Genomic DNA, 46,132 nt, shown 5'->3' on the forward strand with positions numbered 1-46,132 from the left:
TGAACCAGTAATCGGTCGACGGCATCGGGTGTCCGTTGTATGTTCCGTCCCATCCGTCCTGGCCTTCCTTGTTAGGGGCGATCTGCTTGATGAGTTTCCCATAGCGGTCAAAGATATAAATTTTTGTCTTTCCGTCGTTGTCAAGACCGATCGTATTCCAGGTATCGTGGATACCGTCGCCGTTCGGCGTGAAATAATGCGGATAGTTGATCAAAAGCACGTCGATCGGGCCCACCGAGCCGCACTCGCTGCGCACCTGGATGGTATGCGGTCCCGGGGCCACGTTGGTGAACAGTCCGCCGTTGGCAAGCCATGGCCCGCCGTCCAGCGAGTACTCGAAGTACTGCGGGTTCTGTCCCTGCACGCTCACCTGGATCGACTGGTGGTCCTGGAAGGCGCCGCTGACCGTGTAGGTCACCTGCTCCGGTGCGCTGGTCTCCACCACCGTATGCGGTGCCGAAGGTCCCGATACGCAGCCCGCCGCGCTTGTCACAATTACCGTATAGTCGCCGGCAAGGTCGGCCGTGATGGTCGGGGTCAGCACGCCCGTGGTCGTCCCGTCAAGGAACCATTCGTAGGTGTAGCCCGTCCCGCCCGGCTGTGCCGTCAACGTCGGTGCGCTCACCAGGTCGCCCGTAGTGAAGTCGATACAGATCGTCTGCCCGCCGTCGACCGTCACCGCGAGCCTAGGCTCGACCGTGACGCTTACCGCGACCGCATCCGAGCTGCACGTGGCAGGCGCCGCCGTATTGTTGGTCACCACCGCCCACAGCGTGGCCGTACCCGTGGCATAGGCCGCAGGGTTGGCGATCGGCGTGCCGGCCGCCACGTCCGCAGGGCTCGCATAGTAGCTTACCGTGAACTGCGGGTCGGCCGCCTGAACCGTGCCCAGGATGTCGGCGTTTGCCGAGGTCAGATCGAAGACGTAGATGCCGTCCGAAGGATCGGCGTCGTCGTCGCACACGACCGGGAACGCATAGGCCGTGGCCACCGCGCCCTGGTTCACCTGGAGGGTGAGTTCGGTCGTGGTCCAGCAGCCCGTGGCGTCGTTGACCACCCTGACGTAGACGATCTCAGGATTCGTCGTATTGGCATACGAGGCGAAGTTGGCGATCGCGCCCGTCGAGGCCTGGGCCGAGACAAGGTCGTGGTAATAGGTGAACGTATAGTCCGATGCGCTTCCCGATGTGAGAAGGAACTGGTCGGCAGTGGTCAGATCGAAGACCGCCGTGTTGGTGTTGTTGGTCTCGCACGCCTGGAGCGTATAGGTGGTCACCTGCGGTTGCGGGTTGGCCACCAGGTTCAGGGTCACGATCACGTGGCAGAAGTCCCCGCCGGTCTCGGCAAGGGTCGCCTCCTCCACACGGATGTAGACCGGGCCGCCGAGCGACTCGTAATTGGAAAGGCTCGCCGCGGGGATGGCCGCCGCGTCGTTGCCCGCCTCGGCGTCCGCAAGGCTCGTGAAGTACTGGAAGGTCATCAGCGTGTCGCCGTTGGCCATCTGCGCCTCATACTGCGAGAGGTCGAAGAAGGCCGTGCCGTTGCCGTCCTGGTCGCAACCGGTCAGCGTCTGCTGGGCCGCCGTGAGCGGTGCCGGGGCAGGCAGCGGAAGCACCTGTATGGTCTTGTGCGTACGCGAGGAGCAGCCCGTGGCGATGCTCGTGATCACGATGCCGATGCTCTGCGGGTTGGACGTGTTCACGTAGGCCTGCGCCTGGGCAAGGCTGAGGGCGTTGGTGCCGTTCGCCGCGTCGTTCACGCTCGGGTAATAGGTCACCGTGTAGAGCGAGGCGTCGTAGCCCGGCACGCTCGTGGCGTCCACGATCGTGGTCAGGTCCCACGTCTCGGTGGCGAGCCCCGATCCCGGAGCCTGCCCGTCGCATACGCTCCAGATGCCCGGTATGGCACCCGGTACCGCAAGCGGCACGTCCACCTGCAGCATGAAGCTGCTGATGCTGTAGCAGTCGGCCGCGTTCTCCGCGCGGACCCAGATCTGCTGGGTGTACGGCGTCGTGTTGGTGTAGCTGGTCACGCTGCCCAGTGAGCCCGTGCCAAGTTGTGCCTGGCCCAAATCGTCGTAGTAGCTGAAGGTCAGCGTACCCGAGCCCGGCTGCTGCAGCAGCGTGATGGCCGCCTCGTACTGGGTCAGGTCGAACTGCGCGTAGCCGTCCTGGTTTGTGTCGCAGACGGTAAGGTCGGCAAGGTCGGTCGCCGGGATCGGCGTGGCCAGCACGTTGAGCGTGAAAGGCAATATGTTCGGGCAGCCGTTGCCGGTCACCGCGTCGTTGGTGGCCAGCACGTAGATCGTCTGGGTCACCGGATAGCCGTTGTTGGTATAGATGCCCGACTGCTCGTTGATGCCCGCAAGGGCGTCGGCCTGGGTCAGGTAGAAGGCAAGGGTCATCGTGCCCGCCGGGACGCTCTGCAGCATGTAGGCCGCGATGGCGTCAAGGTCGAACTGCGCGTAGCCGTCCTGGTTGCCGTCGCACACGTTGGTGAGCGGGCTGTTCGGAAGCGGCATGTCAGGCATCGGCAATGGCTCCACGCGGATGTCCATGCCCGTGACGTAGTAGCAACCGTTGGCGTTCTCCACGCGCACCCAGATGAACTCCACCGCAGGCGGCACGTTCACGTAAGGGATGCTGCCGTCGATCGGCGAGAGTCCGCCGATGGCGTCGGTCTCGCTGTGGTGGAAGCTCACCGTGAGTCCCGTCTGGCCCTGCACGATCTGCGGCAGGTGGTCGTTCAGGATGAAGGCCTCGTGCTGGTCGATCGGTGCGGTGTCGCACTTCACGAAGGCCGGGATCGGTGCGATCGTCGGACGCGTGAAGACCGAAAGGCTCACCTGGACCGTATCGGTACAGCTGTTGGCCGCCGTGCTCACCACCGCCCATATCGTGGCCGTGGCGCTCTCGTAGCCCGCCGTCGAGACGATCGGGTTGCCCGCCGCGATGTCGGCGAACTGCGCATAGTATTGTACCGTATAGCCCGCACCCGTGGTGTTGGCAAGTATGTCGTCGTCAAGCGATGTCAGCACGAAGGTCGCCGTACCGTTGCCGTCGTTGTCGCAGAGCTCGTATTCCACGCCCTCCACGGCCTCGGGCCTGAGGATCACCGACAGGTCGAGCTGCACGTAGCTCGGGCAGATGTTGCCCGCGGCTGTCACGCGCACCGTGATGGTCTGGTTGCAGTCCTGCACGTTCGGGTAGGCCGTCGGGTCGGTTATGGCGTTGAGGCTTTGCTCGGCGTCATCGGTGGTCAGGTGGTAGCTGAAGGTCGTTCCCGCAGGTACCGTCCCGCCCATGATGGCCGCCTCGACCGAGGTAAGGTCGAAGAGCGCGTGGCAGTCGTTGTTGTCGTCACATTCCGAGATGGCCTGGGGCGATACCACCGCCGGGCCCGTGCCCATGATAAGGTCCAGGGTCGTATAGCTGGTGCAGTGCTCGTTGTCCAGGCGGACCGTTACGGTGCCGCCCGTGCTTACGTACAAGCCCGGGAGCGGGTTGGTCGGCACCGAGGCGTCGGCCATGTTCAGGTAGTAGCTCACCGTAACGCCCGGGATGCCCTGGGATACGGTATTGGCGTAGGCGGCAAGGTCGAAGCTCGCCTGCCCCGATCCTTCCATGCAGCTGGTCAGCGGCGCCAAAGGCACCACGCTCGGCAGCGGCCAGAGCACGAGCTCGAACGAGGCCACGTCCACGCAGCCCGCGGCGTTCTCAAGGCGCACCCAGATGGTCTCCGCGCCCGCACTGTTGTACGGTCCGGCAGGGATGGCATTGGCCGGTGTCTGGGCGTCGCCCTGGCTGTGGTGGAAAGTGAAGGTGATGCCCGCCGGGTTGGCGATGATCTCACCTATGTGGTCGGTAAGGATGAAGTCCTCGGTGCCCGCGGGGGCATCAAGGTCGCACTGGGCGAAGTCCGCGATGTCCTCGTTGGCCGTCGGACGCGCGTCCACGTGGATCATGAAGGTCGAGTACGAGGCGCACTCGGGCGCGTCAAGGTCCCACACCCTGATGATGATCGGCTGGTCCCAGAGCTGCACGTTGCAGTAGAGCGCAGGGTCCGGGATAGCGTTGATGTTCTGCTGGGCATCGGGAAGCGTCAGGTGGAAACTGTAGCCCAGATCCGGGTTGCCGCCCGTGGCCTCGAGACCCGCAGGGTTCAGGTCGAAGCAGCGTACCCCGTCGTTGTTGTCGTCGCACAGGCGGATGTCGGTCACCGTGGCAGGGACCGCCGGTGGCGCGATGACCTCCAGGCTAACCGAGAGCCCGACCGCCTGCTGGCAGCCGTTGGCGTCGGAAACATCCGTCAGGGTCACCGTGAAGGTGCCCGTATTGTTCGTAGGAAGCGTGACCGTGGCCGTATCCTGGCCCGCAGCGCTTACCGTCGTCTGGCTGCCCGGCGTACCCGATACCGTATAGGTGAACGTGTACGGGGACGTGCCCGAGGCGCCCGTGAAGGTCACCACCGGAAGCGGCGTACCGTCCTGGCAGATCGCCGTGTCATTTATGGAAACCGTGGCCGCAGGAAGCGGGTCGACCGTCACGCTCACCGAGCCCGACTGGGCCTGGAAGCACGTAGTGGCGCCCGATTCGGCAACGCCCGTAAGGACGATCGCGATCGTGCCCGGGGCCGTGGTCGGTATTTGTACGGTGGCCACGCCCGCGGCGTTGCTTATGACCTGCAGCGGCGTACCGCCCAGGGTGTAGTCGAAGGTATACGGTGCGATGCCGCCCGCTCCGGTGAAGGTCACCGTGGGCTGCGTGCCGCCCTGGCAAACCGTGGCGTTGTCGAGCGTGATCGTGGCCGTAGGCAGCGGGTTGACCGTGATGCTTACCGTGGCCGTCTGCGCCTGGCTGCAGTTGGCATCCGAGACGCCCGTGAGCTCATAGGTGAAGATGCCGTCGGTGGTCGTCGGAGCTGTTACAGTTACGGTATCCGAGCCCGCCGTGGTCTGTGCCGTGAAAGGCGCGCCGTCAAGCGTATAGCTGAACGTGTACGGTGCCGTGCCTCCCGCTCCCGTGAAGGTGATCACGGGGGAAGTGCCGCCCACGCATACCGCCGTGACGTCGGCAGCCATCGTGGCCGTGGGAAGCGCGTTGACCGTGATGGTCACCGTGTCGCTCTGGGCACTGTTGCAGTTCGCGTCGGAAACGTCGGTCAGGTTGAAAATATAGGAGCCCGCGGTCGCCGTCGACGGGACCGTGAAGGTCGCCACGCCCGAGGCGTCGCTGACCAGCGTGACCGTCGCGCCACCATTATAGTCATAAGAGAATGTGTACGGGGCCGTGCCGCCCGTGCCCGTGATCGTGATCACAGGGGCCGCGTCGCCTATGCAGACCGTGGTCGGCGTTGCGGAGATCGTGGCCTCGGGGATTGGATTGATGGTAACAGTAAAGCTTGCTTCAGAGAAACAACCCGCCAAAGTTCCAGCATCGAATACCCAAACATCCTGAGTCGCGTTGATGACATAACCTACAGGCAATGTCGTTCCGGTTCCTCCGGCTTGTGTGTTGTAAGAACCTGCTGTCAATGCAGGCAACGTATAACTTCCGCAAACCGCAACATCGGATACGACTGGAGTTGGAGGCAAATCGTGGATCGTAACAATGAAACTAGCCGATGAACGACACGGAATCGTACCGTTTTCAGCCACTACCCAAATCGTTTGCGTAGTCGCGATATCATCGCCCGCCAAAAGTGTCGTGCCTGAACCGTCGGCTAAAGTATTGTAATAACTTCCTGTTGGAAGTGGTAGTAATTCATAGGTTTCACAAGCATCGATATCGGCCACGGTCGGAACCGCAGGCGTATCGAAAATGTTGATTACGAAACTTGCTTCAGAAGAACAATTCAATGAAGCCGGTGCCGTGCCGTTTACGATCACAAACATTGTCATCGTTGTCGAAATAAAATCGCCCGCCGCATACGCCGTTCCCGTTCCGCCGGTTGCCGAATTGTAAACACTTCCCGCAGGTAGCGCCGGCAATTCGTATTCGTCGCACATGAAAACATCGGCTACGACCGGAGTCGCAGGCAAATCGTGGACCGTCACTACGAAACTCGCTGATGAACGACACGGAACAGTGCCTACTTCAGACACTACCCAAATCGTTTGCGTAGTCGTGATGTCGTCGCCCGCCAAAAGTGTCGTTCCCGAACCATCGCCCAATGTATTGTAATAACTTCCTGCCGGAAGCGCCGGTAGATCATAGGTTTCGCACGCGTCCACATCGGCTACGGTCGGAACTGCAGGCGTGGTGAAAATATTGATCACGAAACTCGCTTCAGAGGCGCAATTCGGAACCAAAGGCGGCGTTGCTCCCGTTTCGGCGATTACGTACATAACCATAGTCGTCGAAATGATGTCGCCAGCCGAATAAGCCGTTCCCGTTCCGCCTGTCGCCGAGTTGTATGAACTTCCCGTAGGAAGCGTCGGCAATTCATATTCGTCGCACACGAAAACATCGGCCACGACCGGAATCGCAGGCATTGGAATTACGTGAAGCGTGAAGAATGTCGTGTCGAAATCAGTCGTGTCGTTATTGTTCTCCATGCGGATGAACACTTGCTGACCGTCAGTTCCAGGGAAAGGAATCGCCGTATTGATCGGGCTTGTGTCGTTATCAGCATCGAGCTGCGTCGGGTGAACTGAAACCGTGTAAAGCGTGGCATCATTCGATCCGAGCGCAATCGTCGGGATGTTCGAGATGTCAAATGTCGCCGCTCCGTCGTTAGGCAAAGCGTCGCACAAATAAATATCGTCAGGAGTTATCGGATCGCCGCATGGACCTTCAGAAACGTCAAAACTGGCTTCAGAAATACAATCGGTCAATTGGTTGGTATTGATTACCCAAACCGTTCCTACCCCAACCGATGTTCCGGCGGTAATTGGAGTTCCGCCCGAAGCGTAGTCGGTCGTGTTGTAATATTGTCCCACAGGTAAAGCCGGAAGTACGTATCCGCCTCCGCAGATAAACGTCTGATTGGCAACAACCGGAACAGCCGGACGCGGAATTTCATTAAGCGTAAACGAACGCACACCGATACACGCCGACCCCAATAGGTTTTCAACGCTCGCATAAATTACGTCGCCCTGAAAGTTGAAGTCGTTGTTTTCACCCGTATAAGCCGTGTAATTCGTGATCGGATCGGCGACAAAAAGCGCGTCCTGCTCCGTTTGGTGGTATTGGATAAAGTAATTTGTCGGATCCAAACCGTTTAGGATTTCAGCTTCGATCTGCGTCAAATCAGCCGGAAGATTTTCACACACGTCAAGGAAATCAGGGAACCCAAGCGGCATGTCGTCAAGATATTCGACGATGATCGAATCGGTTTGCTGACAGGCCGAACCCGAAACTGAAACGACCACCGTGTAAACGCCCGGCTCATCGATCAATAACGTGTACTGCGTTTCGCCATTCAACAAAAGGTCGTTGTGATACCATTGGTATGTAGCGCCCGCAATCGCTGAAGTTCCCGCCTGCAATGTTCTCGTATCGTTCGGACAAACCGCAGCTGGCCCAACAAGATCAGGAAATTCTTCAGGATCGAAAAGTTGTGCGCTAAGGTTCGTACCGCCAACGTTGAAACTTCCTGCTTCGAGGAAAACAGCTGTGCTTAGAGCGTTGTCAGTCAAGTCGGCAACCGCCAGTTTAATGGTATAGACGTGACCGGGAATCACATCGGCCGAGGCGGTCATCTTAACAAGCGATCCTTTAACATTTGCAGGAGTTTGTATTGCCGGCACTGACGGCGCGTACAAATCGAACAGTTCCGGATATAATGATGGACAGGCGCCGTTCCATGTTGCATCGTGGATAGAGGTAACACCGATCGGAATATTTGTATTTGGGATTACCGCAAGATTCTCCAATGGCGTACCGGCCGTATTATCGGTAAGCATGAATGCAAACACATCCCCAAATTGACATTGCCACGTACCATATTCGTCCGAAGCGAAAAGGAAATTGAAACTAAATGTATTCGTTAATGGTGTAAAATTGAATCGGATTTCAGAGTAATCCTTTAAATTGTTGTTGTTATTAAGAGGAATTGTGTTACTGATTGCCTGCAAATCGCCAATAATCGCATTGTTTCCCGGATTATTTACACCAGTTCCCGCATTGTTGTTACCGCCGCTGTAATGACCTTCATAACCTTTCGCTCCCGCCGACGAAATAATAACGCCTTCTTTAATTGGGAACGACGAGTTGTTGTAATGGAAATACGAAATCGTACTCGCATCGCTTTGTTGCCAACCGACAGCCGAGATGTTCTCGACGATCGCGCAATCGGTGTGGATCAAAACGTCTTCGACGAGTTCGGTGAGCGTATACGTTTGGTTGTCGACCGTGATGTAGGTGAAATCAGCCGGATTCGTGTCGGTACAAGTCGGGCAGGCAGGAACCGGATCGGGCGTGTCAGCATCGAGAACGACGGTGTTCACCAAGTTCGCGTGTGTCAAATGATAATCGTCCGGAATGTGGATCGTTACGGCATAGGTCGCGATTCCGCCAACAGGCAAAGAGGCGATGATGTCCGAAAGCGGGCCAGTTCCCGAAGTTCCATTGCTCCCGACCCAAGTCATTTGCAGGATTCCCGCAGGCAACGCATCTGAAACTAAAATATTTACGGCATCGCTCGGCCCTTGGTTCAGGATCGTGATGTTGTAGGTAACGTCGGTATCGTCGACGAAGTTTGGAAGGCTATCCGATTTCATGGCCGAAATGTTGGCCGATGGTGCAGGCGTGTCCGTATCGGTACAGAACAGACAATCCGGATTCGGATCGTATGTCGTACTTGTCACCGCAACCGTATTGACAAGATTAGTGTTTTGGTCAAAGTCTGATGGGACGATCACCGTTACGGCATACGTCAACATCTGGTTTACGTTCACAGTCGCGAAAGTTTCGTTGATGTTGCCGCTTCCAGAAGTTGCAGGACCGACCCAACTCACGTTGGCTGCAGGAATTCCAGCAGGAACCAAATCGCTGACGCTTACGTTCTGCGCTACTTCAGGCCCGGTATTCAACACGTTGATCGTGTAAACTACAGTCGTTCCCGGAGTAAACGTCGAAGCGTTGTCGGTTTTCGTGGTGACGATGTCGGCACCCGCGCGAACGTTGGTATCGGTGCATCGCGGACAACCCGGATTCGGATCAATAGTCGTACTCGAAACGGCCACGGTATTCACCAAGTCGGTCAACGGACCGAAACCACCGGGAATATTTACGTTGACCGTATACGTGATCGTTTGTCCGACGTTCACCGTTGGAAATGTCTCATTGATGTTGCCGGTTCCAGAGCCGTTCGGACCTGTCCAGCTCACGTTGGCCGCAGGAATTCCAGCTGGAACGTTATCGACTACGTTCACGTCGGTCGCGGCTTGCGGGCCATTGTTGTAAACGGTAATCGTGTACGTTGTCGCTGTTCCGGGAATGTAAGTATTCGTGTTGTCGGTTTTGACGACGACAAGATCCGCTCCGGCCACGACTTGCGTATCAGTGTCGGAACACGTCGTACACGCAGGCGTCGGATCGTAAGAAATTGTCGTAACCGTTGTCGCGCTCGTAAGCGGCCCGGTGAAAGCAGCCGGCACGCCCAACGTAATTGTATACGTCACGGATTGCCCGACCGCCAAAGTCGCAATCGTGTTGTCGAGGTTTACGTTGGTGCCGCTCGATCCGTTCGTACCCGTCCATGAAAATGCGGTAATTCCCGCAGGAATCGCATTAACGACGTGTACGCCGAAAGCCGTTTCAGGACCGTTGTTGGTCACGGTGACGACATACGTATTGTTTGTTCCTGGGACGTAAACCGTGTTGTTGTCGGTATTGGTGACTTCGATGTCAGCTTCGGTTCCGTTCGTATCGGTATCGCTACATTGGGCGCAAGACAAGTCAGGATCGGTGGAAGTCGTCGTGACGGCAGCCGTGCTCGTAATCGGAGCGGTTTGGGCTGCCGGAACGTTCACGGTAATCGTATACACGACCGATTCGCCACTGGCCATAATCGGAATGGTATCGTCAAGCGCAACGCCCGTTCCCGATGAACTGTTGTCGCCGACCCATGAGAAAGATCCCGCGGGAATGCCGCCCGGAATCGCGTTCGTTACGTGAACGTCAGTTGCTACGCCCGGACCGTTATTGGTCACCGTGACAGTATAAACGCTCGTTCCGCCTGGCGTGTATGTTGTTTGTGAATCGGTATTTACGAGGACGACATCGGCACCCGTATTCGGTTGGTCGGTATCGGTACATTGCGTACAACCCGGAACCGGATCGGACGAAGGCGTTGTCCACGTCGTGGTACTCGTAAGCGGCCCGGTGAATCCAACCGGAATCTGCATCGTGATCGTATACACGACTGACGCGCCCGCAGCGAGTGCAGGAATATTGTTGATCAACGGCGTATTCGGAACGACGATGGCGTTGTTCCCTGACCAGTTGAAACTCGTTATTCCAGCAGGAATCAAGTTCGTCACATCGATGTTCGCCCCGATCAGCGGACCATTGTTGGTCACGGTCACGGTGTACGTCACTGTCGTGCCCGGAATGTAATGGGTTTGGTTGTTCGTGTTCGTGACTGAGATGTCGGCGCCAACGGCTTTTACATCGGTATCGGTAACCGTTTGCGTAGCGGCATTCGAACTGGTTACGGTAACCGTGCTTACCAAAGTTCCGATCATTCCCGCAGGAACCTCGATTTCAACGGTATAGGAAAGCGTTGCCCCTACAGCAAGCGTTCCGGCGTTGTTTGCGATCGGGTCGTTTACTCCAACCGAACCGTTGCTTCCCCACCACGAAAAATATTCGATACCACCCGGAATAGGCTGCGAGACCTGCACGTTGGTGGCCGCGACGGTCCCAATGTTCGTAATCGAGATCGAATACGTCTTGTTCGTGCCGGGAATGTAGTACGGTGAATAATCGGTGTTAGAGACTACGAGTTGCGCCTGGGAAAACGCGGCAGTCGAAACTAGGAAAAAAATCAGCAGAAGTAGTTTTTTTTTCATAGAAGTACAAAGATTCATCAAGACCACAGAATTTTCTTCTGAAATCTTTAAGTTGTGTTAATTTTTTTTTAATCTCCAAATATAGAAAATCGCTCAAGAATGTTTGTTAAATTTGCATCCTATTTTAGTAAACGACCATTCTGAATGAGAATTTCAATCAAAGAGACGCAAAACCCACTTATATTAAAGTTTGGATTCCCCGATTTCATCACGAAACACGGAAATTACGAGTTCAAAAACATAGATGACACCAAGAATTCACCACTTGCAAAACAGCTGTTTTACCTGCCATTTGTCAAGACGGTCTATGTCTCGGGCAACTTCATCGCGATCGAGCGATACAGCATCGTAGAGTGGGACGATGTCAAGGACGCCGTCGCCGAACAGATCGATAACTACGCCCAAAGCGGGCAGCCGATCGTCATTGAAGACGACGAAAAACCTAAGAAACAACCGGTTAACGTATACGGAGAAATCACACCGAATCCTGCCACGCTGAAATTCGTCGCAAGCAAGATGTTGACGAAAACCGCAGCCGAGTTCCGAAACATAGACGAAACGACGCCGTCTCCGCTTGCGAAAGCGCTTTTTGAATTCCCGTATGTAAAGGAAATTTTCATCGACGAGAACTACGTTTCGGTCACCAAGTACGAAAGCTACAATTGGGACGAAATCACGATCGAAGTGCGCGGCTTCATCAAGCAATTCATCGAAAATGGCGGAACCGCGATCGACGAAGATCTCATTGTCGCGACGCCGAAACAGGAAAAACAGAAGATCGCCAATTTCGACAACCTCGACACGACGTCTCAGCAAATCATCAACATCCTCGAAGAATATGTGAAACCCGCGGTACAAGCCGATGGCGGAAATATTCTTTTCGATTCCTACGACGCCGATGAAAAACGCGTGAAAGTCGTACTTCAAGGCGCGTGCAACGGTTGTCCATCGTCGACATTCACGTTGAAAAGCGGCATCGAGAACATGTTGAAAGACATGCTCAACGACGAGGCGATAAAAGTCGAAGCGATAAACGGCTAAACAATAAATCGTAACTTTAAGCGTCCAATCGGGCGCTTTTTTTCTGTTCAAAATTCAGCATTCGTTGATCATCTGTTCGAAATTCAAAAGAACGATTCGAGCATCTGAACACTGAACAGACGATCAACGACTAACGAATTTCGAAGTTTTACAAAATGAACGAACTCTCACATGAAACCTCCCCGTACCTACTCCAACACGCGAACAATCCCGTGAACTGGAAAGCGTGGAACGATACGACGTTGGCTTCGGCCGCGACCCAAAATAAATTATTGCTGATCTCGGTCGGATATTCGGCCTGCCATTGGTGCCACGTGATGGAACACGAAACCTTCGAGGACGCCGAAGCCGCTGCCGTAATGAACCAAAATTTCGTCAACGTGAAAGTCGACCGCGAAGAACGTCCCGACGTCGATGCGGTCTACATGAAGGCCGTCCAACTCATGACGCAACGCGGCGGTTGGCCTATGAACGTGGTCGCTTTGCCCGACGGGCGTCCGGTTTGGGGCGGCACATATTTCCGCAAAGGCGATTGGATGCAGACGCTTGAACATCTCGCGCAATTGTGGCAGAACGATCCGCAAAAGATGATCGATTACGCCCAAAAATTGCACGGCGGCCTTGAAGCGTTAAACATTCTGCCGAACGAGAATCCCGATTCGGAACTCGATCAAAATTTACTCAAACCATTATTCGAAAAATGGTCGAAAAGTTTCGACTGGGAATTCGGCGGCTACATGAAAGCGCCGAAATTCATGCTGCCCAACAATTTCAAATTCCTGTTGCGCTATGGTTGGCAGACACAAAATCCGGACTTGCTCGACTTCGTGAATTTGACGCTTACGAAGATGGCGTTCGGAGGGATTTTCGATACCGTCGGCGGTGGATTCTCGCGCTATTCGGTCGATTTCAAATGGCACGTGCCTCATTTCGAAAAGATGTTGTACGACAATGGCCAACTGGTTTCGCTTTTCGCCGACGCATACAAATTGACGGGAAATCCATTGTATTCGGAGGTCATCGACAAGACACTTTCGTTCGTTTCCCGCGAATTGACGGCGCCCGACGGAAATTTCTATTCCGCCCTCGACGCCGATTCCAAGGACGCGCACGGACATTCGGAAGAAGGCGCGTTCTACGTCTGGACGAAACCGGAATTGGAGAAATTGATCGGCGATGATTTCGAAATATTTTCGGACGTTTTCAGCATCAACGACTTCGGACATTGGGAAAACGGCAATTACGTACTGATCCAAAAAGAGCCTTTGGAATCGATCGCTGAAATCCGACGAATGCCGTTATCGGAACTCGAAACCAAGAAACAAAACTGGGAAAAAATCCTTTTTGCCGAACGCGAAAAACGCCACCGTCCGGGACTCGACGACAAATCACTCACGTCGTGGAACGCAATCATGCTCAAGGGTTATGTCGATGCTTATAAAGCTTTGGGCAAACCCGAATATATTGAAATCGCGTTGAAAAACGCCAATTTCATCCGACGTCAATGTTGGTCGTCCGATGGAAATCTTTGGCACAACCACAAAAACGGCAAGAGCACGATCAACGGCTATCTCGAGGATTATGCGTTCGTGATCGATGCCTTCATTTCGCTTTACGAAGCCACGCTCGATGAGAAATTCTTAACCGACGCCAAGCAGCTCGCGGATTATGCGTTCGATCATTTCTTCGACGCCGAGAAAGGCTTTTTCTGCTTCACGTCGAACCTCGACAAAGCGCTTGTCGCCGAACATTTTGAAATGGAAGACAACGTGATTCCCGCGTCGAATTCGATCATGTGCGAGAATTTGTACCGACTCGGCATCTATTTCGAGAACCAACATTATGAAACGAAAGCCGAGAATATGTTGCGCCATTTGCTTCCCGTGATCGATTATCCGTCGGCGTTTTCAAATTGGCTGTACGTGTTTTTGAATTTCTTTGAAAGCCAACGTGAGCTCGCCATTTGTGGAACCGACGCGTTGCGGTTCGCGACCGACATCAACTCGAGATATTTTCCGAATGTGACGTTGGCCGCGTCGACGACCGAATCCAAACTTCCGTTCCTGCAAAACCGGATGCCTGAAAACGGCAACTTGTTCTACATCTGCCAAAACAAAGCCTGCGGGCTTCCCGAATCGGACTTTGAGACTGCGCTAAAAAATTTGGAATCAGCGAGTTAAATTCACTAACTTTCGTCGATAACCAAAAAAACTAAAACATGGGATTAGGAGATTTTTTTAGAAAACTGTTCGGCGGCACGCCTGAAAACGTGAACGAACCGCCACCGATCGAACAATCACCGGATCCGATAAAGGACGCGAGCGACCACGTACTGCCGACGCCTGAAATCGTCCCCGAAACGACCGAACCCGTCGTCGAAAAAACCGCTTTCGCCCAGGACGCGAACGAGGATTTCGAAGAACCGCGCCAATCGCCCGACGAGAATCGCTTCGAGGAACCCGCCGATTAACAAAACTCTATCACTTTTAAAAACCTTCGTTTCGCGGAGGTTTTTTATTTTTGCACCCATGGAAAATCTCGAAACTGCCGAAAAACACGAAATCACGAGCGAACTGCATTCGATTGGCGATTATGTCGATTCCCTCGTGAACGTGATCATCGAATATACGCCAAGGCTGATTTCAGCTTTACTGATCTTATTTATCGGGCTTTACGCGATCCGATTGATCAATCGTCTGGTAAAACGACTCATGGTAAGACGCGAGCTCGATGCGACGCTTTCGAATTTCCTGTCGGACATTTTGCTTTGGGCGATGCGGATTTTGCTTTTCGTTTCGGTGATATCGAAACTCGGGATCGAGACCTCGTCGTTCGTGGCAATTTTGGGTGCGATGGGATTAGCCGTTGGTTTGTCACTTCAGGGTTCGCTTTCGAATTTTGCGGGCGGCATGCTGATCATCATGTTCAAGCCGTTCCGCGTCGGAGATACGATCGAAGCACAAGGCGTCAATGGAACGGTAAGTGAAATCCAAATTTTCGTAACGAAATTATTGACCGGGAATAACCAGACGATTTTCGTACCGAACGGCGCGCTTTCAAACGGAACGATCATCAATTATTCGATGCAGGGCGTGCGACGTGCCGACCTCACGTTCTCGGTTTCCTACGACACCGACATCAAAAAAGTGCGCGAGATTTTACTCGAACTCATGAAAAACAACAAGAAAGTGTTGAAAACGCCTGCGCCAGTCGTCGTCGTGCGCGATCTGACCGACCATTCGATCAACATTGCGGTCCGTCCGTGGTCGAAAAACGACATATTCAGCGAGATGACTTACGAAATTTTGGAAGGCGGGAAAGAAGCGTTCGAAGCCGCCGGAATCAACATCCAGCCGATCGTGAAGGAACGCTCGGTGCAGTGATTATTTCTTTGGAGGCGCGGCCAGAAAATCCTTTAGGTAAAACGGCTCGAAATACGCGACATCCTCAAATTCGTTATTGTTGAATTTCGCGAAACTCAGCGAAGACATGGCAAGAGCCGATGGAAAAACGATGTCATTCAAAAATGCGAAATTATTTCGTTTTAAAACCGGTTCGCATTTCTCATTCGCATCGCCTACGAAGTACGCTTTTTGGGAGATTTCGGCGAACGATTCCTCGGTAACGACTTCGGCTTTCGTTTCACGCAATTGTGCGCCCGAGGCTGAAAAAATTGCGCTGTAGACTTCCATTCGCCTCGCGTCCAACATCGGAATCACGACGCCGTCCGAAACGTTCGCCTGAGACGCCAAAACCTGCAGCGTATCGACAGCTATCATCGGAATCCCGAGCGCAAAACACAACCCTTTCGCAGCCGAAACGCCGATCCGCAAACCCGTGTAAGAACCAGGGCCGCGGCTCACGGCAATCGCATCCAGATCGGCGTACGAAACACTAGAATCCTTTAAAACGGTTTCAATGAAAACGTGGAGTTTCTCGGCATGCGAATATCCCTGTCCCGAAATTTCCTGGCTGGAAACGGTTTGTCCGTCGCGAGCCAAAGCCACCGAGCAGTTTTTGGTGGCGGTCTCAATATTTAAGATAAGCGACATCAGTCTTTGGGTTTGTCGCCTGCTTTTTCCTCGGTTACCTTGTCGCCTGAAGTCAGGTCTTTCGTAACGGTATTGTACGGTCCGGTAATGACGATGTCGCCTTTTTTCAGCCCCGACAGCACTTCGATGTTCGTATCGTCCTGGATTCCGGTTTTGATCACGCGAAGTTTCGCCTGACCGCCCGATTTGACGAAGACACATTCGAATTTTTTCTCGGTTTTCGCTTTCTTGAGGCTTTCGTCCGAGTTCTTGTCCTCGACCTTAAACGTCTTCTTGGCCGTCGTGTCGGTCTTTACGACAACCGAGCTGATCGGAACCGAAAGCACGTTCTCACGACGTTTCGTGATGATATCGACAGTCGCGGTCATCCCGGGACGGAACGGAGAATAATTCGCGGGTTTTCCCTCGATCAAATCCTGGTACGATTCCTTGACGATACGTACTTTCACCTTGAAGTTCGTCACTTGGTCGGCAGTCGTGGCCGTGCTCGCCGAGTTTGAAATACTCGTGACCAAACCCTTGAATTTCTTTTTGAGATACGCATCGACCTCGACGTTCGCCGAATCGCCGACACTGATTTTGACGATGTCGTTCTCGTTAACGTCGACCTCGACCTCCATGTTGTTCAGGTTGGCCACGCGAAGCAGTTCGGTTCCGGCCATCTGCTGTGTTCCGAGCACGCGCTCGCCGAGTTCGACGCCGAGAACTGAAATCGTTCCGTCGGCAGGAGAATAGATATTGGTTCGGCCCAAATTATCTTTGGCTTCGTTGACCGTCGCCGCGGCACTTTGGACGTTGTAATAAGCGGATTGTTTGTTGGCTTTTGCGACCTCGAACGACGAAATGGCTTTGTCCCAATCGGCTTTGGAGATAATTCCTTTTTCGAAAAGCGTCTTGTTTCGGTCGTAGTTCGCGCGAGCTTCGGCAAATTGCGCGTCGGCCTGGCTCAAACCTGCCTTCGTTCCTGAAAGATTCGAAACGGTTCTGTTCAGACCCGACGTGTATAAATCGGGGTTGATCTTTACAAGAAGTTGCCCTTTTTTAACGATCTGGCCTTCTTTTATCGGAAGTTCGATGATCTCGCCCGACACTTCGGACGAAATCTTAACCTCGATCTCAGGCTGCACTTTTCCGGTAGCCGAAACCGTTTCAACGATGGTTATTTCCTCAACTTTTGCCGTCTCGACCGCAGTGCCTTCGTTCTTTTTGCCGATGACGCCCGTTTTTGAAAGTACAACCAAAAGAATGACAAGGACGGCGGTTCCGCCCAGGAGAAAATACATCGTTTTTTTAGACATGGCTATTGTGTTTTGTTGATCGGGATCCCGAAGTAGAATTCTACGACTTTCACCTTGAAAATATAATCGAATTTCGCGCGCACCGCATCAGATTGGGAGTTCACGTATAAGGTCTGCGCCTGGTTAAGGTCGAACGAGTTCATCATGCCGACGTTGTAGCGTTCGGTCGCGTAATCGAATGCGATTTTTCGGGCTTCGACTGCAACCAAAGCCGCTTCGTAGCCGCTCAAAGAATTATTCGCGTCGACGAATGCCTGGTAAACGTTGCGTTCCAAATCCAGTTCGGCCTGCGAGAATGCAATTTTGTTTCTTTCCAAAGCGACTTTCGAACGCTCGACACTGTTGCGAGCCGAAAATCCATTCAGGATCGGAATGTTGAGCTGTAAACCGAAGTTATGCCCTTTGTTCGCGCTGAACTGGTCGAAAATCGGTTCGTACCTGCCCAAAACCGGAATGAAGTTCTGCGTGACGACGTTTTGCCCCGTGCCATCGACCGTACCGATCACCGAAGTTGGATTATCGGGATCTTGAATACCACCGATCACACGATCCGCATACGATGCACGCGTGCTGAAACTGTAATATCCTTGAAGGTTCGGTTGCAGGGCGCCGCGTGCGATTCTCACATCTTTCTCGGCAAGTTCCAGATTCGTGCGCGCGATCTTTATTTCATTTCGCGCTTCTTTCGCCTTCTCGAAAATGGCCTGAGGCGTTTGGAGCATAACAGGGCTTTCGATCACTTCATAATCGTTGTCGGCCACGTCGAACTCCTTGAAATCGTCGATTTGCAAAAGTTGGGCGAGACTTAATCTTGATATGAGCAATGCATTTTGGGCATCGATGACCGCTTTCTGGCTCGTGGCGACGGTCGCGCGCATGTCGGCCAAATCACCGCGAGGCACCGATCCTGCGTTCACGAGTTCGGTCGTACGCGTTTGCAGACGTTTGTTGTTTTCGAGTTGCGCCTGTTGCACTTTAAGATTTTCCTTGTTGAAAAGGATTTGCAGAAATGCACTCGCGACGTTGAGCGACACATCGTCCTTCATCTTGTCGAGGCGATATTGGGCCGCGATGATCGAGAGTTGGGAACGCCTTAACGTGTTTTGGTTTTGCAATCCCTTGTAAATATCGACGCCAGCGTTGATTCCGGCTTGCGTAAACTGTGTCGTTTGATTCTCGAGCAAACCCGTTGTGATGTTCTGGTTTAGGCCGATGTTCCAGCTGTGGTTCGCCGTACCATTCAATGATGGCAGGAAATTTCCGACCGCATCCTTTTTTTCGATGGCCGCGATTTGGAGGTCGAGTTCGCTCTGCTTGATCTGGATGTTGTTCTTGAGCGCGTACTCCACGCATTCGGCCAATGTCCACTTTTTACCTTGCTGTGCGAAGGAAACTCCCGTAACTAAAAGGAAAAACGCAATGGCGTAACTAAATTTCTTCATAGGTTAAAGATGAAAAGCACAGCTTTTGGCTGCACAAATTTATGATTTTTTGATTAATGATTGTCGTAAAATGCGAGTTATGGTTTGCCCGGCTCTTTTTGAAGGCCTTGGTTCCAGACTTTGATTTTGTCCGACGCCTTCACGCCGCTTTTCACCTGCACATAAATCCCGTCGCTCACACCGAGTTCAATGTTGCGTCTCTCGAATTTCTGGGGCGCGGTCTCGACTTCGACGAATGGCTTTTGCGTTTTCTCGTCGAATTGGATCAACGACTCTTTCAAAGCCAATGTATTCTCGGCCTTGTCGAGGATGATCGATGCGTTCGCGCTTAGTCCGGCGCGGATAAACGTCGTGTCGCGGTTCTTGAGCGCGCCTTTGATTTCGAACTGGATCGCGCCATTCTCGGTTTTTCCTTTCGGGGCGATGTAATTCAGTATCGCATCGAATTTCTTGTTTTCGATGGCTCCGACGGTAATTTCAATCGAAAGGTTTTCCCGTACTTTCCCGACTTCGGATTCATCGAGTTTCCCGACGAAAATCATGCGTCCGACATCGGCCATCGTCGCGATCGTCGTTCCTTCGTTGAAGTTGTTGCTTTCGATTACCTGATTCCCGACTTTCACCGGAACGTCCAAGACCATTCCCGTAACGGTAGAACGGATCATGGTGTTGGCGTAACTTCCGAGTCCGGCCGACGTTCCCGTTTTCACGATGTCAAGACCCTGACGTGCCGCGGCGTAGGTTTGCTTGGCTTGTTTATAGGCAGTTTCGGCGTTTTGGAAATCATTGGCCGAAATCACGCCTTTGTCGAAAAGCGTTTTCTGGCGATTGAAGATTTTCTCCTGGTTGTCGAGTTCGATCTTTGCCGTCACGACGCTGTTCTGCGAATTGCTCAAGCTTGAAACGTTGGCAACGACGCGGATCTGCGCTATCGGATCGCCGGCTTTGATGTTGTCTCCGGCTTTGATGAACACTTTTTCGATGATTCCTGAGATGTTCGGTTTGATTAAAACCTCTTCGTCAGGTACGATATTTCCCGTTGCGATCGTCGTTTTCACGATGGTTTTCGTTTCGGGTTTCTCGGTTTCGAACACCACGGGCGATTCCTGGTTTTTCGCATACAAATAGTACAGCGCCCCGAAAAATACGATGGCGATGAAGATTAAAATGGCGATGGTTACTCCTTTTCTCATTGTTTACTTATTGATTGATGTGATGAATTTTCTTATTTATTATTTCCGACTTTCGACCGCCTATTTCGCAATTTCGAACTCGACTACATTTTCGACTTTCGACTTTCTACTTTCGACTCGATTTACTCGGTCCGCAACGCGTCGACCGGTTTAACGCTGATCGCGATCTGGGCCGGAATGAAACCCGCTAGCAACCCCGATCCGACGAGAATCATGAGTGCGAAAAACACGACGACCAGATCCACGCTCGGGTTGGCGAACATCATGTCTTCACTCGGCATCGAATCCAACAATGCGTTCAAACCGGCGAGCAATCCAGTGGCGACGGCGATTCCGGCCATTCCTGCAATGATCGTTAGGAAAATAGATTCGGTTAGGATCTGTGAACGGATCATTCTCGGCGTCGCGCCCAATGCCCTGCGAATCCCGATTTCCTTCGTGCGTTCCTTGACGACGATGAGCATGATGTTCGAAATTCCGATGACGCCCGACAGCAGCACCAATGTTCCCACAAAATACGCGATGAAACGCAAAATCGTGAACAGTCCCATGACTTTGCTGAATTCCTGGTATAAATCGAAGTTCCCGATCGCGCGTTCGTCTTCAGGATGTATTTTGTGCCGTTCCTTCAAGAAGTCGAAAATGCCTTGCTTGAGTTCGGTGATCGACGCGCCGTCTTTGGCCGTGATCGCCATCCAACCCACGACATCGCCGTAGTTGAACGCTTGCTGGAACGTCGTGAAGGGAATGAAAATGTTCTTTTGCGCCTGTTCGCCTCCGCCATCGTTATTATTCGATTTGTAGACGCCGACGACCATGAAGTTCACGCCGTTTATTTTTATGTACGATCCGATGACTTCCTCGGCGGGTTTGTACATCAAATTTATCACGCCTTCACCGATTACCGCGACTTTGCGTCGGCCCGAAATGTCGCCGTGGTTTACGAAACGGCCTTTAGTGATGACCATCGATTCCTGTAAAATCAATTCGGGATAGTCGCCATAGATGCCGAACGCTCCTGTTTTATCACCTCGTATCACATTGGTTGCGCCTTGGAAATCGCCCAATTGGTTTCTTGGTGAAACGTACAGCAGATCGGGAAATTTCGATTTCAGTGCAGGAACGTCCTCGTTCTTGAAATTGAATCGTCGCCCGATAGGCAATCCTTTATAAGGTTTCGCCGTGACCTGCGTCCACATGAACATCGTGTTGGTCGCGATGCCCGAAAACCCTTTCTTGACGCCGTTCTCCAAGCCTTTACCCGCGGCTAGCAAGATCACGAGAATGAAAATTCCCCAAAATACGCCGAACGCCGTGAGCGCCGTACGAACCGGATTTGCCGAAAGTGCCTGGAGGATTTCTCCCCATTTGTCTCTGTCAAACATATTATTCGTCTCTTAAAGCGATTATGGGTTTAATTTTGGCAGCGCGATAGGCCGGGAAAAATCCAGCTCCCGCGCCCGCGATGATGAGCAAGATCAAAGTCGTGATGGCGACGTTGAAATCGACTTGCGGGTTGAAGAAGAATTCGCTCGTGATCATCGGCCCGACGAATTCCAAAAGTGCCAAACTCGCAAGCAATCCCACGAATCCCGCAACCGTCGTAATGAAAATCGACTCGTGCAAGATCATTGTCACGATTGAAAAAGGAGAAGCTCCGAGCGCTTTTCTGATGCCGATTTCCTTGGTTCTTTCTTTTACGATGATCAACATGATGTTGCTTACTCCGACGACTCCCGCGACGATCGTACAAATCCCGACCCACCAGAAAAACAATCGGATGTAAAGGTTCAGGTCGTAAAATTTCTTGGCGTCCTCGACCGAATTGTGGACTTGTATCGCGCCGTCATCATCAGGTGCGACGACATTCTTTGCCTTAAGCATGGTCTCGAGATCGCTTTTGAACTTCTCGGATTCGGCAAGCGCCTTATCGTAATTGTCCGAGCGTTTCAACGTATAGAACATGTTGTTGATGTTCTGTCCGAGGCCGAAAACCGTCTGGGTCGTCGTAAACGGCAAGAACGCCCGAGATTCTTCACGTTCGCCACCCGGATCGGTAAACACGCCGATGACCTTGAACGGAATTCCGTTTATGGTGAAGATTTTCGCGATCGGATCCTCGTCCTTGAACATCGTCAATCGCAATTTTTGTCCGATCACGGCGACTTTCTCGTTGTTGGCCAAATCGTTTTGGTTGATGAAGCGTCCCGTCAAAACAGTCATGTTTTCGATGCCTTGCATGTCGGCGTTCGCACCTCGAACTTGGTAACTTCCGGTTTCTTTCTTGTACGCGAACTGCGTCTGCCAAACTCCCGCACCCGCTGATTTGAGAACCATTTGATCGCCGAGTTTCTGCACGACGAGATCGTAATCGGAGTTGTGCATCTGGACGAAACGGCCCGGATTCAAGCCTTTGTATTCTTTGGTTGTCACGCCGCTCCAGATCTCGATGATGCCTTCGGCGTCGCGCGCGAATTGCTTCTCGATGCCGTTCTGCAAGCCTTTTCCAGCCCCGAGCAGGATCACGAGGATAAAGATTCCCGAGGCGACTGAAATACTCGTCAGGAATGTCCGCAATTTATTTTTTGAAATGGCCTGGAAGATTTCCTGCCAGCGTTCAATGTTAAACATAAGCCGATGCCCTTTGCTGCGTTACCATTACGTCATCGATGATAAGCCCGTCTTTGAGGACTACGTTGCGTTTGCACATGGCGGCAATATCGGGTTCGTGCGTGACGATGAGAATGGTTTTCCCTTCGTCGTTGATGCCTTGGATGAGTTCCATGACTTCGTAGGAAGTTTTGGTGTCGAGCGCCCCGGTCGGTTCGTCGGCAAGCAGGACTTTCGGGTGTGATGCAAGTGCGCGCGCGATGGCGACGCGTTGTTTTTGTCCGCCCGACATTTCATTGGGCAAGTGATGCGCGTGCGATGCGAGACCTACTTTTTCAAGGTAACTCATCGCGATCTCGTTGCGTTCTTTTCGCTTCACTCCTTGGTAATACAGCGGCATCGCGACATTGTCGAGCGCCGATTTGTAGTTGATAAGGTTGAACGATTGGAATACGAAACCCAAAAATTGGTTGCGATAGCGGGACGCGATGGTTTCGTTGAGCTTTTTGATCGGGACGCCGTCGAGCGTGTAACTCCCGGTGTCGGCCTCGTCGAGGATTCCGAGGATGTTGAGCAACGTCGATTTCCCTGATCCTGAAGAACCCATGATCGCGACAAGCTCGCCCTCGGCAATATTAAAGTTGATTCCCTTGAGCACGTGCAATGTCGAATTGCCCGTTTTGTAGGATTTGTGGAGATCCTTGATTTCAATCATGACAGCCTGGTTTGGTGATGCAATTCTATTGATTCGATTTTTGATGATGATTGTTTGTACCGAAATTTCAGGAATTTCGATACGGGTAATAAGACTTTGAAAACTTGTATTTGTTACATTGTATAACGCATAATTTCGGTTTTGTTACTTTTGCCAAAAAACAATCGGAATGCGACTCTATTCAATCATCACGTTTTTATCGGCAATCACTTTACTGGCAGGCTGTTCGTCGGCCAAAAAAATCGAGACGCTTCGGCCCGAACCTGACAATGCCACGCCGCTTTTGTATGAAACCGCGACGTCGTTTATCGATATTCCCGTGAAGATCAAGTTGCGCGACATCGAAAACCAGACGAACAAATACCTGACGGGTTTGATCTACGAGGATAAAAACATCGAGGACGACGATTTGCAGATGCAGATCTACAAACAGGGCCCAATCGTGTTGACCAATGAAAACGGCCGCATCAAGACCGTGCTTCCGCTAAAAGTGAACGTGAAATACCGCATCGGGACGAAATCTTTGGGCGTCGATTTGACGTCGATCCGGGAATTCAACCTCAATGGAAAAATCACGCTGTTGAGCAACGTCGGACTCACGAACTGGAAGCTTTTGACCAAAACCGAATTGAAGGACATCGATTGGGTCGAAAGCCCGACGACAACCGTTCTTGGAAAACAGGTTCCGATTACGTATGTCGTGAATCCCGCGATCAAATTGTACAGTTCGAAAATCGAAAAATCAATCGATGACGCGATCGAAAAGTCGATGGATTTCAAACCGAACGTTCTTGACGCGCTTGAAAAATTGTGCGTGCCGTTACAGATGAGCGAGGTTTACGACAGCTGGTTGCGCACGGTTCCGGTCGAACTCTACACGACCGATGCCGTGATCCAAAAAGACGCGATCGCGCTTGAAATGGGTTTGAAATGTACGATGGAAACCTTCGTCGGGAAAAAGCCTGAAAGCAAATTCGACCGAAATAAAATCGTGCTGAAACCAGTTGCAAAAATGCCCGACCATTTCACGGCAAACATAGCCGCGGTTTCGACTTACGACGACGCGTCGCGCATCATGACGCAGAATTTTGCAGGCCAGGAATATGGCGAAGGCAGCAAGAAAGTAAAGGTGAATAAAGTGAATATCTGGCACAAGTCGGGTAAGATGATCATCGCGCTGGACATGGAAGGCAGCATTACGGGAACGGTTTACCTTGCCGGATTTCCGCAGTACAATGAACAGACGCAGGAGATTTTCTTCGACAAGCTTGATTATGCGCTCGACACGAAAAGTTCACTCATGAGAACCGCAAACTGGCTTGCGAGCGGTTATATATTGAAGAAAATCGAGGCGAGCTGCCGTTATTCGATCAAGCCGAATCTTGAGGAAGGCCGCAAGAATATGAAGACGTATTTGAATAATTTTTCACCGATGCCGGGCGTTTTCGTGAACGGAACGGTTGGAGATATTAAATTGGGAAAAATTCAGTTGACGAACAATGCGGTTATCGCGTTTATCGCCGTTGATGGGAAGATTGATGTGAGTGTGGACGGGTTGAAATAGTTGGTTTGGTGGTTAAAGGATCGAGGTCGATGGATGATTCTTTGGTTGCAAATTGGTGGCCAAGTTAAGACAAGTTTGAGATAGATATTCAATTGCGGATAAAACTTATTTGACTGGAACGGTTGCGAAAAATTAAGATTTTATGTAGTTTTTCTGTATGAAGCAAATCCAAGATAACGCTAACTTTCGGGTGGGTGGTGGCGGTAATTTTGCCGGAAAAAATTTTTATCGCAAAAACTAAAAAGACTTAATCCGAAAGAAATTGCGAAGCGTTACCCAAACCCTCACCAACGGCAATTCACCAATCACAGTTCTTGCAAGAACAAGATCCCACACGACCAACGAAACTCCTCCACTAACCGATTAAACGCCTAAACAATTAAACTTCCTCAGCGGTCTTCTTCTTACTATACATCCGATAAATCAAAAACCCGATAACGCCAACAATTAAATACGGAAACACCATCAAATAAACGATTCCGTCATTCACGGCTTCAGCCTTCTGCGTATTATCGGAGCCTTCCAAAGACGCACGGCACATCGCACATTGCGCGCTCGAGACCATCGGCAGCAAAAATGTCATCACGACCGCAATCACCTGCACTTTGCACATTGCACTTTGCACTTTGAACTCAGTTCGCATAATACGGTGAAATCATCAAATAAACCACAACACCCGTAACGGCAACATACAACCAGATCGGATACGTGATCTTACCGAGTTTCCTGTGTCGGTCGAAACGTTCCGCAAGCGCGCGAACATATGTGAAAAGTACCATCGGGATGATCGCGATCGAAAGCAAGATGTGCGTGATCAGGATAAAAAAGTAAACGCCACGCATCGCGCCAGCTTCTATATTCTCTTCAACCGATAATTCTCCGTCGTGGTTCAAATCTCCGAAACGCGTGCTGTCGGCAGTCATGTGATACGCGACATACATCACCAAAAACGTCACCGACAGCCCGATCGCGAACGTCATGAGGTTCTCGTGCAATTTGCGTTTCCCGCGTCGGATCGCCATCACGGCCCAAACCAAAACCACGGCCGTCAAGCCATTTATCGATGCGTAGATCGGCGGAAGAAACGAAAGCGGCTCGACCTCGATCCCAAAATCCTTGAGTTTCACGGCAAATAATATCGCCACGACTACGGGGATGATTATCGAAACCGCGATGATGAGTTTATTGAACTTTTGTTCAAGCGAAGGCGTGTTCTGTTCCATTATTCCTTAAGTAAGATTTGGATATCCTGCATGATGTCGCGAATACCTTCCTTTTCGATGCCGTCGTAATAAGCGATCGGATTCCCAAAGTCATCCTTTCGACAGCGGATGTTCCCATTTTTGTCGATAAGTGCGAAGCTTCCCGAATGTTCGAATCCCGCCTCGCCTTCGCCCGTTTTGCCGACGAATACGTTGAAACCCTGGTTCGCTAATTTGTAGATGTATTCGCGATCGCCCGTGAGCATGTGCCAATTCGACGACGTGACGCCCAGTTGATCGGCGTGAAGTTTCAAAACCTGTGGCGTGTCGGTCTCCGGATTGATCGTGATCGACGCGATGCCGAAATTCGCGTCCCCATAAAATTTCTTTTGCAACTCCAGCATGTTTTGGTTCATGCGCGGACAAATCGTCGGGCAGGTAGTGAAGAAGAATTCAAGCACATAGACTTTGCCTGCGTAATCGGCGTTCGTGATCTTTTTGCCGTTTTGATCGATGAGTGCGAACTTGGGCGCTTTTCCCATCGTATATAATTCTCCTTGGCCTTCGCCGTGCTTTTCGACGTTATCGAGCTTGCGTCCGCGCACCGTGTCGCCTTCCTTGAATCGGTTGATGATCTTCGGCACGAAAATAATCCCGAAAACCAAGACCACAAGCGAAACCCATATATACGATTTGTTCTTCATTATATTTCTCTTTTCGTGGCGTTGTGGTTGCGTTTGAGCGCCGCCTTGTATTCGTATAGCAACACCTTGAAATCATCGAGCAGTTCGTTGCTGATCGCCGACGGGTGAAACGTATCATAACCTTCGATGTACTCGCCTTTTTCGTTACGTCCGCGCAGCTTCAACTTCTTGTCGATCAAAAAAACATTGGGCGTTCCCAGATCGGGATTCAACTGGCCTTTTAATCCAAGGCCCGAATAGAACGCTTTGATCTCATCAGGCGATGCGAATACGAATTGCCACTGTTTCATGTTCGTAATCTCGGCGCACTTGTCGTAGATGACTTTGACTTCTTTCTCAGTTCCGATCGGACAAATGTATACGAACTGCAAATCGGTAAATTCGTGGTAACGCTCGTAGACTTTTTGGTTCAGGTTGAAAATATTCCCACGGTTCTTGACGATGTCGTAACCTCCGAAGCCTAAGACCGTGATCCTGCCATTGAGTTTTACAGGATCTGATTTAAGTGATTTCCAATCGCCCATTTCAGCAACTTTGGGCGTAATCACGGGCAAAGTCGTAAAACTGTTCACGCCCGATGCAAAGAAAAGATACGCGACGATAGGCAAGACGAAAAGTATAAAAAGCACTATTGTTTTTTTCATCGCGGCGAGAAAGATATTTCGGATACAAAAATAAAAAAAGGCGGTCTATAAACCGCCTTTTTTAGTGAATTAATATGCTGTTAGAAATTCCACTTGATAGTCGAATTAGCAAAAACCCCATAAATATAATCTCCTTCAACAAGGAGGATGAAAATCAGGTACAAGATCAAGAAAATCACAGTACCGACGACCGCCCAACGCAAGCTGGCGGTTTCGCCTTCCATGTGCATGAACGCCCATACGATATAATATGCTTTGTAGATTGTCAAAAGGATAAAGATCCAGTTGAGCATGTTCATTCCAAGAATAGTGTGCGTGTGCAGATATTCCGGTTTTAGGATACCCAACGCAACCTCAACTGTAGTCACTACCGACAAAAGTGCGAATACTGACCAGATTCTTTTTGTATTTGAAACGTGTTCGTGTGCCATGATGCGTAAATCTTAAAATTAAACGAGGTAGAAGAAGGTAAATACGAATACCCAAACCAAATCCACGAAGTGCCAGTACAAACCGACTTTCTCGACCATTTCGTACGAACGTCTTTTCTCATAAGTTCCGAGCAGTACGTTGAAGAAAATGATGATGTTGATGATGACTCCTGAAAATACGTGGAAACCGTGGAAACCTGTGATGAAGAAGAAGAAGTCAGCGAACAATTTGCTTCCGTATTCGTTTCTCCAAAGGTTCGCACCTTCAACCACGACAAACGCATTGTCCATCATCTTTTGCGAAGCCTCGCGATTCAATACTTCTTTGTGTTTTTTCGTGTTGACGTTCCCGACTTTCTCAAGGCGTGTGTCTTCACGGTCTTCTTTCGTGTCCTGGTAAATTCTCTCGGTGCGGACGCGAAGCTCAGGATGCGCTTTGAACGCCGCTTGTACTTCAGTTACCGAATATGTCGTCGGTGCATTTGCGTCGGTCATGAACCAAGTCGCTTTGCCGCGTGTCAATTCAACTCTTTCCTCAGGAAGATGCGTGACGAATTCTTCAAGCTTCACGCGCTTTCCTGTGTTGTCAACGAATTGCAGCAAACTTCCGCCTTTGGTTTCGACAGCGCCGTATTCGCCTTTGATGAAGTTTTTCCACTCCCAAGCCTGTGATCCGACGAAGATCAAACCTCCGACAATCGTAAGCAACATGTAAAAAGCGACTTTCTTTTGTTTCATGTGATGTCCCGCATCAACCGCCAACACCATCGTAACCGACGAGAAGATGAGGATGAAGGTCATCAACGCCACGTAATACATCGGAGCTTCCACACCGTGCATAAATGGAAAGTGCGTAAACACTTCATCAGGCAATGGCCAGGTTTCGATGAATTTGAATCGTGAAAAACCGTAAGCAGCAAGAAAACCCGAGAATGTCAAGGCATCCGATACGATAAAAAACCACATCATCAGCTTGCCATAACTGGCTCCCATCGGCTCGTTTCCGCCGCCCCAGACTTTTGTTTCAGTAGCAGTTGTAACTGTCGCTCCCATAAAAGATATCCGTTAAAAAGTTCCCAAATTTAGGCTTTTTTTTTATTTAAAGAAAGACAAAAATAAAAACAAATAAAGCCACAGGAAATCGAGAAAATGCCAGTATGTCGCACCAAGCTCAATTCCAAGCGTTTGAGAAGAATTGTATTTTTGTTTAAAATGTTTATAAATAATGATGAGCAGCGCAATCATGCCGCCCGCGAGGTGAAGCAAGTGCACGACCGCCACCACGTAAAGGAAAGTCGTCGTGATGTTGCTCTCAGGCCCCGTAAAATAGTGTCCTTGTTCGACGATTTGCGCGAAGCCTCGAAACTGCAACATCACAAACGCGATCGCAAGTCCTAACGTCGCGAGCAAAAACCCGGTCGTCGCCGAACGTTTGTCTTGTTTTATCGAACGTTTCGCCATCACCATCGTCAGGCTGCAAAGCAAGATTACTACGGTCGACGCGTAAAACGCCCACGGCATCTCGAAGTTCTGCAACCAGTCCTTGCGGCTTTTACTGACTACGAACGCGCTCGTCAAACCTGCGAACATCATCGTCATCGAGATCATCGCGAACCAAAGTATCAACTTATACGAACGGTCGCTGCGTGATTTGTGCTCTTGGGCCGTCATGCCATCTATTGCCATTATCGTAAGAATTTATCAAGAATATAAACCACCTGCAAAAGCGAAATATACGAAACGCTTGCAAGCATGAGCGCTTTCGCCGCTTTGGCCGTGCGCAATTTGTATAGTTTCACGGCATACACGAGCATCCAAAGCCCGAGTATGAATACGATTCCGGCTGATATCGGCGTGATGTAAAACTGTCCCGTATAACCCAGAGCCGGCAATAACGACGCGACCATTAACCAAACCGTGTATAGAATCGTCTGTAACGCGGTCGATTTGTCTTTCTTGCCCGTCGGAAGCATGAAAAATCCGGCCTTCTCGTAATCTTCGTACAAGAACCAGCCGATCGCCCAAAAGTGAGGAAATTGCCAAAAGAACTGGATCAAAAACAAGGTTCCGGCCTCAATGCCGAATTCGCCCGTAGCCGCGACCCAGCCCAACATGAACGGAATCGCACCCGGAAACGCGCCCACGAAAACCGAAAGCGGCGTAACCGTCTTCAAAGGCGTGTAAACACTCGTATATAAAAAAATCGAGATCGCACCGAACATGGCCGTCTTCGCGTTGATCATGTAAAGCAACACCAAACCGATCGCCGTCAATGCGAACGCGATCAAAAGCGCCGTATTCGGAGACATCCTGCCCGATGGAACCGGACGGTTTTTCGTGCGATCCATCAAAGCATCCAAATCTTTTTCAATGACCTGGTTGAACGCATTCGACGCGCCGACCATGCAATAACCGCCAACCATGAGCATCGCGAGCACGCTCCAACTAAACGGATGCGAGTCGCCGAAACCCAATAAATAGCCTGCGATTGACGAGAACAGCACGCTGATCGCCAAACCGGCTTTGGTGATGGCCTTGAAATCGGCGAAAGCGGTCTTGATCGAAAAAGTTTGAGGATGAGCGTCCAATGCGGTTTTCATTTGCTGTAAAGTCGCGCAAAGGTACGTTAGGAAAAGAAATTAGGCAATGAAAGGGTTGAAATTGTTCGTGTAAAAGTTTAGGGTTTAGGGTTTCGAGTTTTCGGTTTAGCGTTTCGAGTTTAGGGTTGGCATCGGTTCAGCAATGAACGTACGATTTCCCGATTCGCATCAAAAACAAAAACAACGCTAAACGCTAAACAAATAATTTGAAGCAATTTCCCGCTAACCGCTTCTAGCTTTCGCAAAAAACAAAAATTTTGCACGCTTGTCGCGAGCTTCCGTCGGTCGCTGCGCCAATTCGGCAAAATCAATTTGTTTTTTCGAGAAAGGCTATCCGTTATTATCGGGGCTAGGGTTTTGGGTTTGGTTCACGATCCGTCGCCAAAAAACGATCGAGTAGCGAAAAATTCACGTATTCGTTCGGAAGTGAATCTAAAATCTCGATCCGTTTATTACGTAAATGCGTCGTCATTCGGACAAACTTTCCTGTTCTCTTGAAATCCGCATCGTATTCCAAAGAAATTGTTTCGAGCGTATCGACGGTTTCTCCGTTCCAAGCCAGTTTACGCATCGGCACGTTTCCTGAGAATCCGATATCCATGACCAGCACGGTTTTCTCTTGAGCTGAGAACGTCGGATTTTCGAATTTTAGTTTCGGAGAAAACGAGCGTCCGTCGTTTCGCATTATATAAGTGGTCTGCCTTTCTCCTGGACGATATCTCGATTCGGAATGATATAAATTGAAATCTTCATTACCGTCGGCGTTCACATCTTTGAAGTCATAAATATCGATCGCGTACAGATATTCCTCATGGGCCAAAACCGGCTGGAGTTTTTCACTTTCACTGAGATAGATATTAAAATATTCAATCCCGCATTTCCGATCTACGACCAAATATCGGCCGGATTTTGAAAATATCCGCTCAAAAATATGGATGTTGGTCGCAAAAGAACTGTCGGGAGCTGCAACCACATATTTCTTGGAGAACAACGTTTTTTTATCCTTACGACTCGCGTAAATCCGAAGCGCATCCTGCAAAAGGTAATCGTTCCAAATACTGTCCTTAGTAGAAAACCAACAGCTCGTAAAAGCCGCCGCCGCGCGATCGCGTTCCGACTGCCGCGACTTACAAGAGTAAACCAAAGCCGAAATAATCACCAAAAATATCGCGACGCATTTCTTCATCCGACGAAAAATATTCTCCTAAACAAAAACGCAATCTCAACCAAAACCACTCTGCACTTTGCACCTTGCACCTTGCACCTTGCACCTTGCACTTCAATCAGTAGTCAAAATACCAATTAAACACATCGCTCCTCAACCCGATCGAAAACCAACTCGTCGTGTCCTTGGAATATGCGACGGTATTCGCCATCGGATCGAAATTCCTGTAAATATAACTCGCGAACAATCTCAAGTTTGTCGCCGGATTGACCAAATATCCCGCCTGAAGATCGGCGATAAAGACATTCGTTTTGTTGCCCTGCCCGACTTTCACGCCCGTATCAAGCGGGCGATTTTCGTCGTAACTCAGGTAAATGTTGCTTCCGTAGTTCGCCGTGCTTTGAGCTGGATCGAAATCCAAACCGCGCCTGCCGATCGTAAACTTCGCATCGGCATACAAACGGCCTTTGCTGTATCGGCCGATGACAAGGAATTCTTGGAAATTTCCGCCCCATTGGTGGCCGAGGCTTTGGTTGTTGTGCCCGTAATTCGTAATTGCGTCGCTGTGCGCATATACATACGGACGGACATGATTGTATTCCATTTGCAACACAAGTTTATCCACGTTGAACGCGTTGAAATATTTCAGGCCGAGTTGATACCCAAATTTATTCTTCCAGCTTTGATTCCCTGACTTCATATCGTCGAGCGAGAATTCGTCAAGCAGATACTGCGCGTAAAAATTAAACTGGTTCGTGATCTTGTATTTCGTCGTCGCGGCCAACATCGCGTTTCCGCTTCTCGACGAAGATGCGAACTCGACCGATCGATAGAAAATAATCGGGTTCACGAAGCTCATGTCAAACCCGCGGTTGTCGCTCTTTGCCCAAACCACCGATTCGAAAAATCCGAGGTTCCAACGCTTGGTCAAATTGATGCTCAAATAATGGCTCGCGGCGAATTTCTGCGCGTACGTGCCGTCGATCGTAACGTCGGGGCGCACATCTTTTAGCCACGTGTACACATTCGTGTATCGGATTTTCCAAAATGTCGTGTTGATCTTCACGAACGGATACGGCGTCACGCCATCGCCCATCAAAAGCGAGCGATAACCGTCGCCGATAAAATTTCGGCCATAACCCAAATTCAGGTTGAGGAATCGGCTCGGCGTGTACGAAAGATTTGCCTCGGCCAACGGGAAATCGTAGGAATCGGTCTTGAAACTCTTCGCGATGCCGATGCCGGGAATGATCGCGGGATTTCCTCCGCTGGGCGCGAGCGATTCCGCATATTGGTTGAAGTAATCGGCGAATCGGCCCTGGCTTTCGTAAATGGTCGTCGTGAAGTTGATCTGGTTGCCCAAACCGCCTTCGAGTCGCAAACCGCGCGTGTTTATGTATGTATAATCGGTTTGGTCGTTGCTGCTTTTCCCGAGTTGCAAATCGAAAATCGGATTCAATGTAAACCAGTAATCTTCACCCTGGATCTGCACCGTGCTTTCGTTCCACAATTTTCGTCCGTACCAACCCGATTTGTTCTTCTTGATCTTATCGTAAGCGGTTTGAAGGTTGTAATATCGGTTCACGTCAGCGTACGAATACGGCTTCGAACCGGTATGATTATTCGATCCAACCTGGTTCATCGCGTCGTCGAACTGGGCGTAATAACTATGTGAAAACGGAATGTTCAAATGACTCCTGAACTGCGGATTGTCGAACGTTTTCGTATACATTTTGGCCACGCTGTCGAATTCGCCCAATTGCTTGTCGCGATCGACTTTGGGTTTGACGGCAGCTTTTTGGGCCGCGGTCTGAACGGGAACTTCGCCGGGCTTGAGCAACGGGATCGCGATTTTTATCGTGTATTTCGCATACGTCGCGTTGCCGTTGTACGTCGGAGCGCTTGCCTTGGGCATTTCAGCGAACACGCGTCGGGCTTCGTCGGCGAGTTTGGTCTGGTCCGAATCTATGTAGATCGACTTGAAGACGCCCTGAGGATCGACCTCGAACAACACGAAAACGACGCCCGTATAACCTTGCGGCAAATCTGACGGCACCTTGAAATTATCGTACACATGCGTTTGCACCGCGTTGTAAAAACACGCTTCCAGTTCGGCGCCCTGCTTGCCTTCGCATCCCGTAAAAACCGGGAATTGCTCGTTTTGGGAGAATGCCGCCTGTGCGAAAAACAGCAGCAAAAGAACTCCTAGATATTGTTTCATTCTTGTCATTTTAATAATCTGTGCCCGAAATTTGTTTGCCCGCAATCGCTTTGGCCGACGATGTCCCGATGCGTTTCACGCCCAACCCGATCATTTCCTCGGCTTCTTCAAATGTACGCACTCCGCCCGCAGCTTTTACGGGCAGCGGACAGGCGTTTTCGAGCATGATGATGATTGCGGGAATGGTCGCTCCGTTCGGAAGGCCGTTTTCGGTGGCGAAAAATCCCGTGGACGACTTCACGAACACGTTCGGATATTGGTCTTCCTTGAAATTCGAAACGACGACGTTCTTGATCAGCGCGCACAATTGCGCAACCTGCAGATCGTTCAACGCCGCGACTTCGATGATCCATTTTATGGTTTTGTGGTTCGCAAGCGCGAGCGTCGTTCCTTGGAAAACTTCGTCTTTCACCAAGACGGTTTCGCCTTTTTTGAACGCTTCGTAGTTTACGACAAAATCGAGTTCGTCGGCTCCGTCATCTATTGCTTTCTGGGCTTCAATCAGTTTTTGCTCGACCGACGAAACGCCGAACGGGAAATCGATCACGGTTCCGATCAACACGAGCGACTTCGCCTTGGCGACCAACTTCTTTGCCTCGGCAACCTGGTCCGGTCGGATCATTGCGAGCTTGAAATGCCCGTCGATCGCCTCCTGTACCAAAGCTTGGGCAACGCGCGAATTTTCTTCGGCCGAAAGCCCAGCCTGCTCGGCGGTTTTGAGATAAGTCGAATCGAGAAATTGCCTTACATCCATGCGATAAAAATATAAAAAACAAACGCGCGCGCGTAATTAATTTCGGGCGCCGGCTTTCGTGTATGTATTGTAAGAGAAAAGGAGAATCGCAGCTATGATCGCGCCTGCCGTGTTGGCCGCGACATCTTTTGGATCGGCCTGTCGCGTCGCGGTAAACAAACCTTGGGCGATCTCGATGAGGATTCCGTACGCCAACGACAAAATCACCGCATGTAAAACGGTCTTGTTTTGACGGCCCTCGACGCGAAGGTAATTGAACCAGAGCACGACGAACACAAAATGAAAAGTGGCGTGAACATACTTGTCTACGCCACTCACGTTAACGCTGGGAAGGTCGCTGAAACTGACAAGGCAAAGCACGGTAACGAAAACCGTCCAGCCCAACGCAGCCGCGAACCATATTTTTTTAGGCACCCACGAGGTTTTTATAGTCATCGGCCGATAGCAATGTATCGAAGTCGGCGACGTCGGCAACTTTCACTTTCACCATCCAGCCTTTTCCGTATGGATCGGCATTCACGACTTCAGGGTTCGATTCGAGGTCTTCGTTGAATTCGACGATTTCCCCAGCCAACGGCAGGAATAGATCTGAAACGGTTTTTACGGCTTCGACGGTTCCGAAAACTTCGTCCTTCTCAAGCGTCTGGTCAAGCGTTTCGACTTCAACATAGACGATGTCGCCCAATTCCTTTTGTGCGAAATCGGTAATTCCGATCGTTGCGATATCACCGTCAAGACGCGCCCATTCGTGGTCTTTCGTGTATTTAAGTTCCTGTGGAATGTTCATGGTGTTGTGTATTTTTAGGTTTGCACGACAAATGTAAAATTTACGTACGGTATTTTTAAAGAACTCGGTGAAAATTTTTCCCGATTATCAATTTCCGAAGTTATAACGCAACGTGAATCCACCGCGGATGTTCGTCATCGGGTACGACGTCGATATCACGGCCTTGCTGAACTGATGATCGTAATAGAAAATCAACGTCAGGTTCTTGCTGAACGAATAATCGGCAGTCAATTTCGCCGACCAGATGTTTTGCCCGCCGCCCAATTGGTTGTTGTCGTAATCGAGGTTGCGCACGATCGTTTTGTTGTTTCTATACGAGGCGTCGAGTTTTACGTTGATGTCGCTTTTGATGATTCCGCTCGGATCCTCGGCAAGTTGAGACGAGAAAATCACGTCCTTGATGCGGTAACCCAAACCTACGACGTATTCCTTTCCTTGGACTTCGGTGAGTAAATTGTTGTCGAAACTCATGGAAAGCGCGCGGTCTTTCTTAATCTCGGCCAATACCTTGAACGAATTCTTCATCTCGAAATCGACGCGGATGAGCGGGTTGAACTGCTCGACCAGGTTCACGTTTGAAATGATTGTCTTCGTGTAGAAATTCCCGGCCGTATCGGTTCCGTTGAGTTCTTTGTCAGGATTGTAATCGAAGTTCGAGCGGAACGAGTTGATCGTGTACGACGCGCGATAATTCGACTGCAACGAGAAACGCTTGAAGCGATCCTTGAAATACTTGTAACGCATCAATCCGCTGTATTTGATCGTCCAGTTCGGGATCGGCATGTCGCGGAAAGCGCTTAACGATAAGTCTTTCGCCGATTCTCCGTATCCTGAACCCGTAATTCCGAAACCTGTGTACGCCGCGAGGAATGCCGGAAGCAAAACCGCCTGGCTGTTCTTTCCGAAACCTAACGGAAATCCGTCTTCAGGATTCGTCGGGAAGTTGTTCGTGCCGTAATAACTACGCGCCAAGCGATTCGCGATGATGATCCTGTTTTCGCGGAAATCCTGGAACGCCGACGAGACATTCTCATCACTTTGCTTGAACGACGTTTTGAGCATCACCGTCGAGATAGAGAAATTCCCGTAGCTGTAAGGCGAAAGCGAGTTGTAACCCAAGTCGACTTCAGGAGTCGTCAAATCATCGCTCACATCGTATTGCTCCGAATAATTGTCGGCATAGGTGCGGTTCGCGTTCAGATCGATCTTGAAATCGGGGAACAAATCTACGTTTGCCGTGATATCCAAAACCTTGTTGGTGACTTGGGTGAAGTTTTGGTTGTATTCCGGATACTGCGTCAGCCAACCGCGTTTCGCAGCCTCGTAACGCACATCGTCCTGGGAACCGAAAACGAAACCAAGTGTCGGCTTAGTCGACCCGAAGAAGCCCAATCCAGGCAAATATCCCGGAAGCACCGTTCCGCGGTTGTCGGTATAATTGATCTGAATGTTCTTGATACTCGTCGCGACACCAATCAATCCGTCGAGGAATACGCCGCGTCCGCCGGTTGCTGGAACTGCCGTACTCGTGATTTTCTCTCCGGGTTTCGGAGCCGCTGCAGGTTTCGCAGGTGCTTTCTTGGGCTTTTTGACAAGACCGATGTATTTGTAGAACGCGTCCATGTTCAACGCCGTGTTGAGTTTGTGAGACGCTGCATTCTGGATCGTATTTCCTAAGTTGTATTCGACGCCTTCATATTCGATGCTCGACAATGCCAACGAAGCGCGCTGCCAGCTGTAATCACCCGTATATGAATACGTCGATTTGACGAAGCTGAAAATCGGCAGTTTGTTGATCGGCAATTCGTAATTCACGACGACCTGCTGCGAATGTTGGTTCGGCAGTCCGATGTCGAAGAAATCATCCCAAACCGTGATCTCGTCATTCGGCACACCTTCAGGACTGATATAATTACGTACGATGTTACTGTTGGTCGCGTTGTAATTCACTTTGAGCGCTTTCGTAATCGGGAAGTTGAAACCGTATTGATAGTTGAACAAGTAATTGCGTTGGTACAACGGATCGATCGCGATCCCCGCAACATCGACCTGGCGGAACTGCTGCTTGTTGTACTGGCGCATGATATTCGAGTTGAACGTGATGTTCGACGGCAGGTAATTGAAATTGAAATCACTGAGGAATTTCCAGTAATCGGATTTCTTCAAAAACTTCATCTTCTTGAACGGCTCAACGGGTTTCGGTTGGAAACTGTACGCGTAATCGGCGGTCGCACTGACTTGTTGGTCGATCAGATTCTCGATTTCGTAATTGTGGCGGTTCACCTCGTTGTAGGAATACGAAAGCGTGAGGTTTTCAGGATCGTAAATCCGTTGTTTTTGTTCGGGAGCGCGCTCTTTTCGAACACCGATGAAGTTGATGCTCGTGCGTTTCGTGTAATCGATCGCACGGTTCTCGATGTTCTTCTTCTCGGCCTCGCCCTCAGTATTGTCAAGCAGTTGGTCGAGTTTGATATCCTGATAGAACGGATCGTATTGAGGCGTGATGATTTCCTCGCCCACGGCATAATTGAACGGAAGGTTCACGCCCCATTTCTTCGGAAGCAATTTACCCACGTTCACGTTCGTCACGATGTTGTATTGTTTCTGGTCTTCGCGGCTGCGTTCGTTCGGGCCTTGTTCAAGCGATCCGAACCCGATCGTACTCATGCGCCCGACAGCTGAAACCGTCGCGAAATCGGCGATGTTCGAATCGAGGTTCACGACACCTGCCCAACCGCCTTGGTTGTCCATCTCGGCCATACGCAACTCGTTGAACCAGACTTCTCCTCGCACCTCGCGGTTCGTGTTCGGAGCATCGGCGATAGGAATGACCGGATTTCTAGTATTGTTCTTGACACCGATCATGAGCGTGCGCACCAAACCGAAGTTCGGATTACCCTTGATACCCAAACGCAACTCATTGTCTCGTCCGGCCAACGTCGGATCCAAATCACCTTCGTTCATATAGCGGATTCCGTTCGCATCAGCTTCAGGAGCCGTGTTGTTGAGCGCCATGATCTTGAGCTTGGTAAGCAACGCAAGTGTCAGGTCCATTTCGTTCGACTCAGGCCAGACGACATCCTCGGCCAATGGCGAACAGGTGTCGTCAGATGTACTCGCATTGTTCGGATTGTATGTAAACGGCGTCACTTTCAGAGGAATCTGGACCTCGTAGAAGTTTTGCGTGAAGTCATTTCCGAATCGGATGAACGCCACCATTTCATTATCCTGCAACTTGTCGCCTTCGTTGACCTCAGGCAAAGCCTCGGCATGAAGGAACATTTTCAATTTCTTGAACTGACGCATGTCCACGCTCACGTTCTTGAACACCGCGCGGCCGTTTCCTGACATGGCCGGATCGGGATCGAGTCCGTTCGGGGCATCGATACGCAATGCAAGTGATTGTTCGTTTTGGTTGATCACCGAGTTTTGTTGGTACAATTGCTCGCGGTTCACGCCCGGAGGCGAAACGTAATTCACAGGGCAGCGATCGCCGTTTTCCTGGATGTTGAGCGCCTGGACATCGAAGTTCACGTTGTCGTCGGTAAGGTTCGCATCTTGCGTGACGAGCGAATTCGTGAATCTTCTCCATTCGCCGCGGACCAAATCGAGTGCGCCGAAACGCAACGTCACTTGTTGGTTGAAGTCGGTCAGGAACATACGCATGAACTGTATCGTCTTGAAGTCTGACAAACCTCCGACATTGTTCACGAACTGATCAACCGGAACCTTGAACAACATCCAACGAGCCGTCGTGCTGTTCGCCCCGGAAGGAAGATTCGTCGCCTGAGTCTCGCGTATGTCCACGAGGAAAGGCGCGTCAGGCTGGCCGATGTCCATGTTCGGATAAACCGGAATGCGGTATTCGTAATACGCATTGATTTCGTTCATCGTATTGTCGCGGTTGATATCGTCGATATCGGGAAGCGTTGTCGATCCGCGGTTCGTATCGGATACGTCCACGGGCGAGTTGCCCTGCGTTCCGTTGTAATCGCGGTAACGTTCCAAAAGAGTTCCGGTCGCGGTTAGGTAATATTGGTAATTATCGGCCGATGGATCCGGGAATCCTGCGAATTGCGGGAATTTCGCAGCTTCTTCGTCGTCGCTCAAACCGTCGAGACCGATATCCTGCGCGGTCCTGTTTCCACCGTCGGCATCATAAGCGTAGATAAGCGATTGAGAACCCGGAACATTACCCCAGATCGTAGGCACCAAGACCTGTCCTGGCCCGAGACCGTTCTCGAACTGCTTGCGTCCGTCGCGAAGAATATCTTCTGAAATGGAACCTAAGTTCAAATAAAGTGTTCCCGCATTCGTATTCGGAGAAGCCTGATCAGGATTTCCGGGATCGAAATACGGGTCGAGCATCCAAAACTGAATGTATTCGACGTTTCCTTGCTCGAAGTTGGTCGAGTTGAGCGCGCGCATGATTCCACCGAAGTTTTCAGTAGGATTGGGAAGCGTTCCATCGGTCGCGGCAGCCGGATCGTAGTTATACGGGCCGCGTTCGGTTGGATAATATGTTAGGTCGAGCGTGTTGACGACCGTACTTTGACCGACGGCGATGTCCACGTTCGGATACAATTCGTCGCTGTAGATCCGGCGCGTCGCGTTGTAACTCACGTCCTGAATCGAAACGCCCGCGGGACGTTGTGCATAAAATATCGGATCGATCGAATACCACGAAAGTTTGGCACGCCTAAAGCCTGTGTCCAAACCAATCGGGCTGTTCGCGACGTTGAAGAAATCATAATCGCTCGTCGCATTGCTCACAGGAGTCGACGAAAGGAACCACGAAAGCGCACCGCGTAAATCGATCGTCGTTTGTGACCCTTCGAAATCATCTATGTAAATCGTCGATTCGCCTTCGAATTGATCGGCTTTCGGGGTGTCGGGCTTTAGGAAAGCGACTTCACCGCGGATCGAAACGTTTGATGGAACGTCAGTGTCGATGTTCGGCAACATATTCGCGAAACGCGTCAGGAACGGCACTTCGGTCGCGTAATTTCCATTGACGCCGAAGATGCTGTTGTTGACCGATTCTTGTCCGTAGTTCGATTTTTGCGTAAACGGTCTTTCGGTCATTTTGAGGAACGTCGCGCCCAAGAGGAATTTATCCGAGAATTTGTGTTCGACGTTCACACCGAAGAAACGGCGTGTCTGTTGTCCGAAAACCGAGTTATTTTCCACCGAAACCTCGATCGGCGTATTCTGCAGCGATGGATCAAGAATCTGCACGCGTCCCAACTGATAGTTCACGCTGTAATCGACGCCTTCCACCAAGACACGGCCTCCCGCAGTCACGGTCACCGAACCTTGCGGAACATTGTACGCGCCGATTGCGATTCCGTCGCCTCCGGTCGATTTGAATCGGCCCTTGAGTTGGAATTTGTTCTTCTCGCTTTGTTGCAACGCCTGCGCCTGCGTGTTGTCGTACATGATCTTGTAGACGTATTTCTGCTGGTTGGCGTTGTAGGTATTCTCGTTTTCGTAGTTCTCGCCCGCGTTGTTCTGAAGTTTGGTAAAGAGCAATTCACCGAACGGCTCCACGGTGCTGAAAATGATTCGGCCGTACTGGGAATCGATCGTATAACCCGGAAGGTAATCGAAGAAACCGTCTCCACCGACCTGCGGATCGTTATTGTAATTCAATCTGTCGAGGTTGAAGACTTTCAAGAGCGGCGTCTCGGCGACCGGAGCGTCGGGGTTGTTCGGGAAGGTCGTGCCCGCAACCGGCGTGATGTAGTTGATCGGCGACGGATCGGTGTATAGAATGTTAAATCGGAAATCTTCCTGCTCCAACTGGAAAGCGCCCGGAATCTGATAGATGTTCTTCATCATGAGGTTCCAAACCGGAAGCGTCACGTTGGTCAAGCTACTGCGCAACATTTTGAGCACGAGGCTTTGCGTGGAAACTGAAGCGACATCGCCCGTAACCGGATCGTTCGTAGCTTGCGTAGCTTCGACACCATCGGTTCCGAATTCCCCGACTTGGTAAACCTGACCGCCAACGGTGTATTCGTACGAAACGGCAAGCACTTCGTCGTTCGAGAGTTTTTGCTGTAGCGATATGTAACCCAATTGCGGATGGTACGTGAATTCGGTCGACGTAAGCTTTCGCGCGTTTTCCAATTTAGAAAAATCCCTTCCTTCCGTCGCGCTGGCATTGTTGAAACCCGACGAGGCCGTCACGATTTCCCTGATGTTCTGGTTGAGCAAACCGCCCGCTCCTATCAACGCCGGATCGTAGTCGTTGTTCTTGTTGTCAGGTGGCGAATTTACGGGCTGGTTGAAGAATGTTGTCGGGTCAAGCGGGTTGATCGCAACGATGTCGGTATCCACTGAACCCGTGAGTTGCGCTTCACCCAAATCCTGCAACGCCACGATATTCCTAAGGTTGTTGTTGGTCGTCGTGACGCGGTTCTGCCTGTTGGTTACCCAAACTTCGATACGCGTGATCTGGACGCGGGTGTCGAGCAACGGATAATTGCGCATCGCGTCATCGTAGCGGTTTCGGAAATACTGCGAAAGGAAATAATGGCGATCGGCGTCGTAATCCAACCCGAAAAGCTCAAAGTCCTGGATCGTTCCGCCGCCCTGGGCAGCAACCGTTTTGGTCTGGGATTTCTGTTCCGAAAATACGCCCGTAACCGTCGTCTTCCCGAATTGCAACTGCGTCTTGACCCCAAAAAGGCTTTGCGCGCCGCGGATCAACGTGCTGTTGAGCGGCATGCTCACGTTACCGACTTCGATTTTCTGGATGATGTCGTCCTCAGTCGGCGCGTATTCGAGTTTGATCAAATTCTGGAACGCGAACGTCGATTCGGTGTCGTAATTGGCCGTGACGTTCAATCGTGTCCCAACTTTTCCCATCAAGCTCATGCTGATGCGCTGGTCGAAGTCAAACGTCGTACTGGCGCGGTTTCGCGGTGACAGCGACGGGTTGTCGGTCTTGGTATAACGCACGCCGAGATCCATTTCTACGGATCCCGTTGGTTTGACGTCGATGGTATTGCTTCCGAAAATCGTCTCGAAGAAGCCTGAATTCACGTAATAGCGCGGCAAAAGGTCTTTTTTTCCTTCTTCGTTCTTGCCCGATATCGCGTCGGATTTTGACTTGAAATAATCGCGTATGCTTTCGCGTTGCACGAGTTGTTGGTATTCCTCGGGCGTTAAGATGATCGGATAATTGATGTTGAACTCGTCCACTTTGCTTGTGTAGACGTATCGATTCGTGACCGGATCGTAGGTGTAAGCGTCAACGATACTGGGCGGATTCGGCAATTGCATCGTGCCCTGGCTGTAGCCGATGGTGTCCTGCTGAGGCACGTCGTCTTCCTCATCAACCTGAGCCGACGCCGAAAAACCGGCCAGCAACAGGCAGAAAGAAAGTATATTTTGTAACGATATCTTTGTTCGGTTGTAATCTGTTTTCAAACTCTTATAAGTTTTTAAGCGCTGATTTGATGATGGTTTCCACAGTGGCTCCCGGATTTTCCTTAACAACTCTCTCAACGGCCTTCTCAGCCAATTTTTTGTTAAAGCCCAGCACTTCCAAAGCAGATAACGCTTCATCTTTGTTTGTATTGTTTGCCGAAACTGAAACTTCATCCAGATCGTAAACTTTTAACACTTTGTCCTTCAAATCGAGTATGGCGCGTTGTGCCGTTTTGGTTCCGATGCCTTTGATCGACTGTATGGTTCCAAGGTCGCCGACCGCCAATGCCTGAATGATCTGTTTAGGGTCGAGAGACGACAACATGGTACGCGCAATCCCAGCACCTATGCCCGATACCGACAAAAGCAACTTGAAAATCTCGCGTTCCGATTTCTCTACGAATCCAAACAATGTGTGTGCGTCTTCCTTGATCTGGAGATAGGTATACAACCGAACATTTTCGGTTGCGGGAAGCAAGGAATAAGTGTGCAGTGAAATGTTAATTTGATAGCCCACGCCGTTGCAATCGATGATTACTTCGGTGGGTGTTTTTTCAACCAATCTGCCCTGTATGTGCGCAATCATTAATGTTAAGTAATTGCCAAATATATGAAAAAACTTTTACAGGCTAAGCCCTTTGTTCATCGGCTAATTTTTAACGATCAGGTTTTTGAGGCGCTTTTGTTTTTCCTGGGCATCCACAACTGCCACGGCAGCCATGTTCACCATCTCTTCGACGCTCGCTCCGAGTTGGAAAATATGCACGGGTTTGTCCAAGCCTAACATGATCGGCCCTACCGAATCGGCCTTGTCGAGTTCCTTAAGTAATTTGTACGTGATGTTAGCCGACGCGAGATCCGGGAAAATCAACGTATTTACCTTTTGATCGGCGAGTTTCGAGAACGGGAATTTCTTCTTGAGCATTTCCTGGTTCAACGCGAAATCGGCTTGAAGTTCACCGTCAACCTTGAGTTCAGGATAATATTTGTGCAGGTAATCGACGGCTTCACGGACTTTTTTGGCCGCAGGATGCGAAGAAGATCCGAAATTCGAGAACGAAATCATCGCGATCACGGGTTCCATTCCGAACAAACGCACGGTCTTCGCGGTCATGAGCGCAATCTTCGCCAAATCATCGGCTGACGGATCGGGATTGATCGCCGTATCGCTTAAAAACATCGGGCCGCGGTTGGTCATCATCATGTTTGTCGTGGCGACCAACGAAATTCCGGGCGCTTTGTCGATGAGTTGCAAAATCGGTTTCACGGTCGCGGGATAACTGCGCGAATAGCCCGTAACCAAAGCGTCGGCCTCGCCTTCGTTGACCATCATGGCCGCGAAATAATTGCGTTCGCGCATCCATTTTTGGGCATCGAGCAGGTTCACGCCTTTGCGTTGGCGCGCCTTCCAGAACATTTCGGCGTAATGCAGGCGGCGCTTGTCCTCTTCTTTCGTCTTCGGGTCGAAAATCGGAACATCGGCATCGAATCCGATTTCTTCCTTAAGTTCGAGTATGATTTCCTTATTTCCGAGCAAGATCGGATGTCCGATGCCTTCCTCGAACACGATCTGCGCCGCTTTGAGCACGTCGAGTTGGTCGGCTTCGGCGAAAACGACACGCTTTGGATCGCTCTTGGCGCGGTTCGTAAGCAAACGCACCATTTTGTTGTCGGATCCCAGACGGTCGAGCAATTCTTCCTCGTACTTCATCCAATCGTGGATCGGATGCAGCGCCACGCCCGAATCCATCGCCGCTTTCGCAACCGCAGGCGCAACCGTCGTGATCAATCGCGGATCGAACGGCTTCGGGATTATATAGTCGCGTCCGAATAGCAATTTTGTCTCTCCATACGCGATATTCACCTGCTCGGGAACCGATTCCTTCGCAAGCGCGGCGAGCGCCTTAACGGCCGCCATTTTCATTTCTTCGTTGATGATCGTGGCCCGGACATCGAGCGCGCCTCGGAAGATGTACGGGAAACCGAGCACGTTGTTCACTTGGTTCGGATGGTCGGAACGGCCCGTCGCCATGATGATGTCCTTGCGGGTTTTTATCGCCAAATCATAATCGATTTCAGGAATCGGATTGGCCATCGCGAACACGATCGGATTCTTCGCCATGCCGAGCAACATTTCAGGGCTCAGGATGTTTCCGGCTGAAAGCCCGAGGAATACATCGGCGCCTTTCATGGCATCAGAAAGCGATAAGTCTTTTTTGTCTTTCGCGTACAATCGTTGAAGATCCGACAAATCGGTTCGGTCGCTTGAGATCACGCCGTCCTTGTCGAACATGATGATATTCTCGACTTTCACGCCGAGCAGCAAGTAGAGGTTCGCACAAGCCAGAGCCGCGGAACCGGCGCCTGAAACGACGATCTTTACTTTTTCAATCTGTTTTTTCGCGAGTTCGAGCGCGTTGAGCAAAGCCGCCGATGAGATGATCGCCGTGCCGTGCTGGTCGTCGTGCATCACGGGAATGTCAAGTTCTTCCTTTAATCGCCTTTCGATCTCGAACGATTCGGGCGCCTTGATATCTTCGAGGTTGATACCGCCAAACGTCGGGGAAATTCGCTTCACCGTTTCGACAAATGCATCGACGTCCTTTTCATTGATTTCAATGTCGAACACATCGATGTCGGCGAAAATCTTGAACAGCAACGCCTTGCCTTCCATTACGGGTTTCGACGCCTCGGGACCGATGTCGCCCAGGCCCAAAACCGCGGTTCCGTTTGTGATGACCGCCACGAGATTTCCCTTGGCGGTGTATTTGTAAACGTTGTTGACGTCTTTGGCAATTTCGAGGCAGGGCTCGGCAACTCCGGGAGAGTAAGCCAGCGACAAATCGCGTTGCGTGGCGTATTTCTTGGTTGGAACTACTTTTATCTTTCCGGGTTGCGGTTTAGCGTGATACAAAAGCGCTTCCCTTCGTTTGCTGTACTTGTTCATAAGAAATGGTTCAGGCTGGCAAAGGTAGGGTTATTAAAAGAAAGTTGAAAAGAATTCGACGAAAAGCACCGTTTTCGCAATCGTTATTTCACCGATTTCAAATCACGGTAAAACTCATAAATGTTCGCCTCTTAACCTTTGCAGCCGATGAAAAGACGCGGCGAAATACGCGCATGGAATCGATTGTCGTGACTTGCATCATTCGTGAACTTGATTAGGCGGACACTAGCCGCTAAGGTTCGCCCCGCCGTTGCTGGATCAACGGTCCGGGACTGGTCTCCTGGCGCACCGGCCGGACCGTGGCGGTG

Annotated in this window: 29 protein-coding genes; 5 read left to right on the top strand and 24 right to left on the bottom strand. The window is 50.9% G+C overall.

Features of this window, described 5'->3' with window-relative positions; genetic code table 11:
* Positions 1 to 11,017: choice-of-anchor L domain-containing protein (locus EOO50_RS12835; protein ID WP_290840672.1), on the bottom strand; the 11,017-nt coding region annotated here is incomplete at its 3' end.
* Between the two features lie 144 nt (positions 11,018 to 11,161).
* On the opposite strand from EOO50_RS12835, the gene EOO50_RS12840 reads away from it, so the two are divergent.
* The 4 genes from EOO50_RS12840 (at position 11,162) to EOO50_RS12855 (ending at position 15,441) form a co-directional block, all read left to right on the top strand.
* Positions 11,162 to 12,058 (top strand): NifU family protein, encoded by an 897-nt coding sequence (locus EOO50_RS12840; protein ID WP_290840673.1) that lies wholly within the window; start codon positions 11,162 to 11,164, stop codon positions 12,056 to 12,058.
* Positions 12,059 to 12,213: 155 nt separating this feature from the next.
* Positions 12,214 to 14,238 carry a thioredoxin domain-containing protein gene (locus tag EOO50_RS12845; RefSeq protein WP_290840674.1) on the top strand — a complete coding sequence of 675 codons (2,025 nt, stop codon included), beginning with the start codon at positions 12,214 to 12,216 and terminating at the stop codon, positions 14,236 to 14,238.
* Positions 14,239 to 14,276: 38 nt separating this feature from the next.
* Complete coding sequence (locus EOO50_RS12850) at positions 14,277 to 14,528, top strand: hypothetical protein (RefSeq protein WP_290840675.1); 252 nt, start codon at positions 14,277 to 14,279, stop codon at positions 14,526 to 14,528.
* Positions 14,529 to 14,586: 58 nt separating this feature from the next.
* Positions 14,587 to 15,441 carry a mechanosensitive ion channel domain-containing protein gene (locus EOO50_RS12855; RefSeq protein ID WP_290840676.1) on the top strand — a complete coding sequence of 285 codons (855 nt, stop codon included), beginning with the start codon at positions 14,587 to 14,589 and terminating at the stop codon, positions 15,439 to 15,441.
* Here the strand turns inward: EOO50_RS12855 and tsaB are convergent, their stop codons facing one another.
* The 7 genes from tsaB to EOO50_RS12890 all read right to left on the bottom strand — a co-directional run bounded on the left by tsaB (position 15,442) and on the right by EOO50_RS12890 (position 23,368).
* A complete protein-coding gene (gene tsaB / locus EOO50_RS12860) occupies positions 15,442 to 16,110 on the bottom strand; it encodes a tRNA (adenosine(37)-N6)-threonylcarbamoyltransferase complex dimerization subunit type 1 TsaB (RefSeq protein WP_290840677.1) in 669 nt (222 codons plus the stop codon).
* Positions 16,110 to 17,408 (bottom strand): efflux RND transporter periplasmic adaptor subunit, encoded by a 1,299-nt coding sequence (locus EOO50_RS12865; protein WP_290840678.1) that lies wholly within the window; start codon positions 17,406 to 17,408, stop codon positions 16,110 to 16,112. The genes tsaB and EOO50_RS12865 overlap by 1 nt, the downstream gene beginning before the upstream one ends.
* A 2-nt stretch (positions 17,409 to 17,410) precedes the next feature.
* Positions 17,411 to 18,850, bottom strand: a complete 1,440-nt coding sequence (locus EOO50_RS12870; RefSeq protein ID WP_290840679.1) for a TolC family protein — start codon at positions 18,848 to 18,850, stop codon at positions 17,411 to 17,413.
* A 77-nt stretch (positions 18,851 to 18,927) separates the two neighbouring features.
* A complete protein-coding gene (locus tag EOO50_RS12875; protein WP_290840680.1) occupies positions 18,928 to 20,043 on the bottom strand; it encodes an efflux RND transporter periplasmic adaptor subunit in 1,116 nt (371 codons plus the stop codon).
* A 122-nt stretch (positions 20,044 to 20,165) separates the two neighbouring features.
* Positions 20,166 to 21,428 (bottom strand): ABC transporter permease, encoded by a 1,263-nt coding sequence (locus EOO50_RS12880; protein WP_290840681.1) that lies wholly within the window; start codon positions 21,426 to 21,428, stop codon positions 20,166 to 20,168.
* A gap of 1 nt (position 21,429) precedes the next feature.
* Entirely contained in the window at positions 21,430 to 22,674 is a 1,245-nt protein-coding gene (locus EOO50_RS12885) for an ABC transporter permease (RefSeq protein ID WP_290840682.1), read from the bottom strand.
* A complete protein-coding gene (locus EOO50_RS12890) occupies positions 22,667 to 23,368 on the bottom strand; it encodes an ABC transporter ATP-binding protein (protein ID WP_290840683.1) in 702 nt (233 codons plus the stop codon). The genes EOO50_RS12885 and EOO50_RS12890 overlap by 8 nt, the downstream gene beginning before the upstream one ends.
* Positions 23,369 to 23,537: 169 nt before the next feature.
* Here EOO50_RS12890 and EOO50_RS12895 point away from each other — a divergent pair, with 169 nt between their 5' ends.
* On the top strand, positions 23,538 to 24,932 hold the full coding sequence (locus EOO50_RS12895) for a DUF4403 family protein (protein WP_290840684.1): 1,395 nt from the start codon (positions 23,538 to 23,540) through the stop codon (positions 24,930 to 24,932).
* Positions 24,933 to 25,311: 379 nt separating this feature from the next.
* Here the strand turns inward: EOO50_RS12895 and EOO50_RS12900 are convergent, their stop codons facing one another.
* The 16 genes from EOO50_RS12900 to EOO50_RS12975 all read right to left on the bottom strand — a co-directional run bounded on the left by EOO50_RS12900 (position 25,312) and on the right by EOO50_RS12975 (position 45,824).
* Positions 25,312 to 25,545, bottom strand: a complete 234-nt coding sequence (locus tag EOO50_RS12900; RefSeq protein ID WP_290840685.1) for a hypothetical protein — start codon at positions 25,543 to 25,545, stop codon at positions 25,312 to 25,314.
* Between the two features lie 19 nt (positions 25,546 to 25,564).
* Positions 25,565 to 26,155, bottom strand: coding sequence for a DUF420 domain-containing protein (locus EOO50_RS12905; RefSeq protein WP_290840686.1), 591 nt, complete (start codon positions 26,153 to 26,155; stop codon positions 25,565 to 25,567).
* Entirely contained in the window at positions 26,155 to 26,838 is a 684-nt protein-coding gene (locus EOO50_RS12910) for an SCO family protein (protein WP_290840687.1), read from the bottom strand. The genes EOO50_RS12905 and EOO50_RS12910 overlap by 1 nt, the downstream gene beginning before the upstream one ends.
* The gene (locus EOO50_RS12915; protein WP_290840688.1) at positions 26,838 to 27,482 is read right to left on the bottom strand and encodes a hypothetical protein; all 645 of its coding nucleotides are present in this window, start codon (positions 27,480 to 27,482) and stop codon (positions 26,838 to 26,840) included. Before EOO50_RS12915 ends, EOO50_RS12910 begins: the two co-directional genes overlap by 1 nt.
* A gap of 80 nt (positions 27,483 to 27,562) precedes the next feature.
* The gene (locus EOO50_RS12920) at positions 27,563 to 27,913 is read right to left on the bottom strand and encodes a cytochrome C oxidase subunit IV family protein (RefSeq protein WP_290840689.1); all 351 of its coding nucleotides are present in this window, start codon (positions 27,911 to 27,913) and stop codon (positions 27,563 to 27,565) included.
* An 18-nt stretch (positions 27,914 to 27,931) separates the two neighbouring features.
* Positions 27,932 to 28,966, bottom strand: coding sequence for a cytochrome c oxidase subunit 3 (locus tag EOO50_RS12925; RefSeq protein WP_290840690.1), 1,035 nt, complete (start codon positions 28,964 to 28,966; stop codon positions 27,932 to 27,934).
* 42 nt (positions 28,967 to 29,008) lie between these two features.
* Positions 29,009 to 29,599, bottom strand: a complete 591-nt coding sequence (locus tag EOO50_RS12930) for a cytochrome c oxidase subunit 3 (RefSeq protein ID WP_290840691.1) — start codon at positions 29,597 to 29,599, stop codon at positions 29,009 to 29,011.
* On the bottom strand, positions 29,599 to 30,501 hold the full coding sequence (gene cyoE, locus EOO50_RS12935; protein ID WP_290840700.1) for a heme o synthase: 903 nt from the start codon (positions 30,499 to 30,501) through the stop codon (positions 29,599 to 29,601). Before cyoE ends, EOO50_RS12930 begins: the two co-directional genes overlap by 1 nt.
* 361 nt (positions 30,502 to 30,862) lie before the next feature.
* On the bottom strand, positions 30,863 to 31,699 hold the full coding sequence (locus tag EOO50_RS12940; RefSeq protein ID WP_290840692.1) for a hypothetical protein: 837 nt from the start codon (positions 31,697 to 31,699) through the stop codon (positions 30,863 to 30,865).
* A 97-nt stretch (positions 31,700 to 31,796) separates the two neighbouring features.
* Positions 31,797 to 33,899, bottom strand: coding sequence for a gliding motility protein RemB (locus EOO50_RS12945; RefSeq protein ID WP_290840693.1), 2,103 nt, complete (start codon positions 33,897 to 33,899; stop codon positions 31,797 to 31,799).
* A gap of 10 nt (positions 33,900 to 33,909) precedes the next feature.
* Entirely contained in the window at positions 33,910 to 34,653 is a 744-nt protein-coding gene (gene deoC, locus EOO50_RS12950) for a deoxyribose-phosphate aldolase (protein ID WP_290840694.1), read from the bottom strand.
* Between the two features lie 36 nt (positions 34,654 to 34,689).
* Positions 34,690 to 35,067 carry a VanZ family protein gene (locus EOO50_RS12955; RefSeq protein ID WP_290840695.1) on the bottom strand — a complete coding sequence of 126 codons (378 nt, stop codon included), beginning with the start codon at positions 35,065 to 35,067 and terminating at the stop codon, positions 34,690 to 34,692.
* A complete protein-coding gene (gcvH, locus tag EOO50_RS12960; RefSeq protein WP_290840696.1) occupies positions 35,060 to 35,440 on the bottom strand; it encodes a glycine cleavage system protein GcvH in 381 nt (126 codons plus the stop codon). The genes EOO50_RS12955 and gcvH overlap by 8 nt, the downstream gene beginning before the upstream one ends.
* A gap of 87 nt (positions 35,441 to 35,527) precedes the next feature.
* Positions 35,528 to 42,877 (bottom strand): cell surface protein SprA, encoded by a 7,350-nt coding sequence (gene sprA, locus EOO50_RS12965; RefSeq protein WP_290840697.1) that lies wholly within the window; start codon positions 42,875 to 42,877, stop codon positions 35,528 to 35,530.
* Positions 42,878 to 42,881: 4 nt separating this feature from the next.
* Complete coding sequence (gene ruvA / locus EOO50_RS12970; protein ID WP_290840698.1) at positions 42,882 to 43,463, bottom strand: Holliday junction branch migration protein RuvA; 582 nt, start codon at positions 43,461 to 43,463, stop codon at positions 42,882 to 42,884.
* Between the two features lie 63 nt (positions 43,464 to 43,526).
* Positions 43,527 to 45,824 carry an NADP-dependent malic enzyme gene (locus EOO50_RS12975; RefSeq protein ID WP_290840699.1) on the bottom strand — a complete coding sequence of 766 codons (2,298 nt, stop codon included), beginning with the start codon at positions 45,822 to 45,824 and terminating at the stop codon, positions 43,527 to 43,529.
* Between the last annotated feature and the right edge of the window lie 308 nt (positions 45,825 to 46,132).

Origin of the sequence: Flavobacterium sp. (assembly GCF_004211145.1) — a bacterium.
In the GTDB taxonomy this organism is placed as follows: Bacteria; Bacteroidota; Bacteroidia; order Flavobacteriales; family Flavobacteriaceae; genus Flavobacterium.

Bases quoted from the DNA above. Each gene is read 5' to 3' on its own strand.
- EOO50_RS12850 (WP_290840675.1), top strand. From the start codon at position 14,277: ATGGGATTAGGAGATTTTTTTAGAAAACTGTTCGGCGGCACGCCTGAA.
- EOO50_RS12925 (WP_290840690.1), bottom strand. From the start codon at position 28,966: ATGGGAGCGACAGTTACAACTGCTACTGAAACAAAAGTCTGGGGCGGC.
- EOO50_RS12920 (WP_290840689.1), bottom strand. From the start codon at position 27,913: ATGGCACACGAACACGTTTCAAATACAAAAAGAATCTGGTCAGTATTC.
- EOO50_RS12870 (WP_290840679.1), bottom strand. From the start codon at position 18,850: ATGAAGAAATTTAGTTACGCCATTGCGTTTTTCCTTTTAGTTACGGGA.
- EOO50_RS12905 (WP_290840686.1), bottom strand. From the start codon at position 26,155: ATGGAACAGAACACGCCTTCGCTTGAACAAAAGTTCAATAAACTCATC.
- EOO50_RS12930 (WP_290840691.1), bottom strand. From the start codon at position 29,599: ATGGCAATAGATGGCATGACGGCCCAAGAGCACAAATCACGCAGCGAC.
- EOO50_RS12840 (WP_290840673.1), top strand. From the start codon at position 11,162: ATGAGAATTTCAATCAAAGAGACGCAAAACCCACTTATATTAAAGTTT.
- EOO50_RS12915 (WP_290840688.1), bottom strand. From the start codon at position 27,482: ATGAAAAAAACAATAGTGCTTTTTATACTTTTCGTCTTGCCTATCGTC.
- EOO50_RS12945 (WP_290840693.1), bottom strand. From the start codon at position 33,899: ATGAAACAATATCTAGGAGTTCTTTTGCTGCTGTTTTTCGCACAGGCG.
- tsaB (WP_290840677.1), bottom strand. From the start codon at position 16,110: ATGTCGCTTATCTTAAATATTGAGACCGCCACCAAAAACTGCTCGGTG.
- gcvH (WP_290840696.1), bottom strand. From the start codon at position 35,440: ATGAACATTCCACAGGAACTTAAATACACGAAAGACCACGAATGGGCG.
- EOO50_RS12855 (WP_290840676.1), top strand. From the start codon at position 14,587: ATGGAAAATCTCGAAACTGCCGAAAAACACGAAATCACGAGCGAACTG.
- EOO50_RS12910 (WP_290840687.1), bottom strand. From the start codon at position 26,838: ATGAAGAACAAATCGTATATATGGGTTTCGCTTGTGGTCTTGGTTTTC.
- deoC (WP_290840694.1), bottom strand. From the start codon at position 34,653: ATGGATGTAAGGCAATTTCTCGATTCGACTTATCTCAAAACCGCCGAG.
- EOO50_RS12975 (WP_290840699.1), bottom strand. From the start codon at position 45,824: ATGAACAAGTACAGCAAACGAAGGGAAGCGCTTTTGTATCACGCTAAA.
- EOO50_RS12845 (WP_290840674.1), top strand. From the start codon at position 12,214: ATGAACGAACTCTCACATGAAACCTCCCCGTACCTACTCCAACACGCG.
- EOO50_RS12890 (WP_290840683.1), bottom strand. From the start codon at position 23,368: ATGATTGAAATCAAGGATCTCCACAAATCCTACAAAACGGGCAATTCG.
- EOO50_RS12880 (WP_290840681.1), bottom strand. From the start codon at position 21,428: ATGTTTGACAGAGACAAATGGGGAGAAATCCTCCAGGCACTTTCGGCA.
- EOO50_RS12865 (WP_290840678.1), bottom strand. From the start codon at position 17,408: ATGTCTAAAAAAACGATGTATTTTCTCCTGGGCGGAACCGCCGTCCTT.
- EOO50_RS12900 (WP_290840685.1), bottom strand. From the start codon at position 25,545: ATGTGCAAAGTGCAGGTGATTGCGGTCGTGATGACATTTTTGCTGCCG.
- EOO50_RS12885 (WP_290840682.1), bottom strand. From the start codon at position 22,674: ATGTTTAACATTGAACGCTGGCAGGAAATCTTCCAGGCCATTTCAAAA.
- ruvA (WP_290840698.1), bottom strand. From the start codon at position 43,463: ATGATTGCGCACATACAGGGCAGATTGGTTGAAAAAACACCCACCGAA.
- EOO50_RS12940 (WP_290840692.1), bottom strand. From the start codon at position 31,699: ATGAAGAAATGCGTCGCGATATTTTTGGTGATTATTTCGGCTTTGGTT.
- EOO50_RS12875 (WP_290840680.1), bottom strand. From the start codon at position 20,043: ATGAGAAAAGGAGTAACCATCGCCATTTTAATCTTCATCGCCATCGTA.
- EOO50_RS12895 (WP_290840684.1), top strand. From the start codon at position 23,538: ATGCGACTCTATTCAATCATCACGTTTTTATCGGCAATCACTTTACTG.